We start from the raw sequence: 46,525 nt of genomic DNA, 5'->3' as shown, positions 1-46,525 counted from the left end.
CCCATCCGCCAGTGCGCGCGTCAGCGCGTCCGCGCTTCGGCGAGCAGCCAGTCCAGCACGGCGGGCAGGGCGCGCAGGGCGGCGAAGTGGGCCGCCGTGGGTTCCAGGACGGCCGTGGCACGCGGGATGCGGTCGGCGAGCCAGGAGGCGTGCGAGGCCGGGGAGAAGACGTCGTCCTTGCCGTGCCACAGCAGCACCGGCACCTTGATCCGCGCCGGGTCGAAGCCCCAGGACGCGGTGAGGGCCAGGGCGTCGTCGATCCAGCCGTACGGCGAAGTGCGCAACGCCTCGCGGTAGTTGCGCAGCAGCATCGAGCGGATGGTGTTGTCCGAGACGATCAGCCGGTCGTCGGCGGTGAGGTCCTCGCGCAGCTCCTCCAGCAGGCGCGCGGGATCACTGCGGATGGCGGCGGAGCGCGGAATGATCCCGGCGGCGAAGCGCTCGGGGTCGGTGGCGGCCGTGCTCAGGGCGGCGACGTTGGAAGGCGCCATCCCCGCATACCAGTCCAGGCCCTCCGCGTCGCGTGGTGCCCACCCCACCATCGCCGCCGCCCTGGTCACCCGGTCGGGCAGCAGCGCGGCGCAGGCCAGGGCGTGCGGGGCTCCGGCGGAGCGGCCGGCCACCGCGAACCGGTCGAGTTCGAGGGCGTCGGCCACGTCGGCCACATCCTGGGCCACGTCCGCCACCCGGCGGCGCGGCATACGGTCCGAACCGCCGTATCCCGGCCGGTCGTAGCTGATGAGGCGGGCGCCGCGCTGGTGGAGGAACATCGAGCGGGGTTTCGGCCCCACCCGGCTGCCGGGCATGCCGTGCAGGAGGAACACGGGGCGTCCGTGCGGATCCCCCGAGACCTCCACCCGTAACCGTCGTCCGTCCGCCGTACGCACATGGTCGGGCACCGCCGCGCTCCCCCCACCCGAGGCCTTGACCGGGCCACGCTGCCCGAACCCTGCCCACGCGGGGGGACGGCGAAACGAATTCGCAGGTCAAACGGGACCGGAGCCAAGGAGACCGGCGCACTTCGGCCACGGAAGGAAGCCACGCGGGTCAGAGGGCGAACCAGCAGCGGACCGTGGTGCCGTCCGGCCCGGTGTGCACCCGCACGAGGTCGGTGACGAGGTTGACCATGAGCAGGCCCCGGCCGCCCTGCCGGCCATGGGAAGGCGGCCGGCGGCCTGCCAGCAGGTCGGTGAGGTGTCCCCGGTCGCGGACCTCGCACACCACGTGCCCGTCCTCGGCCCACATCCGCAGCAGGCCCGAACCGCCGCCGTGCACCACGCTGTTGGTGGTCAGCTCGGCGACAGCCAGCGCCAGGTCGTCGAGCCGGGGCCGCACCAGCCCGAACCGCTCGGCCGCGTCGGTGGCGAAGTGCCGGATCTCGCCGAGCACATCGGCGGCGAAGGCGTGGGCCGGCACGTCCGGGGCCGGCGGCAGCGGCGCGTTGTAGCGGGCGTGCACGGCCTCGAAGTCGTACCGTCCGCTCTCCTCCTCGCGTCCGGAGCCGGCGTCGACGACCACGGGGTGGGTGGCGTAGGCGTCGGCGACGGCCTGCGGGGCGAGGCGCCGGGTGTCGTAGGGGCACAGGATGGTGACCGGCCGGCCCTGGAAGGCAGCGTTGATCAGCGCCTCGTGCTGGACGCAGGCCGGGTACTCGGTGGCCGTGCGCCCGGCCCAGATCGGCTCGCCGACGATCCGCACCCGGGTGCCCGGCGGCTGGGCGTCGGCGAAGGCGCGCAGCACCCCCGGGATGATCCGGCCGGGGTTGCGCCCGGCCTCCCGCATGTCGAGGAACCGTACGGCCTCCGCGGCGCCGATCTCCGCCTTCAGCAGCCGCAGGTTCTCGGTGGGCACGGCCACGGCCACCGGTTCCCCGGCGGCGAGTGCCTTGCGTACGAACGGCACCACACCGGCGAGGTACTCCCTCTCGTCGCGGTAGAAGAGCGCGGGATGCACGAACGGACCCGCGGTCTCGACCACGGTGTTCACGGCGTCGTCACCGCGCTCCCGCCCGCCGGAAGGCGGCGCCGGGGCGTCTCGGGCCATCTGTCCACACCTGCTCTCCACTCTCCCGACCGGGCTGTCTTCCCTTCGATACGTCTCCCCGCCAGAAACGTCTCTCCGCCACTACCTGGACGAGACCGCGTTTACCCCCGGCAAGCGCCTGTCACTCCCCGATGCGCCGGGTGTACTCCCCGACGTGCCGGGCAGGCGCATTCCAGCACCGCCGGGTTCCGTGTGCGGCCACACCCTCGGACCGGGCCGGGAGCCGGTGGCGATCGGTGACTCAACGTCGTGACGACTGTGGGGAGCAGCGAGGCGGACATGAGCTCAGCGGCACACACATCGCTCGCAGGGCGAATGAACAACCTGACCATCGACGCCGGCGTGGAGGGGGGCAGGGCCGTGCTCGTCCTCCGCGGCGATCTGATCCACGGCTGTGCGGACACCCTGGCCACGGCCCTGGCGCGGTTGCCGGACGGCACCGACCGGGTCGACCTGGACATGACCGGCGTCGCCTTCATGGACACGACGGGACTGCGGTTGCTGGAGGTCCTCGACACCTACGGCCGCCGCCGTCGGATACGGGTGACGGCGACCGGCTGGAACGACCAGCCGCGCCGCGTCCTGGAGATGGCCGGTCTGGATCCCGACGATCCGCTGCACGGCCCCGGGACCCGCCGGGAGCCCGTGCCCTCCGCGGTGGTCCTGGAGCGCGCGGAACAGCTGGACCTGCTGCGCACGGAGGTCGAGCAGCTCCGGCAGGCGATGGTCACCCGCCCGGTCATCGACCAGGCGCGCGGGGTCCTGATGGCCACCCACGCCTGCTCCCCGGACCAGGCGTGGAACGTCCTGCGGGAGGCCTCGCAGCTCTCCAACACCAAGCTGCGCCAGGTCGCCGCGGGGGTCACGGCAGTGGCCGGGGGCGGTGGCCCGCTGCCCTCGCCGGAGCTGCGGCAGGCGCTGCGGACGGCGATCGACCGTTGCCTGAGCTGAGTGCCGAGGGGCAGGTCGACGAGCCGGCGGACGGGCGTCCCGCTGCCGGGCGTGGTGCTGCGGCTGGGCTGTACGGGCGCTACGGGCGGTGCGCTGAAGCGGTGCGCGCGCCGGGGTGGACGTCGATGGCCCGTCGCCGGTCGTGGGGCGTCGAGGGATTGCCCGGGCCGGTGTCAGTACGGCAGCAGCCGTCCCGACGGTGTCCTGCGGTCGATCTCGGGCTGCCGGGTGTCACGGGAGGACGAGGGCCGACGGGTGACGCGAACGCGGATCTGGCGGTTCATGGCGCCCTCCTCGGGCCTGGTTTCCTGTTCCCCGACACGAACCAGCCTCTTCCCCGAGACCCGCCCGCACATCGTGCCCACGGAGGCACCTGCCCTGCCTCCCCGGGACGACCGCACCGCCTTCCGCTACTCCCGGGGGAGGACAACTACCCCTGAGAACGCCCGATCAAGCCTTGCCCGACGGACGCACGGGGACACCCGACCGCGCACGAGGCGCACACTGGGAGGGACGCGACGGGCGGAGCCGGGTTCTCCGCGTCCGCGAGGCCCTGCCGACGGACTCGTTCCGCGGTGGCACAGGCCTCACAGGCCGGCCCGAAGCGTCACGGCCGCGGGCCCCGCAGTCCGGGGCCGGTCGGGCAGGCACACCGGCGGAGCCCGCAGCGTCGCGGTCACGGGGCCCAGCCGCCCGCGGCATACACCGGCGCCGGGACCACCACGGGGTCGCGGGCCCCGCAGCCCGGGGCCCCACGGTCGGGCGGCCACACCGGCCAGGCCCGGAACGTCGCGGGCTGCGGGGCGCAGCCGCCCGCGGCACACGCCGGCGCCGGGACCACCACGGGGTCGCGGGCCCCGCAGCCCGGGGCCCCACGGTCGGGCGGCCACACCGGCCAGGCCCGGGGCATCGCGGTCGCGGGCCCCTGCCGCCCGCGGCAGCCACCGACGCGGGACCACGCGGTCGCGACGGCCCGCAGGCCCAGCCCAAGGGGCCGAGCCAGACGCCACGGACGCCAGGAGGGGCCACGCACACAGGCACAACTCCGGACGCGCCCGCGCCTCAAGCGGCACGGTGGCGCGCTGCCGTACGGCGGCTCGGCGCGCGGCGGTGGCTCGCTGCCGTACAACTGCTCGCTGCCGTACGACCACTGCCGCGCCCCCACCGCCGCCCGGCCCCCGTCCGCCCGTCGCGGCCGGAGCAGTTGCGGGCGCTCGTCGCGGTCCTGGACGAGGCGGTGGCCGCGCAGACGCCGGCCGACGAGGCGGTGGCCGCGTGCGGCGAACCCGGTCCGGCGTCGCGCGGCACGGCACGGGACTGCGGGCAGCAGAGCATCGCCGTGCACCGGCTGCACGCCCGGCTCCAGGACCTGGGAACGACCGACCCGGACCTGGTGGCGGCGCAGGCCCACGCGGTCCGGCTGCTCGCCTACGACCTGTGGATGCTGCGCGCCTCGATGAACCTGGCCTTCACCGTCCGCCCCGTCGACCGCACCGAGGCGGCCCGTCTGCGCCTCAACGGCCTGGGCCGCCCCGCGGACGACCTCCGCCGGCTGCGCGACTCCCTGCGGGCGGAGCTCCGGGACACCTAGAGCGCTCGTGGCCGACGTATCGCTGTCCCTTTTCGGCAATACCCGGTCAAGAGTTCCCAATGAACGCTTGTGAGCATGTGCGGCGGCATCGATCATTGGCCGAATTCCGCCTGTACCACTCATCGGCAGGAGCCCCTGGTGACCGCTGGCCCCATAACCTCAGAGCCTGCGGACGCGCCGCCGGCAGCCCGGTCGGAACGCCAGAAGCTGCGCAAGCACTTCGGCCGCTTCGACATCCTGTTCTTCCTGCTGTGCACCCTCGTGGGCGTGGACACCATCGGCACGGTGGCCTCCTCCGGCGCGGAGGCGTTCACCTGGCTCATCGTGCTGGCCGCCGTGTTCTTCGTCCCCTCGGCCCTGCTGACCGCGGAGCTCGGCGCCGCGTTCCCCGACGAGGGCGGCCCGTACATCTGGACCAGCCGCGCCTTCGGCCGCCTGGCCGGCGCGGTCAACAACTTCCTCTACTGGATCACCAATCCGGTCTGGCTCGGTGGCACCCTCGCCGTCTCCGCGGTCACCGCGTACACGACCTTCTTCAACGACGGCAAGGACCTGAGCACCTGGGCCTTCTACGTCTTCACCGTCGCGTTCGTCTGGATCGGGGTCGTCGCCGCGATCCTCTCCTTCGACGTCGGCAAGTGGATCCCCACCATCGGCGCGTGGAGCCGCTTCCTCCTGCTCGGCCTGTTCACCGCCACGGTCGTCGTCTACGGCGTCCAGCACGGCCTGCACGGATTCGGACTCGGCGACTTCTCCCCGACGTACGCGGGCTTCGTCGGCCTGGTGCCCGTCCTGATGTTCAACTACGTCGGCTTCGAACTGCCCAGCACCGCGGGCGACGAGATGACCGACGCCCAGAAGGACGTGCCGTACGCCGTCTTCCGCAGCGCCGCCCTCTCCGTGCTCCTCTACGCCCTGCCGATCCTCGGCATCCTGCTCGTGCTGCCCGTCAAGGCCATCAGCGGTCTCGGCGGGTTCATCGACGCGATCCGCCAGGTCTTCACGGTCTACGGCGGCCACGTGGCCGGCGACGGCACAGCCACCCTCAGCGGAGCCGGGAGCGCGCTCGGGGACCTGGCCGCGGTCCTGTTCATCCTCACCGTACTGTCCTCGGGCGTGACCTGGGTGATGGGCTCCGACCGCGCCCTCGCGGTCTCCGGCTACGACGGCGCGGCCCCACGCTTCCTCGGCGTCATCTCCAGCCGCTTCGGCACCCCGGTCCGCGTCAACGTCCTCAGCGGGCTGGTCTCCACGGCCGTCCTGGTCCTGGCCCACGAACTCACGAACGGCAGCGCGGCGAAGCTCTTCGGCGCGGTCCTGGGCCTGGCCGTCTCCACCACCCTGGTCAGCTACCTGGGCATCTTCCCGGCGCTCGCGGTACTGCGCCACAAGGCCCCGCACGTGCCGCGCCCCTACAGGGCACCCGCTCCCCTCGCCATCAGCATCGTCCTCACCCTGCTCGTGCTGTACGCCTGCGTGCAGTTGGTCGCCCCGGGCGCTCCCTTCAGCTGGTTCAGCTCCGACTACGCCCCCGACGGCTGGACCCACGCCGAACGCTGGAAGTACCTGCTGACGGAACTCATACCGCTCGTCGGCTTCATGCTCCTCGGCGTCCTGTTCTGGGCGCTGGGCGCACCGACTCGCAGGGCGGAGGCCGAGGGGGCCGCCCTGGAGGGCAAGCTGCTCGGCTGACAAGCACATCCGACCTCCTCTCTCCTCACCCCGACAGCAAATACTTGGCTAGCCACATGTTTGCTGTTACGGTGATTATGTGTCCAGCCACCTAAATGGGTGGCGGCACGAGAGGAGTCGTCATGAAGGCCATCCTGTTCGACCGTTTCGGAGGCACCGACGTGCTGCACGAGGCGGACATCGAGGTCCCGCAGCCCGGCCCCGGCCAGATCCGCGTCCGCGTCAGGGCGGCCGGGCTGAACGCGCTGGACGGCAAGATCCGCTCCGGGGCGATGCAGGCCGCGTTCCCCACACCGCTGCCCGCCGTCCCCGGTGCCGAGCTCGCCGGCGTGGTGGACGCCCTGGGTGAGGGCGTGCAGGACGTGCAGGTGGGCGACGAGGTGCTGGGCTGGTCGGACACCGGCTCGTACGCCGAGTACGCGCTGGCCACCACCGTGGTGCCCAAGCCCGCCGGCCTCGACTGGCAGCACGCGGTCGCGTTGCCGGTGGCGGGCGAGACGGCCGAGCGGGTCCTGGACCTGCTGGGCGTCACCGCCGGCGAGACCGTACTGATGCACGGCGCGGCCGGAGCGGTCGGCACCCTCGCGGTCCAGCTCGCCACGGCCCGCGGAGCGCGTGTCATCGCCACCGCCGGCCCCGCCAACCAGGACTACCTCACCTCGCTCGGCGCCACCGCGACCCTCTACGGCGAGGGCCTGGTCGAGCGGGTCCGGGCGCTCGCCCCCGACGGCGTGGACGCCGTGTTCGACCTGGCCGGCAAGGGCGCCCTGGAGGACTCCATCGCTCTGCGCGGCGGCACCGGGCGCATCGTCACCATCGCCGACTTCCGCGCGCACCAGCTCGGCGTCACCTTCTCCAGCGGTGGCCAGGAGCGCTCGGCCGCCCGGCTGGCCGAGCTGGCGCAGGACGCGGCGACCGGCAAGCTCGTCACCACCGTCACCGCCTACCCGCTCACCGAGGCCGCCACGGCCCAGCAGGTCAGCGACGCCGGGCATGGCCGGGGCAAGCTCGCCCTCACCGTCGGCTGATCACGCCCGCCTTTCCCTCCTGTTCCGATCATCACCTGGCCATCACGCCACCGAAGGACCACCCATGCTGAACGCCCTGTGGACACCGACCACCGTCGGCGACATCTCCCTCCCGCACCGCCTGGTCATGGCCCCCATGACCCGTGACCGCTCCACACCCGAAGGCGTACCGACCGAGCTGAACGCCGAGTACTACGCCCAGCGGGCCTCGCACGCGCTCATCATCACCGAGGGGACCCAGCCCAACGCCGACGGCCAGGGCTACCTCCTCACCCCCGGCATCCACAACGACGATCAGATCGCCGGGTGGCGCAAGGTCACCGACGCCGTGCACGCGGCCGACGGCCGGATCGTCATCCAGCTGATGCACACCGGCCGCATCGCCCACCCCGACAACACCCCTCACGGCCGTCAGCCGGTCGCCCCTTCGGCGGTCCAGCCGCAGGGCGCGATGTTCACCGTGTCCGGGCCGCAGGAGATGCCGACGCCCCGTGCGCTGTCGACGCAGGAGATCGTGGCGACCGTCGACGACTTCCGCCGCGCCGCGGCGGCCGCCGTCGCGGCAGGGGCCGACGGCGTGGAGATCCACGGAGCCAACGGTTACCTGGTGCACCAGTTCCTCGCCGACAACACCAACCAGCGCACCGACCAGTACGGCGGCTCCATCGGCAACCGCATCCGCTTCGCCGTCGAGGTCGCCACCGCCGTCGCCGAGGAGATCGGCGCCCACCGCACCGGCCTGCGCATCTCCCCCGGCAACCCCTACAACGACATCGCCGAGTCCGACACCGCCGAGCTGTATCCGGCGCTCCTGCGCGCCCTCAGCCCGCTCGGCCTCGCCTACCTCCACGTGATGCACGCGGGCGACGACGCGCTGCTGGGCACCCTGCGCGAGCTGTGGCCGACCACGCTGATCCTCAACCGGGCCGGCACCGACCTGCCCACCCGCGCCAAGGACATCGACCACGGCACGGCCGACCTCGTCTCCGTCGGCGCCCTCGCCCTCGCCAACCCGGACCTCGTCGAGCGGCTACGCTCTGACGCGCCGCTGAACACCCCCGACCCGTCGACCTTCTACGGCGGCGGAGTGGCCGGCTATACCGACTACCCCACCCACACCGCCTGAGGATCCGAACCATGGCCGCCCCGACACCACGCACTCCCACGACGGCCGGCGAGGGACCGATGAGCTACGCGATCTTCCAGCTCGCGCGCGCTCACCGCGCCCGCGCCGCCGCCATGCTCCGCGAGATGGACCTGCATCCCGGGCAGGAACTGCTGCTGATGCAACTCCTCGACCGGGACGGCCAGACCCAGTCCGAGCTGCTCGAAAGCGTCGGCCTCGACCACTCCACGGTCTCCAAGTCCCTGCGCCGCATGCAGGACGCCGGCCTGCTCGTGCGCGAGCCCGCCGCACACGACCGGCGCGTCATGGTCGTCCACCTCACCGACAAGGGCCGTGCCCTGCGCGAACCCCTCGCGGCCATGTGGCAAACCCTGGAGGAGACCTCCGCACGGGGCCTGTCGGCGGAGCAGGCGGAGTCCTTCGTCCGTATCGCCTACGCCATCACCGACGCGATCAACAGCAGCGGCCCTGCGGCGGAAAAGTCCGAGTAACTCCCCCGGACAGTGCTGCAGTTGACGACGGCCCGTGCTGAACGGAGTCACGCGCCCCAACTCCCCCGTACGCCGGGAGCACGGAGGTCGGAGCCTCAGCGTCAGGGGCAGGCTCGAGCTGTCCCGGCGGAATGACGGGGGCAGGGCAACGCCCCCGCGCGGGGCCGCGACCCTTCCCCGCCGCGGCCGGCCCGCGCATCGAGGACAACCGCATCACCCGCGTCCGGGGCACCTTCCCTTCGCCCCCAAGCTGCGGGCCGGGCGTGACCCCCACCGCGGATCCGCCCACCACAGGCCCGCCCCTGAGCGCCCCGGGCCGACGGCACCCCCGCCCGCGGCCCCCCTGCCCCGCCCACCCATCCCCCCACCACTGACCTGATGGAAATGAGGCCTCCATGGCCACCACCGGCTCTACCCCCCTCCCCGTCCTCGTCGTCGGTGCCACCGGCTCTCTCGGCGGCAAGGTCGTCGACGAACTGCTCAAGCGCGGTAAGAACGTCCGCGCCCTGGTCCGGCCGACCACCGACGCGAGCAGGCTCGAAAGCCGGGGCGTCGAGATCGCCCGCGGCGACATGCTCGACCTCGACTCGCTCGTCGCCGCCATGAACGGCGCCGACGCCGTCATCACCACCGCTGCCGGCTACACCCGCGGCGGCAAGAACGCGCACGACATCGACACCGTCGGCAACGCCAACCTCGCCGAGGCCGCCCACCGGGCCGGCATCCGGCGGTTCGTCCTGACCAGCATCCTCACCAGCGACCAGACACCCCAGGTCCCGCACTTCTGGCACAAGAAGATCGCCGAGGACAAGCTCGAACAGCTCGGCGTCCCCTTCGTCGCGCTGCGCCCGGGGGCGTTCCTCGACCAGATCGCGACCATGGCGGGCGACCCGGTCGACAAGGGCCGCCTGATCTGGATGGCCAAGGCCACCGTCCCGCTGACCTTCGTCCACACCTCCGACCTCGCGGCGTACCTGGCGGCCGCCGTCGATGCCCAGGCCGCCAACGGTGAGCGCGTCGACATCGGCTGGGACCGTCCGGTCAGCATGCGCGAGATGGCCGACCTGATGGGCAAACGGGCCGGAAAGAAGATCAAGGTGTGGGCCGTCCCTTCGCTCGTCGTCCGCGCCGCGGGGGTCGTCGTCGGCCGCTTCATGCCCCTGGTCAAGGACATGGCCGCGATGTTCGGCTGGTTCGACACGGGCCGCTACGTCGCCGACACCCGCCGCCAGGAGCAGCTGTTCGGCCCCGTACCCACGGCCGAGGACATCCTCGCCCGGTACACCGACGAGCTGGGCTCGGCACGGCACCGGTGACGGTCAGGTGGTGAGGCCGGCGTCGCGGGCCACGAGGGCGGCCTGAACGCGGTTGGTGACCTCCAGCGCGGTCAGGATGCGGCTCACGTGAGCCTTGACGGTGCTCTCGCGCATGGCGAGACGGGTGGCGATGTCGGCGTTGGTGTCGCCCTGGGCGAGCAGCGCGAGTACGTCCCGTTCGCGGGGCGTGAGCCGCTCCAACCGGGCCTGGGCCGCTGTGACTTGGGGCTGTTTCGTGGCGTGGTAGCGGTCGATGAGACGCCGGGCCGCGGTGGGGTGGAGCATGGCCGACCCTGCGGCCACCAGGTGGACGGCCCGCAGGATCTCGGCGGGGTCGGTGTCCTTGAGGAGAAACCCGTCGGCTCCGGCGGCGAGGGCGTCGTAGACGTATTCGTCGAGGTCGAAGGTGGTCAGGGTGATCACCTTCGGCGGGTGCGGGAGGGCCCGTAGCCGGATCGTGGCGGTGATGCCGTCCATGCGGGGCATCCGTACGTCGACGAGGGCGACGTCGATGCGGTGTGCCGCGGCCTTCTCGACGGCCTGCAGTCCGTCGGCGGCCTGGGCCACGACCTCGATGCCGGGGTCGCCCTCGAGGAGGTCGGTCAGGCCGAGGCGGACCAGGGCGTCGTCGTCGACGATCATGGCGCGGATCATGTGGGGGTGCCGTCCTGTTCGATGCCGAGGGGGTGGGGGATACGGGCGGCCACACGCCACGCGCCCGCGCCGGCCGGTCCGGCGTTCAGGTGGCCGCCGAGGGTGGTGACGCGTTCGCGCAGGCCGACGAGTCCGTAGCCACTGCCGACTGTGTCCGTACGGGGAGTACCGGCGGGGTTGGTGACCTCGACGAGGGTGGCGGGCGGCCGGTAGTCGATGCGTACGGTCACCGGAGCACCGTCGGCGTGCTTGCGGGCGTTGGTCAGCGCTTCCTGGACGACGCGGTGCACGGCCAGGCGGTGGGTGGTGGGAGCCTGTTCGGGACGGCCGTCGGTGGTCAGCTCGACGTGCTGGCCGGCGGCGCGGGCCTCGTCCGCCAGTTCCCCCACCTCCCTCATCACCGGCGTGAGCGCGGCGCCGGCCGGCGTGGCGTCGGGGTCGCGCAGCACACCGAGTACGTCGCGCAGATCGGTGAGTGCTTCGACGGACGCCGTGCGCAGCAGATCCAGTCGTTCGACGACGGGGGCGGGCAGCATGTCGCCCTTGGTGGCCAGCACGCCGGTGTGCAGGGCGATCAGGCTCAGGCGGTGGGCCAGGACGTCGTGCATCTCGGCGGCGATACGGGACCGTTCCGCGATGCGGGCCGCTTCCTCGCGCAACTGCGACTCGACGCGCAGGTGCTCGACGTCGGCCGCCAGCGCCTGGACCAGGCGCTGGCGGCCACCCCGCCACAGCCCGACGAGCACGGCCAGCATGGGTAGAAGCAGCGTGGACGCGTAGGACTGCGCCGTCCACAGGGAGGTGGCCCGGTAGCTGAGCAGGTTGGCGCCCAGGGCGGCGACGGCACATCCCACCGCCACCCGCGCCCGGCGATCCACGGCCAGGTCGAACAGGGCGACCGTCAGCAGCGGCAGCAACGGCCATCCCCACCACGCCGTGGCCACGGTGACCAACAGCGGCGCGACCGGCCATCGCAGCCGGGGCACGAGCAGGGCCGTTCCGCACACCAGCGCCGCGGTGATGACGGCAGCCAGATGGCGCCCATCGAACGACATGTCGTTCAGCGCGGCGGCCACCACACACGACGCCACGAGTACGCCCCGCCCGTAGGCCGGCCACCTGCGGCCTTCCCTGCTGCTCACAGGGCCCATGCTAGGCAGGCCGGTGTGCCGTTCCGTCCGGCGATCGACGATCCTCACCCCCTACTTTCGTAGGGGCACGTCGTCGCAGAGCTGCGGATCCGATGCCGTACGCCGCTTTCTAGCGTCGATTCCATGAACGACTGGACCACCTCCCACGACCGTGTCCTGGCGCAGCGCAACGCCGAAGGCTGGATGTTCCTGATCGAAGCGGCCCGTGATCTGCGCACCACAGGTGCCATAGCCCCCAGCGGCACGGCCCTGGCCCGCGTGCTCACCGAGCCGGTACGGGCTCAGGCGCCCCGCCCGCTGGCGGTCCTGGAAGCCGGTGCCGGCACCGGTCCGGTCACCCGGGCCCTGATCCCGCAGCTGTCCCGCGGCAGCCGCCTGGACATCGTCGAGGCCAACCCCCGTTTCGCCGCGCGACTGCGCCACCTCGTCACCACACACCCGCATCTGGCGGCCAGGCCGACACAGGTGACCGTGCATCAGACCTACGTCGAGCAGCTCGACACCGACCAGCGGTACGACGTCATCGTCTCGGGGCTGCCGCTGACCAACTTCACGCCCGTGCAGGTCGAGCGCATCATGGCCCGCTACCTGGAGCTCCTCCACCCCGGCGGCACGCTGACCTACTTCGCCTACCTCGGCACCCGCAAGGCCCGCGCCCTGGCGGCATCGCGAGCCGAGGCCCGCCGGCACACCGCCGTCGACGAGATCATGGCCGCCTACCAGCGGACGTACGCCACGGGCCGCTGGACGGTATGGGCCAACCTGCCCCCGGCCTGCGTCTGGCACCTGCGACGTCCCCTCCTCTCCACGGAGCGCCCCGAGCCGCAGTTCGACGGGGCGAGGCGGTGAACGCGCTGTCCGACATCCTCGGCGACCTCCCGCCGACCGCGGCGTACGCGGTGGTGGCCGCCGCCGTCCTGGCCGAGTCGATCCTTCTCGTCGGCGCTTTCATCCCCACTCTGACCCTGCTCCTGACCGCCGGAGCACTGGCCCGCACCGGCCACATCAGCCTTCCCCTCGTCATCGCCGCCGCGGCCGGAGCCGTGGTGGCGGGGGACTTCCTCGCCCACCGCACCGGCAGATTCCTCGGCGCCCGGCTGCGCGGAAGCCGGACGGGCCGTCGGATACCGGGCGCCGCCTGGAACCGGGCCGAGACGCTGATGACGCGCCACGGCGGCCGGGCGGTCTTCCTGGCCCGTTTCCTGCCGGTGGTACGCACCCTCGCCCCGCACTCCGCGGGCGTCACCGGCCTGCCCTACCGCCGCATCGCCCCGTACAGCGTCGCCGCCGCATGTGTGTGGGCCTCCGCGGAAGCGGGTGTCGGATATGCCGCCGCGACCTCTCTCCAGCGCGTCCTCACCCTGGGCGGTCCTGCCCTCGCCCTGGCCGGGCTGGTGGTGATCGGGGGCGCCCTGCTGTGGCGAACATGCTCAGGCAGGTCGGACGAGGCCGGTGTCGTAGGCGAAGATCACCGCTTGGACCCGGTCCCGGACCCCGATCTTGGTGAGGATGCTGCTCACGTGTGACTTGACGGTGGACTCGGCGAGGGAGAGGCGTTCGGCGATCTCGGTGTTGCTCCAGCCGGTCGCCATGGCGGTGAGTACCTCGCGTTCGCGGTTGGTGAGGCGGGCCAGCTGACGTTGCTGTTCGGGCGTGTGGCCCGGCAGCCGGCTGCCGAAAGCATCGATGAGCTTGCGGGTCAGACCGGGCGAGATGACGGCGTCTCCGGCGGCCACCGCGCGGATACCGGCGACGAGTTCGTCGGGCATGGCGTCCTTCAACAGGAACCCGGAGGCTCCGGCGCGCAGGGCGTCGTAGGCGTATTCGTCGAGGTCGAAGGTGGTCAGGACCAGGATGCGGGAGCGGCCGCCGGACTCGACGATGCGTCTGGTGGCCTCGATGCCGTCCATGCCGGGCATGCGGACGTCCATGAGGACGACGTCGGGTTTGAGCTCGGCGGCCTTGCGGACGGCTTCGGCGCCGTGGGTGGCCTCACCGATGAGGGTGAGGTCGGGGTGCTGTTCGAGGAGCATGCTGAAGCCGAGGCGTTGCAGGGCCTGGTCGTCGACGATGAGCACGGTGGTCATGTGCGGGGGTTCTCCGTTGTCGTCGTTGGGGTCGTTTTGACGGGCGGGGCGGTCAGGAGGCGGGCGTGGACGCTCCAGCCGCCCTCGCGGTTCGGCCCGGCGGTGACCCGGCCCTGGTAGATGGCCGCGCGCTCGCGCATCCCGACCAGCCCGCGGCCGCTTCCGGTGCTCCGTCTGCGGGCCCGGGGTGTTCGCGGGGGTCCGGTGTCCTGGACATCGACGTGGACCGTGTCGGAACCGACGGCCACCCGGACGCTGACGGAGGTTCCGGCCGCGGCGTACTTGAGGGTGTTGGTGAGGGCTTCCTGGACGATGCGGTAGACGGCGAGCTGAAGGCCCGGGGCCGGTGCGGTGAGGTCGCCGTCGGTGCTGAGGGTGACCGCCGTGCCTGCCGCGCGGACACGTTCGATCAGCGGATCGAGGTCGGCCAGGCCGGGCTGTGGGGCCAGCGGGGCATCGTGCGGCCGGTCGGTCTCGTCGCCGATGACGGCGAGGAGGCGGCGCAGTTCGGCGAGGGCACTGCGGCCGCTGCCGGCGATGATCCGCAAGGTCTCGGCACCGCGGTGCGGCTTCGCCTCGGTCAGGCCCGCGGCGCCGTCGGCCAGACCGACGATCACGGCGAGGGTGTGGCCGAGGATGTCGTGCATCTCCTTGGAGACGCGGGCGCGTTCCTGGGCGACGGCGAGGCGGGCCTGCTGGTCCTTCTCCTTCTGCAGGGCGGCGATGACGACGTTGACCAGGCGGGTGGCGAGGCCGAGGCAGGCGATGGCCGTCACCGTCACCACCCCCAGCAGTACGAGGATTTCCGGCCGTGTGGCGTACTCCAACTGACCGTCGCGCCGGAGCGTGAAGGTCCAGGCGACCAGCTCCATCAGGGAGATGACGACGGCGATGAGCAGCCGGCCGGGGGTGGCGAAGCGGCCGACGTTGAAGAGGGCCACGATGCGGGCGACGTCGGCACTGGCGTTGGCGCCGTGGAGGGACCCGGTGGACTCCATCAGCACGGCGGTGGCGGTGACGAGCGCGAAGACCAGCATGGGCCTGCGCTCCCGCCACAGCAGCGGAACGGCCACGGCGATGGTGAGGACCAGCTCTTCGGCGACCCCGGATCCGCCGACGGGATGGAGTACGGACGGCAGTCCCAGGACGGCGCACAACAGCGGTACGCCCCACCTCCGGACCCGGGGGTGGGTCCGGTCCGCCCACCGCCAGGACGACAGCCGCGCGATGATCGACACGATGACACGCTGCTCGGCGTCGTTCGTCAGTGCCTCGGGCAGCTCGGGCCGGGAATCGTGTGGGGGCGTGGGGGTCAAGGTCTGTGCCCTTCGCGGTGCGGGCGGGCGGCGCCTGGGGCAGAGCGCCGACCGGGACCGATCGCTCTTCCGTGATCGTAAGAGGTGTTGCGTGGACGGGCCTGCCGGGCCCGGACCTCAATCTAGAAGCGGTATCGACGGGCGCCACGGCACTGTGGGCGGGAATGCGGCGACGCCGGCCGGTACCGGAGTACTACGTTCCTCCTCCTCGCGGGTGCTATGAGGCGATCGTGCGGAGCACGGCATCGGCCATGCCCTGCTCACCGTGCGCGTTCGGGTGGACGGCGGCGGCCGGGCTGCTGGGCCGGAGGGGCTCTATCCAGCGGGTTTTCTGCGCGGAGCAGGCGTCGTGGCCGACGGACGGGGAGTAGGTGTCGACGTACGTCGCTCCGGCGGCCTCGGCCTGCTCGTGCAGCATGGTGTTGAGCTGCTCCCCCTTGTCGTGCAGGTAGCTCGCGTCGCCGGGCGCGAGGGGGAGCTCCCTGCCGCAGCCCTTCCCTTCGGCGGGCAGGATCGCCGGATAGCCGACGACGTAGACCCGGGCCATCGGCGCGCGCCGTTCGATCTCGGCCAGCGCCGCGGAAAGCCTTCGGCCGGTTGCCTGGATCTTCTGTTTCACTTCGTCGGTGCCGCCGTCGACGTACTGCTTCTCGCAGGGCGCGTCGTCGGAGAAGAGCCTTCCGCTGCCGGTCGCGCGGTACATCGCACCCATCGTGACGCATTTCGTGACCGTCGAGCCGAAGCCGATGTCGTTGCCGCCGATGCCGAGGGTGACCAGTCGCGTCCGCTTCGAGAGGGCCGAGAGCTGGGCGGGGTTGGTGCCGTTGGACGTCTGCTGCGGCGCGGTGAGGGCGGTGATGGTGGCGCCGCTGCAACTGACGTCACGGAAGCCGGCGGCCGGCACGCCGAGTCGGCGTGCCACCAGTGCGGGGTAGTTGTGGTCGGAGCGGTCGCAGCCGGCCGGTGTCCCCGTGCGCCGGGGGATCTTCGGGCCGGAGGTGTAGGAGTCGCCGAGAGCGACGTAGGGCCCCGGCTGCGGTCGCTGGTCCTGGAAGCTGTCGTGGTCGCCGTCCGGCCGACCGATGAGGACGGCGGTGAGCAGCACACCGCAGCTCACGATTCCGGCCAGCGCTGCGCGTGCGTAGGCTCCCATGGGTCTTCTCCTGTCGTCGTGGCGGTGCTGGATGGGGCGAGCACGTGGAGGACGGCGTGGACGGTCCAGCCGCCGTGCGGGTTGGGGCCGGCGGTGATCTCGCCCCGGTAGAGGGCGACGCGCTCGCGCATACCGACCAGGCCCCGGCCGCCGCCGGTCGGGCCACGGCGACCACGTGGGGTGCGGGGTGGGCCGGTGTCCTCGACGGTGAGGCGCACGGTGTCGGGGTCGGCGGCGACGGAGACGTGGACCGAGGTGTCGTGGGAGGCGTACTTGACGGTGTTGGTCAGGGCCTCCTGGACGATGCGGTAGACGGACAGCTGGAGTCCGGGCGCCAGGCCGGTGAGGTCGCCGTGCATGTGCAGGGCGACGGTGGGACCGGCGGCGCGGATCCGGTCGAGCAGCGCGTCGAGGTCGGCGAGGCCGGGCTGCGGGGCGAGTGGGACGCCGTGCGATCCGTCCCGGCCGTCCTGGTCGTCGCCGATGACGGCGAGCAGGCGGCGCAGTTCGGCCAGGGCGTCGCGGCCGCTGACGCCGATGATGCGGAGGGTCTGGGCGCCGCGTTCGGGCTTGGCCTCGGCGAGAGCGGCGGCGCCGTCAGCGAGGCCGACGATGACGGCGAGGGTGTGGCCGAGGATGTCGTGCATCTCGCGGGAGACACGGGCGCGTTCCTGCGCGGTGGCGAGCCGGGCCTGCTGGTCGCGTTGTTTCTTCAGGGCGTCGATGTAGGCGTAGGCCAGCCGCAGGAGCAGGCCCAGTACCGCGAACGCCGTTACGGCGACCATCACCATCAACGTCACGGGCTCCGGACGCGTGACGTACTCCAGCTGCCGGCCGCGCCAGAAGAAGTAGGCCCATGCGACGAGTTGCAGGAGCGTGACGCCGGTGGCGGCCGCCAGTCGGCGTGGGGTGCAGTGACGGCCGACGTTGAAGAGGGCGATCACCCGGGCGAACTCGGCGCCCGTCAGCACGCCGAGAGGAAGAGACACGATCGAGACGGCCGTGGTGAGGGCGAAGACCAGCAGGGGGCGTCGTTCCCGCCACAGCAGCGGGATGCAGAAGGCGAGGACGATCGGCAGTTGGGGGTCGCTGACGTTGTGGGGATTGGCGTAGGCGTCGCTGCCGACCGCGAGGCAGAACACCGGGACCCCCCACCGCCGGACCCAGGGGCGGGCCCGGTCGGCCCGCCGCCACGAGGCGAGCCGGGAGACCACCGACGCGATCACCCGCTGCTCGGGATCGCTCGTCAGGGCCTGGAGGAACTGGCGTTCGTCCGGGTGTGGGTGGGGCGCGGGGGCGCTCGGTGCGGGCACGGGGTGAGCCCTTCGCAGGGTCGGGCCGCCCGCCGACCCGGGGGGATCGGGTCGGCGGGCGGGGCTGGGAAGACGGCCGGTGAGAGCCGGCCACCACGTCAGGAGCCGGTGCGGAAGCCGGTGCTGCGGCTCGCTGTCGTCAACTCCTGCGCAACGGGTTCTTCAGCAGCTTCCTGCGGGCCGGCGCCTGCGGCTCCGTCGCGTCGGCCTGCTGGGCAGGTGCCTGCGTTTCCGTGTCGTCAGAACTGCGGACGCCGGTGAAGACGCGGCGCGCGCCGTGGTCGTCCGAGCCTGCGTGGACGGTAGCGGCGGCACCGGCGAGCACGGGTTCAGGCGCGGAGTCCGGCTGCTCGGCTTCGAGCGCGTGGCGCAGCTTCTCGCCCTCGACGTCCACGTTCGGCAGGATGCGGTCGAGCCACTTCGGCAGGGTCCAGGAGCGGTGGCCGAGCAGGGCCATCACCGCAGGGACGATGGTCATCCGGACGACGAAGGCGTCGAGGAACACGGCGGAGGCGAGCCCCAGGCCGATCGACTTGATCAGAGCGGCGTCGTCGAGGAGGAATCCGGAGAAGACGGAGACCATGATGACCGCGGCCGCGGTGACCACCCGGCCGCTGTGCCGGAAACCCTGCACGATGGCGTGTGTGGGTTCGGCGCCGTGGACGTATTCCTCCCGCATCCGGGAGACGAGGAAGACCTCGTAGTCCATGGCGAGGCCGAACACGACGCCGATCAGCAGGATGGGCAGCAGGCTGACGATGGGTCCGGTCTGGTCGACGCCGAAGAGGTCCTTCAGCCAGCCCCACTGGAAGACCGCGACCAGGACACCGAGGGTCGAGACCACGCTGAGCAGGAAGCCGAGGGCGGCCTTGAGCGGGATCACGATCGACCGGAAGACCAGCAGGAGCAGGACCAGGGCCAGGCCCACGACGATGGCCAGGTAGGGGATGAGGGCGTCGGACAGTTTGGTGCTGACGTCGATGTTGACGGCGGTCAGGCCGGTGACCATCAGGTCGGCGCCGGTGTCCTGGTGCAGGGCGGCGCCCTGGCCGCGGATCTCGCCCACGAGGCTCTTGGTGGCCTCGCTGCTGGGGGCGCTCTTGGGGACGGCGCCGAGCAGGGCCACGTCGCCGGCCTCGTTGAAGGAGGGAGGACGGACAGCGGCGACATCGTCCAGCTTGCTCAGCCTGGTGTACGCGTCCTGGGCGGCGGCCTTGGGGTCGTCGCTGTTCCGGGCGTCGACGACCACGGTGAGCGGGCCGTTGAAACCCGGCCCGAAGCCCTTGCTGAGGGTGTCGTAGGCGATGCGCTGGGTGCTGCCGGGGGGCTTTCCGGAGTCGTCGTTCAGGGCCGTCTGCAGGGACATCGCGGGGATGGCCAGCAGGGCCAGTGCGGCCACCGCGACCGCGAGCACCTTGACCGGGTTGCGGGTGACGAACTTCGCCCAGCGCACGCCCATCGACTCGCCCTCGCCGCGCTCCAGCGCCTTCATACGGCGGGTCTGCATCTTGCCCTTCATGATCCGCGTGCCGGCGAAGCCGAGCATGGCGGGCAGCAAGGTCAGCGCGATGACCACGGCGACGGCCACGGCGAAGGCCGAGGCCAGCCCCATGGAGGTGAGCATGCCGATGCCGATGACGCTCAGGCCGCTCAGCGCGACGATCACGGTCAGGCCGGCGAAGACGACCGCCGAGCCGGCGGTGCCCGCAGCACGTCCGCAGGCTTCCTCGGGTTCGTGGCCGTCGCGGATCTCGTTGCGGTAGCGGGAGACGATGAACAGGGCGTAGTCGATGGCGACGGCCAGGCCCAGCATCAGTGCCAGGGTCGTGGTGGCCGAGGCCAGGTCGAAGAAGTGCGTGGCGAGCGTGACCGACAGGATGGCCGCGGCCACCCCGAGGATCGCGGTGAGCAGGGGCAGGCCGGCCGCGATCATCGAGCCGAAGGTGATCACCAGAACAACGGCGGCGACCCCGACACCGATCAGCTCGGCCGCCTTGCTCGCGGCCTTGTCCTTGACGGCGTTGCCGCCCAGGCTCACCTTCAGGCCGGCCTTCTCGCCCTGCCGGACGACGTCGGTCTGGACGGCGTGGGCCGCGCCGCTGACGTCGGCCTGGGCGACCTTGTAGGACACCTGGACGAAGGCGATCGTGCCGGACTTGCTGACCAGGCCGCCGGCGAAGGGATCGGTGACGCCCGACACCTGCGGCGACTTCTCCAGCTTCGCCACCAGGGACTCGACCTCGGCCTTGTGGGCGGCGGAGGTGAGCTTCTGCCCGCTGGGCGCCTCGAACACCACGCGCGCCGTGGCGCCGTCGGCGGAGGCCTGCGGGAACTCCTTCTGCAGCAGGTCGATCGCCCGCTGCGATTGCGTGCCCGGAACGCTCAGGGCCCCGGAGGACGTGCCGGGCGCACTCATGGCGCCGATGCCGATGGCGGCCAGGACGGCGACCCACAGCATCACGACGACGCGTCGTCGCCGGAACGCCAGCCGGCCGAGCCGATAGAGGAAGGTGGCCACGGATTACTCCCACCAGGAGAAGAGATCATTGGGTGAGCCGGTCCTGACTGACCCGCGATCTCAACGTAGGAGCGGTACCGGGCGACCATCCCGTACCGCGGAACCGAATCCGGTGGGGCCCGCTAGTACCCCAGTACTAATGCGCCTTCGCTCAGCCCTTGACCGCGGAGCTGGCGACGCCCTGGACGAACCAGCGCTGGAAGAACGCGAAGACGATCAGAACGGGCAGGACGAGAAGGACGCCGAAGGCGAGGATCTGGCCCCAGTCCGGGGGCTGTTGGCCCTGGAAGACGCTCATCTCCAGCGGGAGGGGGCGGACGGAGGGGTCGGAGACCATCAGGACCGGCCACAGGAAGGAGCCCCACTGGGTGAGGAAGGTCAGGATCGCGACGGAGGCGAAGACCGGCTTGCTCATCGGGACGATGATCGCGAAGAAGGTGCGCCACGGACCCGCGCCGTCCAGCCGGGCCGCCTCCTCGATGCTCGGCGGGATCGAGCGGAAGAACGTGTGGAACTGGTAGACCGAGAAGGCGTTGGCCACGAACGGGATCGCCTGGATGTAGATCGTGTTGCGCTGCTCGTTGAACATGTAGAACAGCGGCACCGCCAACGACTCGAACGGGACCAGCATCAGCAGCAGGACGAGCGTGAAGACCGCCTCCCTGCCCCGCCACTTCAGCCGTGACATTCCGTACGCCGCCATCGAGTTGACGAACAGGCCACCGGTCACGACCACGAACGCGACGAGCAGGGAAATGCCCATGAACCGCCAGAAGTAGCCGGTGCTGTCGGAGTTCAGGGCGTCGAGGACGTGCGCGTAGTTGTCGAAGGACAGGTGGGTGGGGAGGAAGCCGCTGAGGCCGTTCAGTACTTCACCGGAGGGCTTGAGACTGCCGAGGAGCAGATACAGGACGGGCAGCACGAAGAGGAACGCCAGGACGGCGAGGACGGCGTAGTCGGCGAAGCGGCGCAGGGGCGCGCGGGTGGTGGCCATGGGTGGGGTCAGTCCTCGTTGTCGGGCCGGACGACGCGGCGCTGGATGAGGGTCAGGGCGACGACGATCAGGAAGAAGACGACGGTGATCGCGGACGCCTGACCGATGTTGTTCTGGTCGAAGGCGGTGGTGACGGCCTGGTACATGACCGTCCGGGTGGCGTCCTCGTCGAGACCGCCGCCGTGGATGAGGACGTACACCTGGTCGAAGACCCGGAACGACAGCACCGAGGTGAGCGTGGCGACGAAGACGAGCGTGCCGCGGATACCGGGCAGCGTGACATGCCGGAACTGCTGCCAGGCCGTGGCCCGGTCGAGTTCGGCGGCCTCGTACAGCTCGCCGGGGATCTGCTGGAGGCCGGCCAGCAGGATGACCATCTGGAAGCCGACGCCCTGCCACACCGACAGCACGATCACCGAGGCCATGGCGGTGGCGGAGTCACCGAGCCAGTCGAAGGCACCCCAGTTGCCGAAACTCACCGCGTGCAGCGCGGAGTTGAGCAGGCCCTGGTCGCTGCGGGCGAGGATGAGCCGCCAGATCACGGCGACCAGCGTCATGGGGAAGACGACCGGCATGAAGAAGAGGGAGCGGAACAGGCCGATGGCCTTGAGCTTGCGGTTGAGCAGGATCGCCAGCGCCAGCGCCAGGCCCGTCTGAAGCGGTACGACGACTACGGCGAAGGTCAGGTTGTTCAGCAGGGCCCGCAGGAAGGGGCCCGACAGGTCCGGGTCGGTGAACAGCCGCCGGTACTGCTCCAGGCCGAAGAACGAGGGGGCCAGGGGCGAGCCGAGGCGCACGTTGTAGAAGGAGAGGACGACGGCGTAGCCGAACGGGACGCCGACGAAGGCGACGAGCCCGGCGACGGCGGGGGCGGACATCAGCAGTCCGTGCAGCCAGTCACGGTTCCGGGGCCTGTTCCGGGTCCCGGAAGGAGTGGAACGGGCGGTTCTCACGGCGGTCATGGGCGGGCTGTGCTCCCGGTCGGGGGCCGCGGCGGGCGCGGGGTCCAAGGGGTCCACTGGTTCCACTGTCTTCACGGGTGGGTCCTGTTCCCGGCGCGGCGGGCAGCGTCTGCGCGTACCCGCCGCGGCCGACACGGTCCTACGGGATCTTGTATCCGGCGTTGTCGGAGAAGTCCTGGTCGATGGCGCGGGCCGCCTTGGCCAGCGCGCTCTTCGGGTCGGCGCCGCCGTAGATCGAGTTCAGGGCGTCGCTGAACTTGGCGGTGACCGTGGGGTATCCGGCCGTGACCGGGCGGGTGACGGCGACGCAGGACTTGGTGATGTCGCTGTCGCCGCAGGGTTTGGCGAGCTGGTCGGCGAAGAGCTGGAGCGGGCCGCCCTTCTTGTAGAGGGTGCTGGCGGCGAGCGCGGTCTTCGTCGCGGGCGGGGCGCCGTTGGCCGTCGTCATGGCGGTGACATTGGTGTCGTTCATGAGGTAGTCGAGGAAGGCGCCGGCCGCCTTGGCGTTCTTGGTGTTGGCGCCGATGCCCCAGGCCCACGAACCCTGGCCCGCCTTGGGGCCGTTGCCGAAGTCGGGCAGCGGCAGGACGACGAGGTCGCTGCCGAGGGCCTCGCTGTAGGCGGGGTACATCCAGTGGCCGACCCAGCTGAGGGCGACGCGGCCCTTGGCGAAGGCGTTGCCGTCGGTGTTGGGGTCGGTGTAGGTCTTCCAGGACTGGAAGGTCTTCATGGCCGAGACCACGGCCGGGGTGTCGAGGGCGCCCTCGGCCTTGCCGTCCTTGAGCAGGGAGCCGCCGGCGGACCAGACGATCGGGGCGAAGCCGTAGGTGCCCCACTCGTTGGACAGGCCGTTGTTCTCCTGCAGGTCGAGGACCTTGCCGTCGGAGTCCTTGGCCTTCAGCACCTTGAGTGCGGCAGTGAACTGAGCAGCCGTCCAGTCGTCGGACAGGCCCGTCGGGTACTTCACACCGGCCGCGTCCAGCAGCTTCTTGTTGCCGTAGACGCCGAGCCCGGAGTCGTACATGCCCAGGCCGTAGTGCTTGCCGTCGATCTCGCCCTGCGCCTTGCTCGCGGCGGTGGCGTTGCTCAGGGTCTTGGCGGAGACGTACGAGTCGATCGCGGCGAGCTTCTTGTTGTAGACGAAGTTCGCCATGGTCGGGCCGTCGAACTCCATCACGTCCGGCAGCTGGGAGGCGTCGGTGGCCGTGATGGTCTTGGTGTAGTCGTTGCCGGGTATGAGCTTCAGCTCGACCTTGATCCCGCTCTGTGAGGAGTTGAAGGACTTCACCGCGTTCTGCAGGGCGGTGTCCTCGCTCTTCTGGCCCTGGTGGGCCCAGACACTGATCGTGCCCTTGCCGCTGCCCGCGTCGGCGGAGGTGCCACCGCTGCCGCCGCCACAGGCGGCCAGGGCGGCGAGGGGCAGGACGAGGGCGAGGCTCGTACAGGCCGTGCGGCGGTACCTTCTGCTGGTCGAGCTCATGGATGTGCCTCCGTGCGGTGCGAGGGTTTCGACGTGCGCTGGTGCTTTCCGGCGTGGGGCGTGGGGGACCTCGGGGCCTGAAGGCCGCGGAGGGGTCACTGGGGTCCGCGCGGGCGCGGCGGGGCGGTCGTCTCGCGCAGGACGAGACGGATGGGCATCTGCACGTGCCCGGGTGCCTCGGCTCCCGGCTCGTCGAGCTGCCGCAGCAGCAGCCGGGCGGCCTCGGCGCCCTGGCCGGCCACCGGCTGGGCGACGGTGGTCAGTCCGATCACGTCGGCGAGCTCGTGATCGTCGAAGCCGACGACGGACACGTCGTCCGGCACCTTCAGCCGGTGCCGTCGCAGGGCCCGCAGCGCGCCCATCGCCATCTCGTCGGACTGGGCGAACACCGCCGTCGGCGGCCGGGAGGCGGCCAGCAGTTCGGTCATGGCCCGCTCGCCGCCCTCGACGGTGTAGTCGCCGTCCGCCTCCAGGGCCGGATCGTGCTCGATCCCGGCTTCGGCCAGCACGTCCAGGTACGCCTGGCGTCGTGCGATGGGCGTGGTCCAGTGCTGCGGCCCGCTCGACCCGCTGATCATGCCGATCCGGCGGTGGCCGAGGTTCACCAGATGCCGTACGGCGCTCTCCGTGCCGGCCCGGTCGTCGATGCCGACCACGGTGAAGCCGGGCCGGGCGCCGCCCACCGTGCTGGCCAGCGGCACCCCGAGGGAACGCAGTGCGGCCGACTCCTCGTCGTCGGGAATGAGCAGCGACAGCAGCGCGTCCACCCGCTTGCGGACCGGCAGCTTGGTGAAGAAGCGCTTGCGTGTCTCCGGCGAGCCCAGGTTGTACAGCAGGACGTCGTACCCGGCGGCGCTGAACACGTGCTCGGCGGAGTCCAGCACCGTGCCGAAGAACCAGCGGCCCACGTAGGGGACCACGACGCCGATGGTGTAGGTGCGCCCGCTCGCCAGGCTGGACGCCGACTGGGACGCCGTGTAGCCGAGCTGCGCGGCGACGGCCGTGATCTGGGCGCGCACCTCGTCGGACACCCCCTGCCGGCCGCGCAGGGCGCGGGACACGGTGGACGCCGAGACTCCGGCGGCGCGGGCGACATCGGTGATGCTGACGGTCACAGCGCATTTCTCCCGTCGGTTTCACGTCGGTGTGATCTGGGGGTGACGTGACCGTAAACCCGGCCCTCTTGTTGCGCAAGCGTTTGCGTTCAGTTTTACTGGGGCCGATTCTCAAGCGAGACCTTCTGGATCACTGGTCAGCGCATGCGTTTGCGCGCTGCGAGCCGACAGGAACTGTGCATGCGATACGCCCCGCCCGGCCTCTGCGTGAACGACTTCGCCCTGCTCCGCGACGACGACGGCAGCTACGCGGTGCTGCATCTGCAGGGCCCGTGGACGGCCGAGTTCGACCATCTGAGGATGGAGACGTCGTACGGCAGGGCCACGTCCACCGATCTGGTCCACTGGAAGCCGGAGGGCACCGCCTTCGGCAATGGCCTGCCCGGCCGCTTCGACCAGCAGGCGGTGTGGACCATGCACCCCTTCCGCCACGGCAGCGGCATGGCGATGTTCTACACGGGCGTTTCCGGCCTCACCCCCGACGGCTCGCCGCTCCAGTCGGTCGGGCTGGCCTACTCGGACCGCACGGACGGCACCGGCTGGCGGCGCCACGGCACCGGACCGGTCGTCGAGGCGGACGCGCGGTGGTACCGCACCGGCGAACGCATGGGCTGGCGCGACCCGTTCGTCGTACGCGACGACGAGTCGGACGGCTGGGTCATGGTGGTCTGCGCCGCCGACGCCTCCCTGCCGGTCGAGCTCAGCGGCTGTGTGGCCTGGGCGACTTCGGACGACCTGGAGCACTGGACCGTGCAGCCCCCGCTCATCTCACCCGGCGACGTGGACGAGTTGGAGTGCCCGGTCCTGGAACGCCTCGACGACGGCAGCTGGTTGCTGATCGGCTCGATCGGCGCGACGCGCGGCTTCGAGGCATGGACGGCGCCCCGGCTGCGCGGTCCCTGGACCCGCCGTGGCCCGCTGGGCCCGACCGGCTCCTACGCCCCTCGGGTCATCGCCGCTCCCGACGGCTCTCGGGTCGTGCTGCACACCACCCCGCGCCGAGTCGGCCTCACCGACTCCGGCGAGCGCTGCCGGGGGATGCTCGCGCAGCCCAAGTCCCTTGTGGTGCCGGAGGATTCGGCACCTCGCCTGGAGTGGTGGCCGGGCCTGGACGGCCGGCTGGGCGAGGAGACCCAGGAGCCGGTGCTGCACGCGGTCGGCGACGTGGACGTCTCCGGGCGGATCGAGATCACCCTGCGGACCGGAGACGACGGCCGGCCCGCCCTGGCCGTCGGGTGCGACGGCAAGAACCTCTGGATCACCGGCCCAGGGGGCAGCCGGCTCGGCGAGTCCGACCTGGCCGAGCCCGCCGCCACCCTGCGCATCCTCACCATCGGGGAGTACGTCGAGGTGTACGCCGACGGCGTCTTCGTCCTGACCGGCCTGTGCTACTCGGGTCGCCCCGCCCCCTGGACGGTGGTGGCGGAAGGACGTACCCGTACCCTCCCCGTCCGCCCGGTCCGCCTGCCCGATCCCGACCGTGACGACGCCTCGGCCGTCTGGCCCGGACCGGCATCGACCTGAAAGGCACGCCATGAAAGCGCCGTCCGGCGGTCACCCCTTCCCCGACGGCTTCCTGTGGGGAGCCTCCACCGCCGCCCACCAGATCGAGGGCAACAACGTGGGCAGCGACTGGTGGCACCGGGAGCACGAAGCGGACAGCACCCTCCCGGAGCCGAGCGGTGATGCCTGCGACAGTTATCACCGCTGGCGCGAGGACATGGACCTGCTCGCCGAACTGGGCTTCACCGACTACCGGTTCAGCATCGAGTGGGCCCGCATCGAACCCGCCCCCGGCCGGTTCTCCAAGGCCGAGATCGCGCACTACCGGCGCATGGTCGAGGGTGCCCTCGAACGAGGTCTGCGGCCCATGGTCACCCTCCACCACTTCACCGTGCCGCATTGGTTCGCCGAGCGGGGCGGCTGGACCGCCGAGGACGCGACCGACCTGTTCGCACGCTACGTACGGGCGACCGCGCCGATCATCGGCACCGGCGTCCGGCACGTGTGCACGATCAACGAGCCGAACATGATCGCCCTCGCGGCCGCCTTCCGTGAACTGGGCACCGAAGTGGCACCGGTCGCCGGCATCCCGCTCCTCGACAAGCCGACCACGGACGCGCTGATCCGGGCCCACCACAGGGCTCGGGCCGCGGTGAAGTCGATCTCCTCCGACCTCCAGGTCGGCTGGTCGATCGCCAACCAGGTCTACCAGGCCGAGCCGGGCGCCGAAGCGGTCACCGCCGCCTACAGCCATCCCCGCGAGGACGTCTTCATCGAGGCGGCCCGTGGCGACGACTGGATCGGCGTGCAGTCCTACACAAGGACCAGGATCGGCGTCGACGGCCCCGTCGCCGCCCCGGAGGACGCCGAGCGCACTCTCACCGGCTGGGAGTACTACCCCGAGGCCATCGGCCACGCGCTGCGCCACACCGCCGGCATCGTCGGCGACGTCCCACTGATCGTCACCGAGAACGGCATCGCCACCGCCGACGACAACCGGCGGGTCGACTACTACACGGGAGCCCTGTCCGCGGTGGCCGCCGCCCTGGAGGACGGCCTCGACATCCGCGGCTACCTGGCCTGGAGCGCCCTCGACAACTACGAGTGGGGTTCCTACACACCCACTTTCGGCCTCATCGCCGTAGACCCCGACACGTTCGCCCGGACACCGAAGCCGTCCGCGACCTGGCTCGGCGACTTCGGCCGAACCCGCGTTCTTCCATGCGTCGCCTTCTGACCTCGTGGTGGTCACGGCTCAGGGCCGGCGCATCAGTGCAGGTCAGCCCCGCGGTCCCGCGCCGTGCAGCAGGGTGTCGATGACGAGCGTGGCCAGCGCGTCCGGGTCCTGCGCGGCTGGATCCTGCGCGGCGCCGGGCCTGTCGAGGGCTTCGCTCAGGAGGGCGTAGTACACCTGCCGCGTCCAGTCCAGGTCCGCGTCCGGGGCGAGCAGTCCCTCCCGCTGCGCCCGGTTCAGGAGTCCGACGGTGCGGGTGTCGATCTCCTCCCAGAGGGCGGCCGCGGCGGCGGTGTGCGGTGTGGAGTGGCTGAGGGTGAAGCGCCAGGTGTCCTTGACCCGCAGGACGTTCGCGGTCACCCGGTACAGCGCCACCAGAGCGGGAGCGGCATCGGGCCGGGCTTCCTCGATGGCGTCGACGAGCTGCTGCTTCGCGGAGACGGCGAGCGCCTCCAGCAGTGCCTGCCGGTTCGCGAACCGGCGGTGGACGGTGATCCTCGTCAGCCCTGCCGCCTCGGCGATCTGCTCCATGGAAGCACCGGCGTCCTGGGCGAGGACCCGCTCGGCCGCCTCCAGAATCGCGCGCACACTGCGCTCGGCATCTGCCCGCAGTGCTCGGCCCATGTCTGTCTCCTGTCTGGTTCACTACCCGGGGTCCCTGTAGAGGATACGTGAACGCTACGGGTACCTCGTTAATTGATTCTCCAATGTTGCAACTATAGATATATTTGACACGTTCGTGATACGAGTGGAGCTCCCCTTTGACAGACCGCGCCGTGCGCCGACGCCGTCAGGCCTTGTTCCTCTTCTTCTTTCTCCCTGGCATCGCCCTGTCGTCCTGGGTCACGCGCACCCCGGATGTCCGCGACCAACTGGGCCTGTCCACCGGGCAGATGGGTCTGGTCCTGTTCGGTCTGTCCGTCGGTTCCATGATCGGCATCCTGTGTTCCGGCCGTTTCGTGTCCCGGTTCGGCACCCGGCCGGTGATCGCGCTCGGCACGCTGCTGATCATCGTGGGCACGGCCGTCATCGGTGCGGGCAGCGCGGTGCCGTCGGCATCGCTGGTCGCCGTGGGCCTGTGCCTGTTCGGCGCGGGCATGGGCGGGGGCGAGGTGGCGGTCAACGTGGACGGCGCCGACGTGGAGCGCATCACCGGGACCGCGGTGCTGCCCACGCTGCACGGCTGCTTCAGCCTGGGCACGGTCATCGGGGGGTCGGCCGGAATGGCGGCCACCGCCGCCGACGTCCCCGTCTCCTGGCATCTGGCCGTGGTCGCCCTGGTCGCGACGGGGATTCTGGTCCACGCCATGCGTGCCGTTCCCGTCGGCATCGGCATCAGCGCCGCGCCGTCGACACCGGCTCCCGGTCCCGGCCCGGATCCCGGCCCCGATCCGGCGCGACGACCCGGGCCGCAGGTATGGAAGGACCGGAAGCTGCTGCTCATCGGCGCCATCGTGCTGGCCATGGCGCTGGCCGAGGGCGCCGCCAACGACTGGCTGCCGCTGCTCATGGTCGACGGCCACGGCCTTGACGCCGCGATGGGCTCGCTCGTCTACGTGGGGTTCGCGGCGGCGATGACCCTGGGACGCTTCAGCGGCACATACTTCCTCGGCCGTTTCGGGCGGGCCGCCGTCGTACGCGCGAGTGCCGTCTCCGGTGCTGTCGGGCTCCTCTTGGTCATCTTCTCCGACAACGCCCTCGTCGCGGCAACAGCCGTACTCTTCTGGGGACTTGGGGCCTCTCTCGGCTTCCCGGTGGCTCTGTCGGCGGCGGGCGACTCCGGCCCCGACCAGACCGCCCGCGTCTCGCTGGTCGCCATCATCGGCTACGTCGCCTTCCTCGTGGGGCCGCCCGCCCTCGGGTTCCTGGGCGACCACTATGGGCTGCGCTCGGCCATGGTGGTGGTCCTGATGTTCGTCGCCTCCGCCATCCTCATCGCTCCCGCCGCCGACACCCGTGGCCGCGCCACCGCCACGGCGGACGCACCTCACCCCGCGCCGCCCAGCGCGAATCCCGCAGGCCAACACCGAGAAGACCGCTCATGAGCCCGAGGTAGCGCCCGGCGCGACCGTCGTCCCCCTCGACTTCCACAACGGTCTCGCCGAGCCGCGCCGCACCAGCAACAGTGCGCAGGACCTCGCCCAGGCGACACACCAGGGGCGCCGGCCTGCAACGCATCGCAGGGAGTAACCAGCGTGCGCCCGGCGGCAGTTGCACGAGCCCCGGCCGGGTGCTCCAAGCTCCCCGTGACGACAGGCCCCCGGGCCCCGCTCACCAGCCTTGCCCTTTGCAGGAGATACGTCAGCGCTACGGATACCTGACTAATTGATGCTTCACTGTTGCTGCTACCGAGAAACCTGATACATTAGTGAAACCGATTGAGAGGATGGCCGGAAGCGGCCCCTCCACGGCAAGGCAATCGCCGACCCCACGACTCAGGAGTCCGAAAATGGCAACGACAACACGACCGGTAGCCCTCGTCACGGGCGCCTCCTCCGGCATCGGAAAGGCAGCCGCGCTCGCCCTGGCCGCGGCGGGCCACGACGTCGTCGGCACCAGCCGCAACACCGCGCACGTCGGCCCTCTGAAGGGCGTGACCTTCCTCGACCTCGACGTGACCAGCGACGCTTCGGTGACCGCCGCGGTCGACACGGTGATCGACCGGTTCGGGCGGATCGACGTCCTGGTCAACAACGCCGGCATCGGCTCGGCGGGCGCCGCCGAGGAGAGCTCCGCCGCCCAGGCACAGGGCCTCTTCGACATCAACGTCTTCGGCGTGATCCGCATGACCAACGCCGTCCTGCCGCACATGCGCGCCCGGCGCAGCGGACGGATCATCAACCTCTCGTCCATCGTCGGCTTCATGCCGCAGCCCTACATGGCCGTCTACGCCGCCTCCAAGCACGCCGTCGAGGGCTACTCGGAGTCCGTCGACCACGAGGTCCGCGAGTACGGCGTACGGTCCCTGCTCGTCGAGCCCGCCTGGACCAACACCGCGTTCGACGCGGCCAGCGTGCGGCCCGACCGGCCCCTGGACGTCTACGCCGAGCAGCGCCACGTCTTCGAGGAGTACATGGCCGGTGCGGTCAAGGACGGCGACGACCCCGCCGTCGTGGCCAAGGAGATCGTCGCGGCGGCGACCGACGCCAAGCCGAAACTGCGCTACACCGCCGGCGCCATGACCGGACGCGTCCGCACCATGCGCCGCATCGTCCCCGCCCGCATGTTCGACCAGCAGCTGCGCAAGCTCAACCGGCTGCCCGCCTGACGCCCGTCCCTCGCACGAGAAGGCGAAGCTCGCCATGAGCACCTACCTGGCAGACGCGGCCGAGGACCTGACCGTCGAAGGTCCCTCCGCGACGTTCACCTATCGCCGCATCGGCCCGCGGGGCGGCATCCCACTCGTCCTGCTGAACCGGGTCCGCGGGACCCTCGACTGGTGGGACCCGGAGTTCCTGGACCACCTCGCCGCCGCCCACGACGTGATCGTGTTCGACAACGTCGGCACCGGTTACACCACCGGCACCCCGCGCGACTCGGTCGAGGGGATGGCCGAAGGCACCGTCGAGTTCATCGAGGCCCTCGGCCTGCCGCAGGTGGATCTGCTCGGCTGGACGCTGGGCGGCACCGTCGCCCAGCACCTCGCCCGCACCCGGCCCGACCTGGTCCGCAAGCTGGTCGTGGCGGCCGCCAACCCCGGCGGCACGGTGCCCGGCTCTCCCGACCCGGACCCCAAGGTACGGGCCACCATGACCAAGCCCGAAGTCACCGGGGACGACCTGGTGTTCCTGTTCTTCCCCGGGACGGACACCGGCCGCGCCGCCGGGTACGAGCACCTCGCGAGGGTGGCCACCCGGCTGGCCACCGGACGCCCCGACGTGTCCCAGGCGGCGGCCATGGGCCAGATCGCCGCGATCCAGAAGGACGCGGCGATCCCCTTCGAGCAGGTGCGAGCGGATCTGAAGTCCGTCAAGCAGCGCGTCCTGTACGCCACCGGCATCCAGGACGCGATGATCCCCGCCCTGGCCTCGTACACCGCCGTCCAGCACCTCACCGACGCCACCCTCGTCGCCTACAGCGACGCCGGCCACGCCTTCCTCTTCCAGCACGCCAAGGACTTCGGCGCCCAGGTGACGGCCTTCCTCGCCGACTGAGCAACGTCGTGAAACCGTTCCACCAGGAGGTTCGTCGTGGAGTCGACCAGCGTTCCGGCGCGCCGCGAGGTCACCCCGCTGGAATTGTTCTTCGACCTGGTCTACGTCTTCGCCATCGGCCAGCTGTCGCATCAGCTGCTGGCCCACCCGACGTGGACCGGCGCCGCCCAGACGCTCGTGCTCTACCTCGCCGTCTACGCGGCGTGGGCGTACACCACCTGGGCGGTCACCCTCGTCCCGGCCGAGGACCCGCGGACCCGGCGGATGCTGCTGGCGGTCATGTTCGTCGGGCTGTTCATGAACGCCGCGATCCCGCGGGCCTTCGGCGACGCCGGGTGGGTCTTCGTCGCCACGTTCCTGCTGATCCACCTCGGCCGGACGGTATGGCTGCTCACGGTCGGCCTCGACCGGGTGAACCAGGAGCATTTCCGCCGCGTCCTGGTCTGGTTCGTCGCCCCCGCCCCCCTGTGGGTGACCGGCGCTGCGGTCGACGGCGGCGCACGGCCGGCATGGTGGGCCGCGGCGCTCCTGATCGAGTTGGCGGGCACCTGGACGGCGCATCCGCTCCCCGGCCGCCGTCTGGAGTCGCGCCGGGTCGGCTTCGCCGCTGGGCACCTGCTGGAGCGCGGACGCCTGTTCGTGATCATCGCGTTGGGTGAGACGGTCATGACCACCGGCACCGCGCTCACCGCGGCACCGTACGAGCCGATGACCCTGTTGACCGGCGGTGTGGCGCTCACCGGCACGGTCGCGCTGTTCTGGCTGTTCTTCAGCCGCTCCGAGCGCGTCGTACGCCACTTCCAGAGGACCGAGGACCCGATGCGGGCCGCGCGCAGCGGCGTCATCAGCCTCATGGCCTCGGTCGCCGGGCTGATCGCGGTGGCCGTGGCCGACGAACGCGTCATCGCCCATCCCCTGGAACACGCCGGTGTCACCACGAACTTGCTGCTGTTCGGCGGACCGGCCCTCTATCTCGTCCCCCAGGCATGGCACGGGGCAACCCTGTTCGACGACCTGCTCTGGTCACGGCTGCTCGCGCTGTCCGCTCTGGTCATCGGCTGCGCGGTCACGACGACGGCCCCGGCATACCTGTCGGCCCTCATCGCCGCCGCCATTGTCGTCGCCCTGGCCGTGTTCGAAGAGCGCCGTCCGGCGGGGGACGCGCGCGCGAGGCCGATCCCCTCAGGCCCCCTGGTCGCCGACAGGAATTGAGACCGGCGCGCCTTCCTCATTCACCCTGTTCACCCCCATTCACCGGAAGGCTTTCATGGGCATGTACGCCGGTACCGTCACCGTCACCGGAGCCGGCCGGGGCCTTCGCCGGGCGCGGGCGGCCAGGTCCAAGGGCGGGGCGCCATGACCGAGGCCGGCGTGCTGGTCTGTGACGACCAGGAGTTGATGCGGGTCGGACTGCGCATGGTGGTGGACGGCCAGCCGGATCTCACGGTCGTCGGCGAGGCCGGGGACGGCGAGGCGGCCGTGGCACAGGCACTCACGCTCCGCCCCGACCTCGTCCTCATGGGGGTGCGGCTGCCACGCCTGGACGGCATCTCGGCCACCGCGCAGTTGCGCACCGCTCTGCCCGACACGCGCGTGCTCGTCCTCACCGCGTGCGACCGCGACGAGTACGCCTACGCGGCCCTGCGTGCGGGAGCGAGTGGTTTCCTCGTCAAGGACACACCGACCGCCGAGTTGCTCATCGCCATCCGCGGTGTGCTGCGCGGCGACGCGGTGATCGCCCCGTCGGTGACCCGGCGGTTGATCGACCGCTACGTCACGGGCGCCGTCGCTCCCCTCACCGACAAACGCCTCGACGTACTCTCCGACCGCGAGCGTGAGGTGCTGGGTCTGGTCGCCCGCGGGCTGAACAACGCGGAGATCGCCGGGAAGCTGTTCCTCGGCGAGACCACGGTCAAGACCCACGTGGCCCGTATCCTCGCCAAACTACGCGTCCGCGACCGTATAGAGGCCGTCGTCGTGGCCTACGAGAGCGGACTGGTTCGCCCTGGCGGATGACCCCGACGGGCGCTCGGGATGGTTTCCGACGACAGTGCCGCTGCCTAGCTTTCAGGCGTGTCGATCATGCGGGAGTTCCTTCGCCGCCCTCGGAGTTCACCGGCGTCGGCGCTCCCCGCTCCCCCGCTTTCGGGGGAGACCTCCGGCCCGACCCAAGGAAATGGCATGTCCTCAATCAATCGACGTACCCGTATCTCCCGGCGGACCGCGATGGCACTGGCCGGTGTGTCGGTCGTCGCGGCCCTCACCGCCACGGCACCGAGCATGGCCAACGCCGTGAGCGGCAGCTCCAGCAGCACGCGGCACGCGGTCACCCGGACGCAGAACACCGAGAGCGCCGGAACCGCCCCCAACCTGCGCGTCAAGGCCGCCAACGGCATCACTTACCAGTACCGCCGATTCGGCCACCCCAGTGCGGGCAGCGTGCCCCTGGTCTTCCTGCAGCACTTCCGCGGCACCCTCGACAGCTGGGACCCCAAGCTCATCGACACCATCGCCGCCAAGCGCGAGGTCATACTCGTGGACAACGTCGGCGTCGGCGGCTCCACCGGCACCACCCCCAGCACCGTCCAGCAAATGGCCCTGGACGCCATCGACTTCATCGACGCCCTCAAGCTGCCCCGCTACGACGTGTTCGGCTTCTCCCTCGGCGGCGAGGTCGCCCAGGAGGTCGCGCTGCGCCGCCCCTGGCAGGTCCGCCGCGTCGTCCTGGCCGCCACCGGCCCCCAGGGCGGAGTGGACCAGCGCGCATCCGACCCCGACATCCTGCAGCGGACCCTGAAGGACAACCCCGGCCCCGAGGACTACCTCTTCCTCTTCTTCAAGAACACCGCCTCCAGCCAGGCCGCGGGAGGCGAGTTCCTGCAGCGCCTCGGCGAGCGCACCACCGACCACGACGCCCCCTCCAGCCTGGCCACCCGCGACCACCAGCTCACCGCGTGGTCGGACTGGGGTGTCACCGACAAGTCGAAGCTGGTCCGCCTGAAGGCCCTCTTCCAGCCCACCCTGGTCGCCGACGGCGAGAGCGACATCCTCATGCCCGCCAAGAACTCCCACCTGCTGGCCAAGTACCTCCCCGACGCCCGACTGCACATCTACCCGGACGCCGGCCACGGCTTTCTCTACCAGTACGCCGTCAAGTTCGGCACCGAGGTGAACACCTTCCTCGACCGCTGACGTATCCCCCTCAGCACTGGAGCCCAGCATGACCCAGCACAGCATGTTCAAGATCGAGACCGTGGCGCCGAGGATCCGCAGGGTCACCTTCACCAATCCGCCGGTGAACGTCGTCGGCGCGGACACCGTCACCCAACTGATCAACGTCGTCGACGAGTTGAGCCGGGACGAACAGGTCCAGGTCGTCGTCTTCGACAGCGGCACGCCCGGATACTTCTTCAACCACGCCGATCTCGGCCAGGTGCCCGAACTCCTGGCCCTGAACGCCGCGGACGGGACCCCGAGGTGGGTCGAACTCGTCACCCGCCTGACCAGCGCCCCGTTCATCAGCATCGCCTCCATCCGCGGGCGCACCCGGGGCGGAGGGGACGAGATCACCCTGGCCTTCGACCTGCGCTACGCCAGCCGCGAGGAAGCCTTCTTCTGCCAGCCCGAGGTCGCGATCGGCATCGTCCCGGGCGGTGGCGGCAGCGACCGGCTGGCCCGGCTGCTGGGACGGGACCGCGCTCTCGAAGCGATCCTCACCAGCGAGGACTACGACGCCGAGCGCGCCGAACAGTACGGCTGGGTGACCCGGGCCGTCCCCGACGCCGAACTCGACGCCTTCGTCGACGGTGTCGCGGCGCGCATCGCGTCCTTCGACAAGGCGTCCGTCCTGGGCGCCAAGGCGCAGATCAACCGGTCGACCCTGCCGCCCGTGGCCGACCTGCGCGCGTCCTGGGCGGAGTTCGCGGAGTCCGTCAACTGGCCGGGATTCCAGGCCCGCGTGCCGCAACTCGGGAAGGCCATCGCCGAGATCGGTCTCGACGAGATCGAGCGGAACCTCGGCCACTACGCCGGCCTCATCAACCAGCAGGCATAGGCACCGAGGACGTGGCCGGCCGCCACATTTCTCTCCCCCCACTCGCCATCGTTTTCCCGTGCACGATGAGGAGCTTTTCCATGGCCCTCTCCACGAGCACCGTTCTCGTCACCGGAGCCAACCGCGGGCTCGGGCGTGGCGCCACCGTCTACGCAGGTGCCCGCAACCCCGACCAGGTGGACCTGTCCGGCGTCACGCCGATCGCGCTCGACATCACCGACCCCGCCTCCGTGGCGGCCGCGTCCTGCTGGACGCCAGGGCAGCCGGAGTGCCGCGCCCGGTCAGCGGATTGTGGACGCGCATCACCGACCTGCCGGGACTGCGCTCATTCGCCGGACAGAACCGCTCCCTCGACTACGAAGGGATGATGGCGATCCACCCTTCCCATGTCCCCGTGATCAACGAGGTGTTCTCCCCCGGCCCCGACGAACTGGCCCGCTGCGCGGAGCTGATCGCGGCGGTCGAGGCGGCACAGCGGGAGGGGACGGGCGCGGTGGCGTTCCGGGGCGAGATGGTCGACGAGGCCATGGCCGCCACGGCAGGCCTTGTCCTGGAACGACACGAAGCGCTGGTCCGCTGGGCTGAGGAACTGCCGCCGTCCGCTCCGTGATGGCCTGTAACTGCTGGAGCTCCAAGGGCCGTTGTCAGTGCCTCCTCATAAAATGAGGACATCATTCGGGGAGTCTCGGAGGGGGAACACAAACGTGCCCGCAAACAAGATCCAGCACAAGGTGAATCACGTCGCGCTGGTAGTGGACTGTTCGGGTTCGATGCGTCCGCACCAGAGTCAGCTCATTCAGGTGGTGGACGAGTTCGTGGCGGGTCTCAAGGCCGAGTCGGACAGCCTCGGCCACGAGACACGGATCAGCCTCTATTCCTTCGATCACCAGGTGGAGAACCTGGTCTGGGACATGGACGTGAAGCATCTTCCGTCCATGCGGGGGCTGTACCAGGTCAACAATGGCGCTACCGCCCTTATCGAGGCTTCTCTGAAGTCCCTGGACGACCTGGGCCATATCTGGGAGGAATACGGCGAGCACAGCTTCCTCCAGATCGTCGTCACGGACGGTGAGGAGAACGCCTCCGGCGGCGACAGGCGGCACGACGGGGACATGGCCATCCTCGGCCCCTGGCTCGACAAGATCACGGCGAAGATGCGCGGGCTTCCGGGCCACTGGACCTCCGCGATCCTCGTGCCGAACTCCCTGGCCAAGCGCACCGCCCAGAACTACGGCTTCCCGGCCGGCAACATCGCCATCTGGGATGCGGACTCGCGGAAGGGCGTCGAGGAGGCGATCGGCACCGTGCGCGCCGCCGCCACCAGCTTCCTCCGCGGACGGGAGCAGGGCGTGCGCGGCACGAAGAACCTGTTCGCTGTCGGCCAGGACATATCGGTCGACGACGTGCGGGCGAGCCTCGAACCGATTCCGGCCGACAAATACCGGCTCCTGAAAGTCGACAAGGAAGTCGAGATCCGCTCCTTCGTCAACTCGCATCCGGGCGTGACGTACGAACGTGGCTCCTGCTACTACCAACTGGGCGCCCGGGCTCAGGTTCAGCAGAACAAGGAAGTCATCGTGGTCGAGAAGGACACCGACCGCGCCTATACCGGCGACGCGGCACGCAGCCTTTTGTTCGGTTCGGATGTCCAGGGAACCGTCTCCGTGAAGGCGGGGAACAATCCCAAGTTGGAGGTGTACGTGCAGAGTCGTTCGGTGAACAGGAAACTCAAGCCGAAGACGCGTCTGCTCATCATGCTCTGAATTCTATGGGCCAACCGTGCTGAACCCGGGAACGGGCCCATCCGGTCGTACACCGGATGGGCCCGCGTCGGCTTGACCGCGCACCGGGTTCAGTCCGTCGAGTCGACGTCCGCCTTCCGCCAACGCGCGCGCAGACTGAACGCCGCGCTCTTCGGCCGGCGTTCGCGGGTGAACACTCCCTTCTTGTTTCCGTCGACGCGGAAGACACCGGGCGCCGTGGCGAAGTCGGCGAAGTTCCAGACCTGCTCGCCGACGACCGCGTCGACGCGGTCGAACACCCGGTGGTACACATCGAGCAGTTCGGTCTGGTACTCCTCGGTCCACGGGCTGGGTACGACGCTGCGCAGTCCCGGGTAGGCGTCCGATCCGTACTCGGTGATGACGATGGGCTTGTCGTGCGCGGCCCACTGCCGCAGTTCCGCCTCCAACTCCGTCTCGGCCGTCGCCAGGTCGTCGGGGCCGAAGTACCAGCCGTAGTAACGGTTGAGGAGCACGACGTCGAACAGGTCGGTGACCACACACTGGTCCGGTTTGCCCATGAGCGCGTTGACGTAGGCGACGGGACGTGAGGGATCCAGTCGGCGTGCCTCGGCCGCCAGTGGTGCGAAGTAGTCGCGCGCCTCCGGTTGGACGTTGTCCGGCTCGTTGGCGATGGACCACAGCACGACACTCGGATGGTTCTTGTCGCGCTCCACGAGCTCCCTCAGCGCCTGCAGGTGCGTGCGTTGTGTGCTCTCCCCCACGGTGTCGGGCGAGAACGTCGACGCCTTCCGGCCGGAGCCGAAAACGCCTCCCGCGATGTTCAGGTTCAGGCCGACGGCCGCCGTCTCGTCGATGACCACCACCCCCTGTCGGTCCGCGTAGTCCAGCACCTCCTCGGCATAGGGGTAGTGCGAGGTGCGGAACGAGTTCGCGCCGGTCCACTCCAGCAGGGCGAAGTCATGCACCATCAGGGTGTCGTCGTGGGCCCTGCCGCGTACGGCGGCGTCCTCGTGTTTGCCGAAACCCTTGAAGTAGAACGGGATTCCGTTGATCAGGAATTCCGTGCCCCGTACCTCCACGGTGCGCACGCCCACGGACTGCCGGTAACTGTCGACGAGGTCGCCGGAGGTGCTCCACAGCGTGGCTTCGAGTTCGTAGAGGTAGCCGTCTCCCGGCGCCCAGGGGTGCACGTCCTCGATCCTGAGTGTCCCCTCCGCGCCGGTGGCCGCCTGGACCTCGACCCCGGAGGCGTCGCGCAGCGAGACACGCACCTCGTGCTCTTCGGCTTGTGCGGTGCTGTCCACGCGGTAGGCGACGAGGCCGGTCGTGTCCCGCAGGCCGGTGGTCACGGTGATGTCGGTGATGTGGACGGCGGGCGTGGTGTACAGCCACACGGGCCGGTGCAGACCCGCGTAGTTGAAGAAGTCCTGGAAGTAGTGCTGCACCCGGCGGCCGTCCGCTCGTTCCTCCACCCGGCCGGGCGGTATCGACTCCCAGGTCAGTTCGTTGTTGACCACGACGGTGACACGGTTCTCGGCACCCGGCCGCAAGTGCGCCGTGACGTCGGCCTCGAAGGGGGTGTAACCGCCTTCGTGCCGGGCGACCTCGACATCGTTCACCCAGGCGATGGCGCGATGCGTCGCGGCGTCGAAGCGGAGTACCGTCCGCTCCCCCGCCCACCGGTCGGGAACCCATACCTGCGTCTGGTACCAGACGTCCCCGACATGGTCGCGGACGGTCTTGTCCGGGAAGATGTCGTTGTAGCTGGCCGGCACCGGGATGTCCACGGCGCTCGCGAGCTGCGAGCGCCACCAGCCCTCGGCACGGCCGGCACCCTCCGCGTCCAGGCGGAAGCTCCACAGGCCGCCGAGAGAGCGGCGTTCACGAGTGGGGCCGTCCTGGGGACGAAGCATGGTTGGTTCTCCTGTTCTGTGTGCGTCTGTCGACGCGGCGGTCTACTTGATGCCGGTGTTGGCGATGCCCTGGATGAAGGTCCGTTGCAGGGCGAGGAAGAGCAGGATGATCGGTGTGACGACCGTGACCGCCCCGGCCAGCAGCAGGCCGTAGTTGGTGCCGTTGGCTCCCGTGGAGAACAGGGCGAGGGCGACGGGCAGCGTGTAGTGGTCCTCGGTCTGCGCGATGACGAGCGGCCACAGGAAGTTGTTCCACTGCGCGAGGAAGGTGAGGATCGCCAGTGTCGCCAGCGCCGGCCGTGTCAACGGCAGGATCACCCTGAGGAAGATCCGGGATTCGCCCGCACCGTCGAGGCGCGCCGCCTCGACGAGGGCGTCGGGGATGTCCCGGATGAACTGCCGCATGATGAACACGCCGAACGGTGTCACGAGGAAGGGCAGGATGAGCCCGAGGTAGGAGTTGCCCAGGCCCATGTTGCTGACGAGCACGAACAGCGGGACGAAGGTCGTGACGCCGGGGATGATCAGCATGGTGAGGACCAGGCCGAAGAGCAGACGCTTCCCCGCGAACTCGATCTTCGCGAAGGCGTATCCGGCCATCGAGCAGAACAGCAGGTTTCCCAGCACACAAGCCACCGCGACGACCGTGCTGTTCAGGAAGTACAGTCCGAAGTTCTGCTTGGACAGCAGTTGTTCGAAGTTGGCGAAGGTCGGGGACCGGGGAAGCCAGGAACTCGGATGGGCGACGATCTCGCCCGTCGGTTTCACCGAGCCGAGGAACATCCAGGCGAAAGGCGCCAGCGTCGCGAGCAGTCCGAGCACGAGGGCGCCGTAGAGAACGAGACGAGCGGTGGGGACCCGCCGGGACGGACGCCGGTCGCCGAACGCCGCTCCCGTCGTTGTGGTGGTGGCGGTCATGTCAGGCCCTCGCTCGGAAGATGCGGAACTGAAGAAGGCTCAGCAGGGCGATCGCGGTGACCAGCACATAGGACGCGGCGGACGCCAGTCCGTAGTTCCCGAAGCCGAATTGCTGGTAGGCGTAGTAGCTGATCGACGTCGTGCTGTCCAAGGGGCCGCCGCTCGTCATGACGAACGGTTCCTCGAAGAACTGGAGGTAGCTGACGCTGAGCAGGATGGCGACCACCAGCGTGGTGGGCCGCAGCAGCGGCAAGGTCACACTGCGGAAGGCCCGCCAGCGGGACGCGCCGTCCACGACGGCCGCCTCGTGCAGTTCGGGCGGTATCGACTGCAGTCCCGCCAGGAAGATCACCATGGGGATGCCGAAGTGCCGCCAGACGGCCATCAGTATGAGGGCGGGCATGGACCAGGTGGGATCGTTCAGCCAGTCCGGCCCCGAGATCCCCACGACGGACAGGACCGAGTTGATCATCCCGTCGGGCTTGTAGAGGTACCTCCACACGACCGCCACCGCCACGATGCTCGTCACGACCGGAGCGAAGTAGGCGACCCGGAAGAGGCCCTTCGCGCGCTGGATCCCGGAGTTGAGTGCGACGGCGACGGCGAGGGAGAGCACCATCGTCAGCGGTATACCGACGGCGACGAAATAGAGCGTGTTCAAAGCGGCGCGGACGAAGGTGGGATCGTCGAAGAGCGCGGTGTAGTTCTCCAGGCCGACGAAGTTGACGCTGAAGGGCGTCCGCACGTCCCTGCTGGTGATGTCGGTGACGCTCATCGACAGTGACGAGAAGACCGGCCAGATGCCGAACGTGGCGAACAGCAGGACGAAGGGTGAGCAGAAGGCCCAGGCGACCACTGTGCGCCGCAGGCGTCCGGAACCGTGCCTCGACCTTTGAGCCGGCTGCCTGGTGGAGGACTTCTCGCGTACGGGTTTCAGGGAGGTCGCCGTGGTCATCGAGTCGGCCCCGTTCCGATCGCGGACGCTTTCGCCTGGATCCGTTCCAGGGCCGCCTTCGGTGACGAGACCCCCTTGGCCACCTTCTCGATCTCGGCATCGAGGACCGCTGAGACCTGCTTCCAGGTGGTGACGGTCGGGCCGGGCAGCGCGGTCCGGAGCTGGGATCGGAAGACGGCCAGCGTCGGGTCCGACTTGAGCTTCCCCTCGTCCCAGGCCGCCTGGACGGCGGGAAGGTCTCCGGACTGTTCGTACCAGTCCTGCTGGATGTCGGGCCGGGAGAGCCACCGGATGAACTTCCAGGCGCCGTCGCGGTTCTTCGCGTTCTTGAACACCGCCCAGTGCCCTCCGCCGATGAAGCTGGCGTTGGACGTCGCTCCCTTCGGGAGCGTGGCGACCCCCACCTTGTCCTTGACGAAGTCCGCACCGCCCGCCCCCTTCAGCAGCGCCGTTTCCCAGGGGCCCGAGACGAGTGCGGCGGTGGAACCGGCGACGAACTGCGGCTCGATCTCCCCCAGACTCACCGCCCCGTTGCGGGTGGCGGTCTTCGACGTGAAGAACGACTGGTAGTACTCCAGCCCCTTGAGCGCCTCGGGTGTGTCGAAGGTGAACTCGGTGCTGTTCTCGTTCATGAGATGCGCACCGGCCTGCCACATGAAGGGCAGGACGCCCTGCCAGCTCGCCGCCACGCCGGTGGGCAGCGCCAGGCCCCACTTCGCGCCCTGCTTCTGGAGGGCCTTGAGGAACGGGCCGTACTCCTTCCAGGTCTTCGGCGCGGAGACTCCGGCAGCCTGTGCCAGGTCCTTGCGGTAGAACAGGACGCGGGTGTCCACATACCAGGGGACGCCGTACGTGCCCCCGTCGTAAGTGGTGCTCTGATTGGCGCCTCGGTAGAAGGACGAGGTGTCGACGAGACCGGCCGGCACCTGCTCGAGTCCGCCCGTCGAGGCGAAGTTCGTCAGGTCGGCGGATCCGACGAGCGTGGCGTCCGGCGTGTCCTGGGAGGCGATCGCCGTTTCGACCTTCTTGGCGTAGTCCTGCCACGGGATGGCCGTGACCTTCACCTTCGCGTCCGGGTTGGCCTTCCGGAAGCGCGCGGCCAGCTCGGGCAGGCGCTCGCCCTCGGTGCCCATGGCCCAGACGTTGATCTCGCCCTTGGCAGGTGAGTCGCTGACGGGAGCGCCCTTGGCGCCCCCACTGCCTTGTGTGTCGGACCGGCCGCAACCGGCCAGAACCAGTGTGGCGGCCAGACCGCCGATGATCGCTTTCGACAAATGTGAGGTGGACATCCTTGTCCGTCTCCTCTCCACCCGGTGGATGCGTGAGCGGCCCTACCGCACGTCGTGGTGTGGGTCAGCGAGACCGTACAGCGAAAACCGAACAGGTGCCACACTTTCGGCGGGGGTGATGTTGGCGGATTATCGGCCGGACACCGCCCCGCACCGCCCGCTTAGGGTTGGGGGTATGACCGAGAAGACGGCGGCCCGTCCGGCCACTCGCCGAGGCCCGTATGCCAAGAGCGCACAGCGCAGGGCCGAGATCGTCGCCTCGGCGACCGCCGTGTTCGCGGCTCGCGGTTACCGTGGAGGGTCCCTGAGGGAGATCGCCAAGCAGCTCGACCTCAGCCTGACCAGCGTCGTGCACCACTTTCCGAGCAAGAGCGCGCTCCTCGTGGCCGTCCTCGAGAACGCGGACTCCGCGAGCATCGACTCCTTCGAGGCGGACAGCCGGGGAAAGGGTGTGGCCTACGCGGTCCTGCGGTACGTCCGCCGCAACCTGGAAAGGCAGGAGATGCTGCGGCTCCTCGCCTTGATGGCCGCGGAGGCCTCGGCTCCCGACCACCCGGCGCACGAGTGGTTCCGTGACAGGTACGAGCGGGTCGTCACCGCTTTCACCACCGCGGTACGCAGGGACCAGGACCTGGGTCGCATCTCGAACCCCAGGCACCCCGAGCTGATCGCGGCGGCCCTTGTCGCGATGTGGGACGGCCTCCAACTCCAGTGGCTCATCGACCCGCGGCGTGATCTCCTGGCCGGGATGTCAGCCGGCTTGGAGGATCTGCTGGGCGGTCCTGCCGTCGGCGACCGGAACCCGTAGCAGCATCCGGCGGCCTCTCCCGAACAGATGGCCGCCGCCCGCTCGTCTCGGTGCGTTGTCGGGGTCCGGTTCGGCGTCAGGAGCCTCAGGCGAGACTGCGGCGCCGCCGTTCAGCATCATGGACCGGTCGCGGTGAGCTATCGTCCGGCGCCCGACATCACGTGGGCAATGGCCCTGTCACGCCGAGTCGGCGACCCCGCTGAGCCCCCGCATCCGGTCGGCGACGTCCTTGGCGGCGACGTCGGCCGCGGTCAGGTCGAGCGTGCCGGTCCCGGGCCGCGCGGTGATCAGGACGCGTTCGACGGGACGCTGCTGCAGTCCGCCCTCGGCGGCCATCGCCTCCGCCCGGCCCGCCTCACCGATGCGGAAGTCCTCCGTGGTGGCCGGGTTGCCTCCGACCGTGATGCCCACACCGAGGCAGAGAGCCACGAACAGAAGCCAGCAGACGATCGCGCGCCACGGGTGTCCGGCGCTCCAACGAGCCATGCGTACAGGGAGATTCTTCATGTCGTTCATGCTGGTCGGCGGCGGGTTCGCGCCGACAGCCTCGACAGGTTGAACCTAGGGTCCACCGACTGGTGGACCCGGCCGGACCGGGGCGCCCAGGTGCCCTCGGCGGTGATCGGTGAGCCTCTGCGAACCGGCCACCGCGGTCTCGGCCGGGAAGCCGCCTACCTGACGTCGACGAAGTCGCCGGGCGCCGTCGCCGAGCCGGTCGTGGTGGTGCCGGCGAACACGAAGCGGTAGAAGCCGTCGGAGCCGGCCTTGGTGGTGGTGCTCAGGGCGCCGGTGTTGCTGCCGGTCTTGACCGTCTTGAGGGTGGTGTAGGTGTTGCTGCCCTTCTTGCGGAACTGCAACTTCACCGGCTGGCTCGTGTATCCCGAGTACTTCCCCGTGGTCCAGTTGGCGCGGCTCAGCTTGCCGGTGACCGTGATGGTCTTGCCCTTCTTCACCGGCTCCGGGGAGGCGTTGGCGGTCAGCTTGGCGGCACGCTTGATCTTGGTCCTGGCGACGTCGTCGTCGTAGCTGGCGTTCGCGTAGAGGTCATAGGCGCCCAGGAAGAGTTTCCAGGTCCCCGCGGTGCCGTTGCCGTCCTTGAAGGCGACCGCGGGGTCGATGGTGAAGACCGTCTTGCAGCTGTAGCTGTAGCCGTTCTGGACCGGCGTCTCCGTGCAGGTGGGGTAGTCGTCCGACTCCAGGCCGCCGGTGATGGTGTCCGTGCTCGAACTGTCGGTGCCCTGCCACAGGAACGCCTGGGTGATGGCTACGCCTTCCTCGTCGAAGGCGGTGAACGTGACGGGAACGGCCTTCTTGCCCGTTACGCCGAGAACGATGTCCTTGCCCTTGTTGACGACTCCGTTCTTGAACGTGGTGCCGCCCAGCGCGTCCTGCGGCCGGACGCTCTGCGAGGCGAGGACTCTGAGATCCGTCGCCGCCCCAGGGTGCTCCGCTGCCTGGGCGGCGCCCGGAAGAACGAGCCCCGAGAGTACGACGGCGCCGGAAAGGACGGTGGCCGCAGTGCGTACACGCATGTGATTCCCCCAAGGTGAGGTCGGGTGGCCCTGCCGGACTGGGCTTGTGGCAGGGCCCGTTGATGTGGTGAAGAGGTCGGTGCACGCCCGGATCCCGCGGAAGCGGCTCAGGGCGTGGGAGAGCGGAGGACGTCGCCGATGTCGAAGCTGCGGTCGGGCGTCGGGTAGAGGTCCGTCGGGTAGAAGTCCGTCGGCTGGGAGCCCGGTGTGGGTACATCGGCCGGGTCGGCGGTGGGCTTGCCGTCCGGGCTGCACACCTGCGGTGCCGAGGGCTGGGACAGTTCGAAGTCGGCGACCCGTTTCGACCGGAAGTCCACAGTGCCGCGACTCCAGCGGTCCTCTCCGACGCCGACCTCGATCTCGACCTCCTCGGGCAGTTCCTTGCTCGTCAGCGGCTTGCCCACGGTGATCGAGACGAGGGCGCCCTCGCAGGGACTGCGGTCCGTCGCGTAGAGGGACGTAGGCAGGGCGACCGTCTGCTCGACGCTCGCGTCCGCATGGAGTTCGACGCGCTTCACCCGGCGGATGTCGAAGTAGTAGGCGGGTCGAGTCCCGTCCGAGAGCCGATCGCCGTTCGCGACTCCGTACACCAGCTTCCAGAACTCGACCTGCACGGTGATCTTCCGGCAGAGCGGGCCGTTGTACCCCGGCATGCTGGCAACCCTCAGCCCGTCGCCCCTGTAGTTCTCCTTGGGTGTGTCGACGACACGCCGGACCCAGTCCCTGGATTCCTCGGCCGTCCACCCCTTGTTGTCGTGGCAGCCGGACGCCCCGGTCGGATACGGCGGAGTGAGAGACGGGGTCGGCGAAGGGATCGGCGAGCCGGACACCCCCGTCGCGCTCTCGGACGGATCCCCGGAAGGGGAGGTGCCGTGGGCGCTCGAACACCCCCCGGTGAACAGGACGGCCACGGCGAGGGCCGCGACGACAGGCACGACGGAGTCCGTCCGCCCGAGGATGCGCCCCGGTACGTACCTCATCGGTCGAACCAGTTCCTGGCTTCCACGGTGCTGAAGCCCCGCAGCACGGCGAGGGCGAAGACGATGCCCGGGGCAACCGAGACGCCGCCTCCCTGAAGTAGGCCCAGCACACCGCTCAGCAGAAGCGCCCCGGCGATCAGCAGCGACAGCACGGCCTGGACCCGTACCCCCACCAACGCCGGCCTGACACTCCTCGGCATCTGCGCTTTCACGCTCGGTGTCGTCATGAATGCAAGGAAACGGCACGCATGTCAGGGACACGTCGGTAGGAGTACGTAGTCCATGTACGTATGTGCCATCGCCGCCGGGCCGCCGCGATCTCCTCGGCCGTCGTTCCGGCGCGCGGAAACATGCTGTCCGCTCTCGGCGACGAGGTCCATGGGCGAGACACGGAATGCGAGCTTGGTGCGAGATGGTTGTCGCCCGTCAACACCGTTGCCGTGGCTCCCCCAGCACTCG

General features: G+C 70.3%; 42 protein-coding genes and 2 pseudogenes. 22 read left to right on the top strand and 22 right to left on the bottom strand.

What is annotated here, in order from left to right; all coding sequences use genetic code 11:
* Positions 1–20: 20 nt before the first annotated feature.
* Complete coding sequence (locus AQJ46_RS12460) at positions 21–899, bottom strand: alpha/beta fold hydrolase (RefSeq protein WP_059205617.1); 879 nt, start codon at positions 897–899, stop codon at positions 21–23.
* A gap of 148 nt (positions 900–1,047) precedes the next feature.
* The gene (locus AQJ46_RS12455; protein WP_404828421.1) at positions 1,048–2,043 is read right to left on the bottom strand and encodes an anti-sigma factor RsbA family regulatory protein; all 996 of its coding nucleotides are present in this window, start codon (positions 2,041–2,043) and stop codon (positions 1,048–1,050) included.
* Between the two features lie 279 nt (positions 2,044–2,322).
* Here AQJ46_RS12455 and AQJ46_RS12450 point away from each other — a divergent pair, with 279 nt between their 5' ends.
* From AQJ46_RS12450 to AQJ46_RS12420, 7 genes are all read left to right on the top strand, one after another.
* Positions 2,323–2,994, top strand: a complete 672-nt coding sequence (locus AQJ46_RS12450; protein ID WP_059205616.1) for an ANTAR domain-containing protein — start codon at positions 2,323–2,325, stop codon at positions 2,992–2,994.
* 1,204 nt (positions 2,995–4,198) lie between these two features.
* Complete coding sequence (locus AQJ46_RS12445) at positions 4,199–4,585, top strand: hypothetical protein (protein ID WP_063803799.1); 387 nt, start codon at positions 4,199–4,201, stop codon at positions 4,583–4,585.
* Between the two features lie 138 nt (positions 4,586–4,723).
* The gene (locus tag AQJ46_RS12440; RefSeq protein ID WP_059205615.1) at positions 4,724–6,277 is read left to right on the top strand and encodes an APC family permease; all 1,554 of its coding nucleotides are present in this window, start codon (positions 4,724–4,726) and stop codon (positions 6,275–6,277) included.
* A 122-nt stretch (positions 6,278–6,399) separates the two neighbouring features.
* On the top strand, positions 6,400–7,305 hold the full coding sequence (locus AQJ46_RS12435) for an NADP-dependent oxidoreductase (protein WP_059205614.1): 906 nt from the start codon (positions 6,400–6,402) through the stop codon (positions 7,303–7,305).
* Between the two features lie 64 nt (positions 7,306–7,369).
* A complete protein-coding gene (locus AQJ46_RS12430) occupies positions 7,370–8,431 on the top strand; it encodes an alkene reductase (RefSeq protein WP_059205613.1) in 1,062 nt (353 codons plus the stop codon).
* Positions 8,432–8,442: 11 nt separating this feature from the next.
* A complete protein-coding gene (locus tag AQJ46_RS12425) occupies positions 8,443–8,922 on the top strand; it encodes a MarR family winged helix-turn-helix transcriptional regulator (RefSeq protein ID WP_059205612.1) in 480 nt (159 codons plus the stop codon).
* A 395-nt stretch (positions 8,923–9,317) separates the two neighbouring features.
* On the top strand, positions 9,318–10,238 hold the full coding sequence (locus AQJ46_RS12420) for an SDR family oxidoreductase (RefSeq protein ID WP_059205611.1): 921 nt from the start codon (positions 9,318–9,320) through the stop codon (positions 10,236–10,238).
* Between the two features lie 3 nt (positions 10,239–10,241).
* Here AQJ46_RS12420 and AQJ46_RS12415 read toward each other — a convergent pair whose 3' ends face one another.
* Both AQJ46_RS12415 and AQJ46_RS12410 read right to left on the bottom strand, forming a co-directional pair.
* The gene (locus tag AQJ46_RS12415) at positions 10,242–10,892 is read right to left on the bottom strand and encodes a response regulator (RefSeq protein ID WP_059205610.1); all 651 of its coding nucleotides are present in this window, start codon (positions 10,890–10,892) and stop codon (positions 10,242–10,244) included.
* Entirely contained in the window at positions 10,889–12,043 is a 1,155-nt protein-coding gene (locus AQJ46_RS12410) for a sensor histidine kinase (RefSeq protein ID WP_208616919.1), read from the bottom strand. The genes AQJ46_RS12415 and AQJ46_RS12410 overlap by 4 nt, the downstream gene beginning before the upstream one ends.
* A gap of 123 nt (positions 12,044–12,166) precedes the next feature.
* Between AQJ46_RS12410 and AQJ46_RS12405 the strand changes: the two genes are divergently transcribed.
* Both AQJ46_RS12405 and AQJ46_RS12400 read left to right on the top strand, forming a co-directional pair.
* Positions 12,167–12,892 (top strand): class I SAM-dependent methyltransferase, encoded by a 726-nt coding sequence (locus AQJ46_RS12405; RefSeq protein ID WP_059205608.1) that lies wholly within the window; start codon positions 12,167–12,169, stop codon positions 12,890–12,892.
* The gene (locus AQJ46_RS12400; RefSeq protein WP_079072230.1) at positions 12,889–13,569 is read left to right on the top strand and encodes a DedA family protein; all 681 of its coding nucleotides are present in this window, start codon (positions 12,889–12,891) and stop codon (positions 13,567–13,569) included. Before AQJ46_RS12405 ends, AQJ46_RS12400 begins: the two co-directional genes overlap by 4 nt.
* On the opposite strand, the gene AQJ46_RS12395 is transcribed toward AQJ46_RS12400, so the two are convergent.
* From AQJ46_RS12395 to AQJ46_RS12355, 9 genes are all read right to left on the bottom strand, one after another.
* The gene (locus AQJ46_RS12395) at positions 13,474–14,130 is read right to left on the bottom strand and encodes a response regulator (protein ID WP_057615521.1); all 657 of its coding nucleotides are present in this window, start codon (positions 14,128–14,130) and stop codon (positions 13,474–13,476) included. The two genes, AQJ46_RS12400 and AQJ46_RS12395, sit on opposite strands and share 96 nt — an antisense overlap.
* Positions 14,127–15,446, bottom strand: a complete 1,320-nt coding sequence (locus tag AQJ46_RS12390) for a sensor histidine kinase (RefSeq protein WP_059205607.1) — start codon at positions 15,444–15,446, stop codon at positions 14,127–14,129. The genes AQJ46_RS12395 and AQJ46_RS12390 overlap by 4 nt, the downstream gene beginning before the upstream one ends.
* Positions 15,447–15,663: 217 nt before the next feature.
* Positions 15,664–16,599, bottom strand: coding sequence for an SGNH/GDSL hydrolase family protein (locus AQJ46_RS12385; protein ID WP_059205606.1), 936 nt, complete (start codon positions 16,597–16,599; stop codon positions 15,664–15,666).
* The gene (locus AQJ46_RS12380) at positions 16,560–17,912 is read right to left on the bottom strand and encodes a sensor histidine kinase (RefSeq protein WP_059205605.1); all 1,353 of its coding nucleotides are present in this window, start codon (positions 17,910–17,912) and stop codon (positions 16,560–16,562) included. The genes AQJ46_RS12385 and AQJ46_RS12380 overlap by 40 nt, the downstream gene beginning before the upstream one ends.
* Positions 17,913–18,051: 139 nt before the next feature.
* Positions 18,052–20,430 carry an MMPL family transporter gene (locus tag AQJ46_RS12375; RefSeq protein ID WP_059205604.1) on the bottom strand — a complete coding sequence of 793 codons (2,379 nt, stop codon included), beginning with the start codon at positions 20,428–20,430 and terminating at the stop codon, positions 18,052–18,054.
* A gap of 151 nt (positions 20,431–20,581) precedes the next feature.
* Complete coding sequence (locus AQJ46_RS12370; protein ID WP_107117248.1) at positions 20,582–21,424, bottom strand: carbohydrate ABC transporter permease; 843 nt, start codon at positions 21,422–21,424, stop codon at positions 20,582–20,584.
* 8 nt (positions 21,425–21,432) lie between these two features.
* Positions 21,433–22,386: a carbohydrate ABC transporter permease gene (locus tag AQJ46_RS12365; RefSeq protein WP_107117247.1), complete on the bottom strand. Its 954-nt coding sequence runs from the start codon at positions 22,384–22,386 to the stop codon at positions 21,433–21,435.
* A gap of 139 nt (positions 22,387–22,525) precedes the next feature.
* Positions 22,526–23,866: an ABC transporter substrate-binding protein gene (locus tag AQJ46_RS12360; RefSeq protein ID WP_059205602.1), complete on the bottom strand. Its 1,341-nt coding sequence runs from the start codon at positions 23,864–23,866 to the stop codon at positions 22,526–22,528.
* A 95-nt stretch (positions 23,867–23,961) separates the two neighbouring features.
* Positions 23,962–24,981 (bottom strand): LacI family DNA-binding transcriptional regulator, encoded by a 1,020-nt coding sequence (locus tag AQJ46_RS12355; protein WP_059205601.1) that lies wholly within the window; start codon positions 24,979–24,981, stop codon positions 23,962–23,964.
* A gap of 180 nt (positions 24,982–25,161) precedes the next feature.
* Between AQJ46_RS12355 and AQJ46_RS12350 the strand changes: the two genes are divergently transcribed.
* Together AQJ46_RS12350 and AQJ46_RS12345 are read left to right on the top strand one after the other, a co-directional pair.
* The gene (locus AQJ46_RS12350) at positions 25,162–26,505 is read left to right on the top strand and encodes a glycoside hydrolase family protein (RefSeq protein ID WP_059205600.1); all 1,344 of its coding nucleotides are present in this window, start codon (positions 25,162–25,164) and stop codon (positions 26,503–26,505) included.
* A 10-nt stretch (positions 26,506–26,515) separates the two neighbouring features.
* The gene (locus tag AQJ46_RS12345) at positions 26,516–27,721 is read left to right on the top strand and encodes a glycoside hydrolase family 1 protein (protein WP_059205599.1); all 1,206 of its coding nucleotides are present in this window, start codon (positions 26,516–26,518) and stop codon (positions 27,719–27,721) included.
* Positions 27,722–27,763: 42 nt separating this feature from the next.
* Here AQJ46_RS12345 and AQJ46_RS12340 read toward each other — a convergent pair whose 3' ends face one another.
* Positions 27,764–28,342 carry a TetR/AcrR family transcriptional regulator gene (locus tag AQJ46_RS12340; protein ID WP_057615548.1) on the bottom strand — a complete coding sequence of 193 codons (579 nt, stop codon included), beginning with the start codon at positions 28,340–28,342 and terminating at the stop codon, positions 27,764–27,766.
* 137 nt (positions 28,343–28,479) lie between these two features.
* Between AQJ46_RS12340 and AQJ46_RS12335 the strand changes: the two genes are divergently transcribed.
* The 10 genes and pseudogenes from AQJ46_RS12335 (at position 28,480) to AQJ46_RS12295 (ending at position 37,689) form a co-directional block, all read left to right on the top strand.
* Positions 28,480–29,763 carry an MFS transporter gene (locus AQJ46_RS12335; RefSeq protein ID WP_059205598.1) on the top strand — a complete coding sequence of 428 codons (1,284 nt, stop codon included), beginning with the start codon at positions 28,480–28,482 and terminating at the stop codon, positions 29,761–29,763.
* Between the two features lie 404 nt (positions 29,764–30,167).
* The gene (locus AQJ46_RS12330) at positions 30,168–30,986 is read left to right on the top strand and encodes an oxidoreductase (protein WP_059205597.1); all 819 of its coding nucleotides are present in this window, start codon (positions 30,168–30,170) and stop codon (positions 30,984–30,986) included.
* 34 nt (positions 30,987–31,020) lie between these two features.
* Positions 31,021–31,872: an alpha/beta fold hydrolase gene (locus tag AQJ46_RS12325; RefSeq protein WP_059205596.1), complete on the top strand. Its 852-nt coding sequence runs from the start codon at positions 31,021–31,023 to the stop codon at positions 31,870–31,872.
* A 36-nt stretch (positions 31,873–31,908) separates the two neighbouring features.
* Positions 31,909–33,084, top strand: coding sequence for a low temperature requirement protein A (locus AQJ46_RS12320; RefSeq protein WP_059205595.1), 1,176 nt, complete (start codon positions 31,909–31,911; stop codon positions 33,082–33,084).
* 144 nt (positions 33,085–33,228) lie between these two features.
* Positions 33,229–33,888 (top strand): response regulator, encoded by a 660-nt coding sequence (locus AQJ46_RS12315; protein ID WP_059205594.1) that lies wholly within the window; start codon positions 33,229–33,231, stop codon positions 33,886–33,888.
* 165 nt (positions 33,889–34,053) lie between these two features.
* Positions 34,054–35,064: an alpha/beta fold hydrolase gene (locus AQJ46_RS12310; RefSeq protein WP_208616918.1), complete on the top strand. Its 1,011-nt coding sequence runs from the start codon at positions 34,054–34,056 to the stop codon at positions 35,062–35,064.
* A gap of 28 nt (positions 35,065–35,092) precedes the next feature.
* Complete coding sequence (locus AQJ46_RS12305; RefSeq protein WP_059205593.1) at positions 35,093–35,926, top strand: enoyl-CoA hydratase/isomerase family protein; 834 nt, start codon at positions 35,093–35,095, stop codon at positions 35,924–35,926.
* 80 nt (positions 35,927–36,006) lie between these two features.
* Positions 36,007–36,180: pseudogene (locus AQJ46_RS57195) on the top strand (short-chain dehydrogenase); the annotation flags it as partial.
* A 14-nt stretch (positions 36,181–36,194) separates the two neighbouring features.
* A complete protein-coding gene (locus tag AQJ46_RS12300; RefSeq protein WP_225887325.1) occupies positions 36,195–36,536 on the top strand; it encodes a hypothetical protein in 342 nt (113 codons plus the stop codon).
* A gap of 94 nt (positions 36,537–36,630) precedes the next feature.
* A complete protein-coding gene (locus AQJ46_RS12295) occupies positions 36,631–37,689 on the top strand; it encodes a vWA domain-containing protein (protein ID WP_059205592.1) in 1,059 nt (352 codons plus the stop codon).
* Positions 37,690–37,778: 89 nt separating this feature from the next.
* On the opposite strand, the gene uidA is transcribed toward AQJ46_RS12295, so the two are convergent.
* The 4 genes from uidA to AQJ46_RS12275 are packed head-to-tail and all read right to left on the bottom strand — an operon-like array spanning position 37,779 to position 42,746.
* Complete coding sequence (gene uidA / locus AQJ46_RS12290; protein ID WP_059205591.1) at positions 37,779–39,584, bottom strand: beta-glucuronidase; 1,806 nt, start codon at positions 39,582–39,584, stop codon at positions 37,779–37,781.
* A gap of 42 nt (positions 39,585–39,626) precedes the next feature.
* Positions 39,627–40,502 (bottom strand): carbohydrate ABC transporter permease, encoded by an 876-nt coding sequence (locus tag AQJ46_RS12285; RefSeq protein WP_059205590.1) that lies wholly within the window; start codon positions 40,500–40,502, stop codon positions 39,627–39,629.
* A 1-nt stretch (position 40,503) separates the two neighbouring features.
* Positions 40,504–41,457: a carbohydrate ABC transporter permease gene (locus AQJ46_RS12280; protein WP_059205589.1), complete on the bottom strand. Its 954-nt coding sequence runs from the start codon at positions 41,455–41,457 to the stop codon at positions 40,504–40,506.
* Positions 41,454–42,746 (bottom strand): sugar ABC transporter substrate-binding protein, encoded by a 1,293-nt coding sequence (locus AQJ46_RS12275; protein ID WP_063803798.1) that lies wholly within the window; start codon positions 42,744–42,746, stop codon positions 41,454–41,456. Before AQJ46_RS12275 ends, AQJ46_RS12280 begins: the two co-directional genes overlap by 4 nt.
* Positions 42,747–42,921: 175 nt before the next feature.
* Between AQJ46_RS12275 and AQJ46_RS12270 the strand changes: the two genes are divergently transcribed.
* Complete coding sequence (locus tag AQJ46_RS12270) at positions 42,922–43,554, top strand: TetR/AcrR family transcriptional regulator (protein WP_059205587.1); 633 nt, start codon at positions 42,922–42,924, stop codon at positions 43,552–43,554.
* 180 nt (positions 43,555–43,734) lie between these two features.
* Here the strand turns inward: AQJ46_RS12270 and AQJ46_RS12265 are convergent.
* The 4 genes and pseudogenes from AQJ46_RS12265 to AQJ46_RS12250 all read right to left on the bottom strand — a co-directional run.
* A pseudogene (locus AQJ46_RS12265) lies at positions 43,735–44,061 on the bottom strand (MMPL family transporter); the annotation flags it as partial.
* Positions 44,062–44,225: 164 nt separating this feature from the next.
* On the bottom strand, positions 44,226–45,086 hold the full coding sequence (locus AQJ46_RS12260) for a hypothetical protein (RefSeq protein WP_059205585.1): 861 nt from the start codon (positions 45,084–45,086) through the stop codon (positions 44,226–44,228).
* 107 nt (positions 45,087–45,193) lie between these two features.
* The gene (locus AQJ46_RS12255; RefSeq protein ID WP_059205584.1) at positions 45,194–46,066 is read right to left on the bottom strand and encodes a hypothetical protein; all 873 of its coding nucleotides are present in this window, start codon (positions 46,064–46,066) and stop codon (positions 45,194–45,196) included.
* Complete coding sequence (locus AQJ46_RS12250) at positions 46,063–46,293, bottom strand: hypothetical protein (RefSeq protein WP_225887309.1); 231 nt, start codon at positions 46,291–46,293, stop codon at positions 46,063–46,065. Before AQJ46_RS12250 ends, AQJ46_RS12255 begins: the two co-directional genes overlap by 4 nt.
* Positions 46,294–46,525: the final 232 nt, after the last annotated feature.

Origin of the sequence: Streptomyces canus, from assembly GCF_001514145.1 — a bacterium.
GTDB lineage: Bacteria > Actinomycetota > Actinomycetes > Streptomycetales > Streptomycetaceae > Streptomyces > Streptomyces canus.
The sequence above is the reverse complement of the archived record's forward strand: the minus strand, read 5'-3'. Positions and strand labels throughout refer to the sequence as shown.

Excerpts from the sequence above, each read along its gene's own strand:
- AQJ46_RS12455 (WP_404828421.1), bottom strand. The coding sequence starts at position 2,043 with ATGGCCCGAGACGCCCCGGCGCCGCCTTCCGGCGGGCGGGAGCGCGGT.
- AQJ46_RS12450 (WP_059205616.1), top strand. The coding sequence starts at position 2,323 with ATGAGCTCAGCGGCACACACATCGCTCGCAGGGCGAATGAACAACCTG.
- AQJ46_RS12435 (WP_059205614.1), top strand. The coding sequence starts at position 6,400 with ATGAAGGCCATCCTGTTCGACCGTTTCGGAGGCACCGACGTGCTGCAC.
- AQJ46_RS12430 (WP_059205613.1), top strand. The coding sequence starts at position 7,370 with ATGCTGAACGCCCTGTGGACACCGACCACCGTCGGCGACATCTCCCTC.
- AQJ46_RS12425 (WP_059205612.1), top strand. The coding sequence starts at position 8,443 with ATGGCCGCCCCGACACCACGCACTCCCACGACGGCCGGCGAGGGACCG.
- AQJ46_RS12420 (WP_059205611.1), top strand. The coding sequence starts at position 9,318 with ATGGCCACCACCGGCTCTACCCCCCTCCCCGTCCTCGTCGTCGGTGCC.
- AQJ46_RS12415 (WP_059205610.1), bottom strand. The coding sequence starts at position 10,892 with ATGATCCGCGCCATGATCGTCGACGACGACGCCCTGGTCCGCCTCGGC.
- AQJ46_RS12410 (WP_208616919.1), bottom strand. The coding sequence starts at position 12,043 with ATGGGCCCTGTGAGCAGCAGGGAAGGCCGCAGGTGGCCGGCCTACGGG.
- AQJ46_RS12405 (WP_059205608.1), top strand. The coding sequence starts at position 12,167 with ATGAACGACTGGACCACCTCCCACGACCGTGTCCTGGCGCAGCGCAAC.
- AQJ46_RS12395 (WP_057615521.1), bottom strand. The coding sequence starts at position 14,130 with ATGACCACCGTGCTCATCGTCGACGACCAGGCCCTGCAACGCCTCGGC.
- AQJ46_RS12385 (WP_059205606.1), bottom strand. The coding sequence starts at position 16,599 with ATGGGAGCCTACGCACGCGCAGCGCTGGCCGGAATCGTGAGCTGCGGT.
- AQJ46_RS12370 (WP_107117248.1), bottom strand. The coding sequence starts at position 21,424 with ATGGCCACCACCCGCGCGCCCCTGCGCCGCTTCGCCGACTACGCCGTC.
- AQJ46_RS12365 (WP_107117247.1), bottom strand. The coding sequence starts at position 22,386 with ATGACCGCCGTGAGAACCGCCCGTTCCACTCCTTCCGGGACCCGGAAC.
- AQJ46_RS12360 (WP_059205602.1), bottom strand. The coding sequence starts at position 23,866 with ATGAGCTCGACCAGCAGAAGGTACCGCCGCACGGCCTGTACGAGCCTC.
- AQJ46_RS12350 (WP_059205600.1), top strand. The coding sequence starts at position 25,162 with ATGCGATACGCCCCGCCCGGCCTCTGCGTGAACGACTTCGCCCTGCTC.
- AQJ46_RS12345 (WP_059205599.1), top strand. The coding sequence starts at position 26,516 with ATGAAAGCGCCGTCCGGCGGTCACCCCTTCCCCGACGGCTTCCTGTGG.
- AQJ46_RS12340 (WP_057615548.1), bottom strand. The coding sequence starts at position 28,342 with ATGGGCCGAGCACTGCGGGCAGATGCCGAGCGCAGTGTGCGCGCGATT.
- AQJ46_RS12330 (WP_059205597.1), top strand. The coding sequence starts at position 30,168 with ATGGCAACGACAACACGACCGGTAGCCCTCGTCACGGGCGCCTCCTCC.
- AQJ46_RS12325 (WP_059205596.1), top strand. The coding sequence starts at position 31,021 with ATGAGCACCTACCTGGCAGACGCGGCCGAGGACCTGACCGTCGAAGGT.
- AQJ46_RS12315 (WP_059205594.1), top strand. The coding sequence starts at position 33,229 with ATGACCGAGGCCGGCGTGCTGGTCTGTGACGACCAGGAGTTGATGCGG.
- AQJ46_RS12310 (WP_208616918.1), top strand. The coding sequence starts at position 34,054 with ATGTCCTCAATCAATCGACGTACCCGTATCTCCCGGCGGACCGCGATG.
- AQJ46_RS12305 (WP_059205593.1), top strand. The coding sequence starts at position 35,093 with ATGACCCAGCACAGCATGTTCAAGATCGAGACCGTGGCGCCGAGGATC.
- uidA (WP_059205591.1), bottom strand. The coding sequence starts at position 39,584 with ATGCTTCGTCCCCAGGACGGCCCCACTCGTGAACGCCGCTCTCTCGGC.
- AQJ46_RS12285 (WP_059205590.1), bottom strand. The coding sequence starts at position 40,502 with ATGACCGCCACCACCACAACGACGGGAGCGGCGTTCGGCGACCGGCGT.
- AQJ46_RS12280 (WP_059205589.1), bottom strand. The coding sequence starts at position 41,457 with ATGACCACGGCGACCTCCCTGAAACCCGTACGCGAGAAGTCCTCCACC.
- AQJ46_RS12275 (WP_063803798.1), bottom strand. The coding sequence starts at position 42,746 with ATGTCCACCTCACATTTGTCGAAAGCGATCATCGGCGGTCTGGCCGCC.
- AQJ46_RS12270 (WP_059205587.1), top strand. The coding sequence starts at position 42,922 with ATGACCGAGAAGACGGCGGCCCGTCCGGCCACTCGCCGAGGCCCGTAT.
- AQJ46_RS12260 (WP_059205585.1), bottom strand. The coding sequence starts at position 45,086 with ATGCGTGTACGCACTGCGGCCACCGTCCTTTCCGGCGCCGTCGTACTC.
- AQJ46_RS12255 (WP_059205584.1), bottom strand. The coding sequence starts at position 46,066 with ATGAGGTACGTACCGGGGCGCATCCTCGGGCGGACGGACTCCGTCGTG.
- AQJ46_RS12250 (WP_225887309.1), bottom strand. The coding sequence starts at position 46,293 with ATGACGACACCGAGCGTGAAAGCGCAGATGCCGAGGAGTGTCAGGCCG.